Genomic DNA, 57,671 nt, shown 5'->3' on the forward strand with positions numbered 1-57,671 from the left:
CAGGAAAAGCCACCATCCGGAGTCTGCGCCTCCACGACGACGGACGAACCCCACGTCTCATGCGGGCGAACGTCGACAGTCCCGAACCGTTCCCGCAGGAGTTCCGCGGCAAGTTCCTGGTGCGGTGTCAGGACGTACGCCGTCATGGCTCCACCCACCCTCTCGTACGGACGAACGTGAGCACACCAGCCGATGCGGACAGGGCGCAATCGGTTTACGACCGACAGCGGCCGAAGGCGGGCGGCGCTGACCCCCGTGATCATGATCGTGATCATGAAGGCTTTCGGGCGTACAGCACCACTTGCCCTTCATGATCATGGAACAGCCTTTGTTTTACAGGGCTTTCGCGGTTCGGTTGTCGGTGGTCGCATCTATGGTTGGATCATGGACACGGCCGCCACCCGACGCGGCAACGCCAGCGGTGGCGCCAGCGGCGACGGAGATGCCGGCAGCGCAACCGTCACCGGCGGCACTGGCGTGGGTCTTGGCAGGTGGCAGGCGCCGGAGCCACGGCATCGATTGTCGACGTTGGTGTCGCGGATGCGAGTCCGGGTGGGCGAGGAGTCCCAGGCGCTGTTGTGGTCAATGCCCGACGAGGAACTCACCGAACTGCTAGGTGAGTTGCATGCCTTGACCAGCCAGATCGCGGCCGTCACCTTGAACGCCACCCGGGAGGCCGACCGACGCGATCTGGGCAAGACCGCTGGCACCCCCTCGACGGCGAACTGGCTGTCCGGACTGCTCCGACTCCGCCCCGAACACGCCCACCGGATGGTGAAGCTCGCCCATGACCTCGACAGCCACCTCGTACTCACCCAGCTCAACCTCCACACCGGCGACATCTCCGACGACCACGCCCACGTGATCGCCAGAACCATCCGAGACCTGCCCACCGAAGCCGGCCCCGACACCCGATCCGAAGCCGAGCAGGTCCTCCTCGCCCACGCCAGGACGTTCAACCCCAAGATCCTCGCCGAACTCGGCAAAACCATCCTCGAAGCCGTCGACCCCGACCTGGCCGAACGACTCCTCGCCAAACAACTCGCCGACGAAGAACGCAAAGCTGCCCGGCAACGCGAACTGTCCCTCCACGACGACCCCTACACCACCAGCACCCTCATCCGCGGCAAACTCGACCCGGTCGCCGCCGACATGCTCCGCACCGCCCTCGAACCCCTCGCCGCGCCACGCCCCACGACCGCCGACGGACCCGACACCCGCAGCTATCCCCAGCGCCTCGGCGACGGGCTCGTCGAACTCCTCCGCCGCTACCTCAACTCCGGTGAATCACCCACCCACGCCGGGGAGAAACCACACCTGGTCATCACCATCGACGGCGACGACCTCGCGGCCGGCACCGGCTACGCCACGCTGCTCCGCACCGGCACCACCGTCTCCGCCCGCACCGCCCAACAAGCCGCATGCGACGCGAAGATCTCCCTCTGGGGCACCATCAACGGCGAACCCGCGATCACCGACAGCATCCGGCTCTTCATCGGCAAGACCCGCCGACTCCTCGAACTCCGAGACCGCGGCTGCGCCTTCCCCGGCTGCACCCGCCCGCCCTCCTGGTGCGAAGCCCACCACACCATCGCCTGGCTCCAAGGCGGACCCACCACCGTAGACAACGGCGTGCTCCTTTGCGGCTACCACCACCGCCTCATCCACCAAGGCACCTGGACCGTCCACATGGCCGCCGACGGCCAACCAGAATTCACCCCACCTGAATGGATCAGCAAAACCCGAAAACCCCTACGCAACACCAGACTCCGCACATAGCGGCGTCGGCGGAAGAGTCATCGCCGCCGAAGGTGAGCGGGCACGGTAAAGGTCATGTCAGGTCCGGCTGGGAATTCGTGGACCCGGACAACGGCATCAAGAGAGATCGGACCGTAGACGCGCGGAAGCGCATCGAGGTCCTGTCGGCGGGGCCGCCAGGTTCCCGGGCGGACGGGCGAGGACAACAGCTCCGACAGAACGCACAGAATCCCGACCCACGCAAGCCCTTGAAACCAGTCGCCAGGACCCGCATAGTCGCCCGCATGCGCGTCGCCCTACTCACCCGGGAGTATCCACCGGACGTCTACGGCGGTGCCGGCGTCCACGTCGACTACCTCTCGCGAGCGCTCGCGCCCCTGGTGGACCTCGACACCCACTGCCTCGGTACACCTCGCCCCGGCGCGACCGCGCACACCGAGCAGGACCCCCGCCTCGACGGCGCCAACCCGGCACTGCGGATCTTCGCCGCCAACCTCGAGATGGCCGCCGCCGTCGGCCAGGCACAGGTTCTGCACTCCCACACGTGGTACGCCAACCTCGCCGGCCAGCTCGGCGGGCTCCTCCACGGGATCCCGCACGTCGTCACCGCGCACTCCCTCGAACCGCTCCGGCCGTGGAAGGCCGACCAGCTCGGCGGCGGCTACCGGCTGTCGACCTGGGCCGAACGCACGACCTACACCAGCGCCGACGCGATCATCTCCGTGAGCGAGGCGATGCGGCGCGACGTCCTCACGCACTACCCGAGCGTCGACCCAGCCCGAGTCACGGTGATCCCGAACGGCATCGACACCCGGCAGTACGCACCTGACCCCGACACCGGCGTGGTCGAACGTCTGGGTGTCGACCCGTCCCGCCCGTCCGTGGTGTTCGTCGGCCGGATCACCCAGCAGAAGGGGGTGCGGCACCTGCTCCGGGCGGCGACCCGTTTCGACCCGGCGGCTCAGCTGGTACTCCTCGCCGGCGCCGCCGACACCCCCGAGCTCGCCCACGAGGCGGCCGCCGCCGTGGATCTGCTGCGTACCACCCGGAAGGGTGTCGTCTGGATCGAGGAGATGCTTCCTCGACACGAGGTCATCCAGGTCCTCTCCCACGCCACGGTGTTCTGCTGCCCCTCGATCTACGAACCGCAGGGCATTGTCAACCTCGAGGCCATGGCCTGCGAGACGGCAGTTGTCGCGAGCGCAGTCGGCGGGATCCCCGAGGTGGTCGTGCACGGCGAGACCGGGCTGCTCGTGCCCTACGACCAGGCCGACGCGGACTGCTTCGAGCACGACCTGGCCTCCGCGGTCAACGCACTCGTGGCCGACCCGGGGCGGGCCCGTGCGATGGGCCGGGCCGGTCGCGAGCGGGCGGTGCGGGACTTCGACTGGAACGCGATTGCCCGTCGTACGACCGACGTCTACGCGGGCCTGCTCTGACGGCTGCGTCGACCGGCCGCCTCATCGCACCGCGTACGCGCGGGTGATCGTCTGCTCCGAGCGGTTGCCGTGAATGTCGACCACCCTCGTCCGCAACGACACGTACGCACGACGAAAGGGGTGCGGGACCACCGCGACCTGCTCGCCGTGCGGCCGCCGCATGAGCCGGACCGGGGTCCAGGTCCGCCCGTCGTCGGTCGACGCCTGGATCGACAGCGTGCGTACGGTGAGGTTCGGTTTGCCGAGCTGGGACTGGACCGTCACCGGAACCAGCGTCGGGCCGCTGCCCAGAACCCGGTTACGTGCGTCGACCGGGGGCGCGAACCGCACCACGCTCACCGGCAACGCCTTCCCCGATCGGGGAGCCCTGGCCGACCGGAACTCCCAGGATGCCGTCACCCGGGTCGAGACATCCGCGAACCCGCGACGTGTCGCTGAGGTGACGAGGGTGTACCTGGCGGCGCGAGACCCTACCTCGAACTCCCCGCTGCCCACCTCGTCGGTGGCCCCGACCATGGTCCGACCCTGCCCACGCCCCCGGTAGAGCGTCGTCGCGGCCCGGCCCGTCCGTGAACCACCGAGATGTCCTGACTGGTCGGAGTACATCGGCAGCGCCACGACGATCCGGTTGCCGTGCCGCGTGACGGCCGCCGGATGGTCGGCCCCAGAGCGGGGCAGCGGGCCGGGAAGCACCGGTCCCAGCACGGCCGCGTTCCAGCGTTCGACGTACGTCTGACCAGCCGGGTACGCCCGCGGCGGCGAGGACAGCCAGCTCAGCTCGGTCTGCGTCTTCCCCGCCCCCGTGGTGTGCGTGAGCGAGCCGCTCCAGCGGACGTCACCGGCCATGAGGTGGGCGGTGACGGTCGACGGTGTTCTGAACGGGATGCCCACCGACCAGCCGCCGATCCCGCCGGCGGCCTGCGCCGAAGGCGCGAAGGTGTGCCACACCCTCGCGTCCTGGGCCTGGGCCACGTGCCGCGACCGGATCGTCGCCAACTCGCCGGGGCGTGCCGCGCCTTTGAACCCGGTGAGGTAGCGGCCGCGGGTGAGCCAGTACAACCCGTAGAGATAAGGCGTATCGGCGAAACCGCCCTGCTCGTCCGGTCGGGCCCACTGCGTGTTGAGCCGGTCCACCATCTCGTCCGGCCCGACCTCGGGGCCCAGGTGGGCCGTGTGAGTGTCGTCGAGCCGGTGCGACAGGAAGCCCGACTCCAGGACGCGGGTCGGATCGGTGCCGTACCGGCGGTACGCAAGATCGACGAGCGCGAGCCGCGCCCCCGGCCGCGGTGGGTCAACGGTGACCGGTCTCGTCGTGCGCGCGTCGATCGTCACGGACATGTCCCGGTCGAGGTCGATCAACGGCCGGACGACCGTGTGGAAGTCTGGGTCATCGGCGCGCCCGGACAATACCGTCGCCTCCAGGTGGTAGCGACCCTCGGGAAGGCGCAGCCGCGTCGTACCGCCGTCGCCCCTCGGAAACTCGAGCCGGTCGTCGTCCAGAGCGAAGAGCAGATCGCCGACGCGGTCGGTACGCCGGCCCGACGGGTCCAGATGAGTGATGGTGAGCTCGTGGGTCTCGGCGCGCTTGCCGGAGTCGCGAGGCGCCTGCTCGGCGCCACCGGCCGGGTCGGCACCAACAGATGGGCCGGCGCCAAGAGGCGGGCCGGCGCCAAGTGACGGGCCGGCGCCAAGAGGCGGGCCGGCGCCGAGCGAGCGGTGCCAGGCCTGCGCAGGTATCGACCCGTCGTCGAGCGCGATCCGGCTCACTCCCCCGCGCAAGCGCGTGCTGCCGTCGACCGGGCGGGCGGCCGCCCACAGCGCGGCGCCGTCGCTGGTCACCTGCTGACGGCGCGCGGCGTCGCGATAGGTCACCCGCAGGCGAGGCTCGCCAGCCGTCGCGGCTGCCGCCAGGCTGGTGAGGTCGAAGAGTCGCCCGTCCACCGCGCCGGTCGTGACCAGGGGGAGGGCGTCAGCCGGGATGACCTGGAGCGCGTCGCCGAACCGCCGGGTCAGGAAGGTCATTCCGGATCGCCCGGGACCGGGAACGACCTCGCCGGCCGTGACTTGCCCTGGCGATGCGATCACCACTCGGTCGCCGGTCATCAGCGTCACGGTCCGCGTCTGCCCGTCGACCGTCCGACCTGACCCCTTGTCCAACCCACCCGAATGCTCCAGCCCACCCGAATGCTCCAGCACAGCTGGACGCTCGGCCTGCCTGCCCGAACGCTCCCACCCACCCGGCCGCTCGTCCAACGCACCTGGCCGCGGGGCCAGGTCCGGGTTCGCGGCGGGGACGGGCGGGGCGGTCACCACCGGACCGGACAGCAAACCGATCACCATGGCCGCCACCCCGAGGACCTTCGTCGACCTGGGTAGCGGCGCACAGCGCATGACATTCCCCGTTTCCAGGGCTCGCCCGCCGAGCCCGTCCTCGATCCGACACCTGTTCGTTTATGTCCAGCAGGACGGACCGGTTCGCTGCCAAGCCGCCCCGGGGCGTGCGCTGCCAATCCGCCGGGGAGTCGGAGAAGCCGACGCAGAACGCACCAAGGGCCGGCGGGTTCCACCATCGTTCGATGGCAGAACCCGCCGGCCCTCACTCGTCAGGTCGGCACCGTCGCCGGCCCGAGGTGCTGGCCCGGGGCCGGCGTCCCCCGGACCCCCCGAACCGGTTACGACCCGATGGCGTATGCCCGCAGGATCGTCTGTTCGACCGTGTTGCCCTTCGAGTCACTCGCTTTCGCCCGCAGCGAGACGTACTCCGCTCCGGACTGTGGCGTCTCCACGACCGCCACCCAACGGTTGTCACCGGCGGGGATGGTCTCGGCGGTCTTCCAGGTCTTGCCCTCGTCGACCGACACGGCCACCTCGAGGTGCTTCGGCCTGCCGGCCGCAGATCCCGCCTGTGGCTGGATCCTCACCGGCACCGTCGCCTGCGTACCCTCGTGGTTGCGGTTGCGCTGGTCGACCTTCGGGCTGAACCGGACGGCCGTCAGCGGCAGCGCCTCCGCCTCGTCATCGGCCGTCCGGCCCGACGTGAAGGTCCAGGTCGTGTCGATCGTCGTCGAGAAACCTGAGTACGACGGCCGCGTCGCCTCGACCTCGAGCCGGAACGACGCCTTCGCGCTCGGCACCGTGACCACATCGTCGAGATAGCCGCCGTACTCCGACTCCGCGACCTTCTTGCCCTCGCGGTACAGCGTGGTCCTCGCCGTGTCGGTGAGCGAGTCACCGGCGTGCCCGGACCCGTCGGAGTACATCGGAACGCTGATGTACATCTCGTTGCCGAACCGTTCCGACCAGGCGAAGTCCGCCCCGGGGAACGCCGGACCGAACACCGCGTCGCTCCACTGCTCCTTGACGGACTCACCCCGCTTGTACGTCCGAGGCGTGGACACCAGGTAGGTCTGGTCGACCGGCCAGCCTTCCTCGTCGATCACGAACTCGCTGACCTCGGAGTCCCAACGCACCGGATCCGGCTCGAGGAACGTCGTCACCCTGTGTGGAAGGTCCATGGCCGCGACGACGGCCCATCCACCGGATACGCCGTTGCCAGAGCCGAACAGCACGCGACCGCCTCGCCGGCCAGGCAGTGTCTGCGCCAGCCGCGCGGTGACCTTCGCCAGGTCGCGGTCCCGCGCAGTGCGCTCGAAACCGCTGAAGTAGTGTCCTCGCTCCACGTCGAGCAACCCGTAGAAGAAGGGACTGTTGGCAAAGTCCTCCGCCGGCCCGGGCTCGGCCCACTGGCTTCCGACGTGGGACACCATCTTCGAACCTGCGACCTTCTTCCCGAGTCGTCCGGCGTAGAGACCCGTGAAGTCGAACGCAAGCACCGAGGATCCCAGCGAGTTGCGCGCGTTGCGGTCATAGCCCAGGTCAACCACGGCAGGCCGGACCGATGTTCGCTCGACAGTCGTGGTCACCTGCTTTGCCTTGCGGGCGTCCGCGGTGATCGTGACGTTCGCGTCGAGTGTGAGGAGAGGCTGGACGAGGCTGCTCCACTCCGACGACTCCTCGTCCCATGTGACGATGCTGGACTCCAGGAGGTACTTGCCCTTGGGGAGCCTGACCTTCGCCGTACCCTCGGCATCGGGCATGAGGTCCTGCCAGACGTACTCGTCGAGGCCGAAGAGGAATCCGTACGCGTCGGCCGCGGGCTTGCCCTGGCGGTCGAGATGCTTGATCGTCACGTCGTAGCTCTCGACCTCCTTCTCCACGCCGATCGGCGTGGAGACCGCCTGGTCGCCCGCCGTGGCGACGAGCCGGCCGCTGTAGGCGCCGTCCGGTCCGTCGTGGGAGGTGACCGAGGTGATCTCGACCTCGGCGGTGCCTCCTGCTGGAACCGTGACCTTGTCCGCGCTGAGCTTCACCGCGGACGCCGGCGCCGGCTCGCCGTCCGGCCCGGCCATGGTGGCGGCGAGGTCGAGCGTGATGTCGGCATATCCGCTGTTGCGGTAGGTGACCTTCCTGGTGACCGGCTCGTCGTCGCCGTGCGGCCAGCGCGCGAGACCGAACGACACGCTCCCTGGCTCGGAGAAGACCGACTGCTTGATTGCCTTCGCCACGTCGATCCTGCCCCCGCCCTGGTCGAACACGGTCAGGTCCGGATGCGCCTTCGCCGAAGCCGTCAGCGTGGGCTTGAACTGCTGCGCGTTCCAGTCCGGGTGCTGCTGCGCGAGGAGCGCGGCCGCGCCGGCCGCGTGGGGGGTCGCCATGGACGTGCCGCTCGCGGTGACGTAGCCGTCGCCCATCGGCTCGCCCATCTCGGTGCCCTCGGCCTTGGCGGCGACGATGTCGACACCCGGTGCGGTGACGTCGGGCTTGATCGCACCGTCACCGATTCGCGGGCCGCGACCGGAGAAGTCCGCGATCTCGTCCTGCTTGTCGACCGCACCGACCGTGAGAGCCGCGTCGGCGCTGCCTGGAGAGTCGACGGTCTGGGCGTCCGGCCCGAAGTTGCCAGCGGCGATGACGAACAGCGTGCCCGTCTCCTCCGTCAGCGTGTTGACGGCTTCCTCGAGCGGGTCGACCTCTGGTGTGTCGCCGCCGCCGAGGCTCAGGTTGACGACGTTGGCCTGCTTCTCGGTGGCGGCCCACTCCATGCCGGCGAGGATCGCCGACTCCGAGCAACTGCCGCCTGAGTCACAGACCTTGCCGTCGAGCAGTTTCGCGTCCGGCGCGACGCCCTTGTACTTCCGTCCGACGCCTTCGCCGTACCGGCGATCGTGGACGCGACGTGGGTACCGTGCCCGAAGCCGTCGCCAGGACCCTCGCCGGAGAAGTCCTTGGCCTCGGCGACCTGACCTTCCAGGTCGGGATGGGTGGCGTCGATGCCGGTGTCGAGCACCGCCACGGTGACACCCTTGCCGGTGTAGCCGGCCTCCCATGCCTCGGGCGCCCCGATCTGGGGGACGCTCTTGTCCAGCACCGGCTTGCGGAGGCCGTCGAGCCAGATCCTGTCGATCCCGCCGGAGTAGGTGCGGGCCTTCCCCTGGCCGCCGGCCACCGAGTCCCAGAAGCCCTTGGCCGCCTTCTTCTCGACCTCGATGGCCGTGGCGTCGACGGCCGGCAGGTCGCGCGCGTCCTGCCCGCCGGCCGCGGTCAGCCGGTCCTGCCCGCGCGCCTGCGCGGACTCACCGTCGTAGCTGACGATCAGCGGAACGGCGGACCGACGTGCGTCGTCGTACTTCGCCTTGACGAGGCCGGTCACGTCGAACAACCGGCGGTCGAGTGCGCCCGACCGGACGAGCGGGAGCGCGTCGGACGGAACGACGGTGAGTCGGCCGTCAACCCGGTGGGTGACGAACCGGATGTTCCTGCGGCCCGGGCCGGGCAGGACGCTCGCCGTCGACGACCGCGCCGACGGGAGCAGCACCCGGTCTCCGGTGATCAGCGTGACAGACACCTGGCTGCCAGCCCGTGGTGCGCGTGCGTGTGGTGCCGCCTCTGGACCTGCCGGCGGTGCGGCGCCGACGCCGGCTGACCCGCCCGGTCCGGCGACGGCTGTCGGGCTCATGGCCATGGCCAGCCCGGCAGCCAGTGCGGCCATGCCCAAGGCACGGACCCGGCGATGCATGGAACTCATGCAGTACCTCCCCGTAGTGCGGACACACGTGAGCACGGCATCGCCGACAGACCCCGGCACCTGACAGGCCCCCGTGTAACAGGATGTGGAGCAACGGATCGTACATACTCAGTATGTACGCAAGCAGTATGCAGCACCCAGGACGACATGAACAGCCAGAATGTTGCGCGAGTGCCGAGAGGCCGGCTAAATGGTTACAAAGCCGTTATCACCAGTGAGAGTGCGGGAGAACGGCGACATGCCGCTACAGCGAGGGGTCCCGCGTCGACGCCACGGCGTCGATGACCGAGGCCTCGCCGACGATCGTCCATGTTCAAGAGCTCCGCGCCCGGTCGTACGACATGCGAGCCGGGCATGCCGAGGCCCCGGTCAGTACTTATCTGACCGGGGCCGCGTAGTCCCGTTAGCTGATGTGGCGCGTCAGGCCTGGATATCGCACCAGACCCACTCCGGATGGCGCCGGTGAGGCGATGGGCTCAGCCCACGACCGACTTGAGCGCGTCACCGAGCTCACCGGCCTCGTCTGCCGAGAGCTCGACGACGAGCCGCCCGCCACCCTCCAGCGGCACTCGCATGACGATGCCGCGCCCCTCCTTGGTGACCTCGAGCGGTCCGTCGCCCGTCCGCGGCTTCATGGCCGCCATGCGCGCACTCCTTCCTGCCGTCCGTACGCGACGACACACCGAGAACCGGTGACACGCCGCCGACGCGTGTCGATTCGAGGGCCCATTATCCCGCATGGCCGGACCGGCCCGGTAGTCAAGATCGGCGCGGCACCTGCCGGAAACGCGAAGGTGTCCTCTTTGGCCGGCTTCTGACCCGTTGCCGTCGGGCAGACTCGGTGTCATGCAGGCAAGATCGGCGCTGTTCGACCTCTACGGCGATCACCTCCGGTCGCGGGGTGGACGCGCGCCGGTCTCGGCCCTCGTCCGGCTGCTGGCCCCCCTCGGGATCGCGGCGCCGGCGGTACGCCAGGCGGTGTCGCGGATGGTACGCCAGGGCTGGCTCACACCGGTGGGGCAGCCGCGCGCCGGAACCAGATACGCCCTCACCGACCGCGCCGTTCGCAGGCTCGACGATGCGGCGGTACGGATCTACCGCACCCGCGCGGCCGGCTGGGACGGCCGGTGGCACCTCCTCGTCACCTCCCCGGTCCGTGCCCGCACCGCCCGCGAACGGCTCGAGGCCGGCCTCCGCTTCCTCGGATACGCAAGACTCGCCGGTACGACCTGGATCGCGCCGCGACCGTCCGGCGAGGTCGAAGGGCTCCTCGCCGCCGCTGGCGTCCACGCCGACAGTTTCCTGGCCAGCGAGCCCACCGACCCGAAGGCGTTGGCCCGGCGCGCCTGGGACCTCGACGCGCTCGGCGCGGCCTATCGGGACTGGCTCGCCGATGCACGTACCCTGCTCGACGGCACGCAGGACGCCGAACGCGATGACGAGACCGCCTACGCGCTGCGGAGCCGGCTCGTGCACGAATGGCGGAAGTTCCTCTTCACCGACCCCGGACTCCCCCGCAGCCTCCTTCCCGACGACTGGCCCGGCGACGGGGCGGCGGCGTACTTCGACACCCACGCAGCCCGGCTCCATCCCGCGGCCACCCGCTTCGTCGATGCCTGCCTCGCTCCACCAGGAGGGACCTGATGACCGACCACCCGCCCGTCCGCTACGACGTGACCGACGCCGTGGCGACGATCACCCTCGACCGGCCGCAGGCCCGTAACGCCCTCGACCTGTTCACCAAGGAGGCGCTGCGCGACGCGGTCCGCCAGGCCGCCGAGGACGAGTCGATCCGCTGCGTACTCCTGACCGGTGCGGGTGACAAGGCGTTCTCTGCCGGGCAGGACCTCCGCGAGCATGCCGTGAGCCTCGCCGAGAAGGCGCCGGAGGAGGTCTGGAGCACGGTGCCCGCCCACTACATCCCGATCGCTCTCGGGCTGGCGACGATGCCAAAACCGGTCGTGGCCGCGGTCAACGGCGTGGCCGCGGGAGCGGGCGCCGCGCTTGCGTTCGCCTGCGACTTCCGGGTGGTCGCCGACACCGCCGGCTTCAACCTCGCGTTCGCCGCGATCGGGCTGACCTGCGACACGGGTACGTCGTGGACGCTACCGCGGTTGGTCGGGCACGCCCGCGCGGTCGACCTCCTGATGCGTCCCCGCACCATCTCGGCCCAGGAAGCGGCCGACATCGGGCTGGCCACGTCCGTCGTGCCCCACGACTCTCTCGCCGCCGAGGCGACCGCGCTCGCCCGGGAACTGGCCGCCGGCCCCACCGCCGCCTACGCCGCGATCAGGCTGTCCCTCGCGTACGCCGCGAACCACACGCTGCAGGAGTCGCTCGAGTTCGAGGGGGAGATGATGCGGCTCACGGGTACGACGGAGGACCACCGGGCCGCGGTCGCGGCGTTCCAGGCCAAGGAGCGCCCGACATTCCACGGCCACTGAACACTCCCGGCGGGCGGCGTCAGCGCCTGGTCGGCGAGTAGAGGTAGAGCTGGCCGATCTGGTCGTACCCCATCACGGGGTACAGCTTCGCGCCGTCGTGGCTCGCCAACAGGACCGCGGCCGCCGCTCCCCGCTGACTGTCATCGCGGAGCATCCGCTCCAGCAGAGCGCGGCCGATGCCGCGGCGACGATGCGACGGCTGGACGAACATGTCCGCGCACCAGGTCATCGGCGCCGCGTCGCCCGACGTCTCCGTGCGGACGACGATGCTCTGGACCCATCCGACGGGCTCGTCGCCGTCGAGGGCGACGTACTGCCGAAGCGGAGCGTCACGCGAAAGCGCCGCTTCCTCGAGCGCTTTGCTCTCAGTCGCGCGGGCCAGGCGTCCTGCCAGCTCCGGCGTCGTCACGCGGGTGATCCGTGCCGGCGCCTTGGTGCGCGGGATCCGGTCCAGTCGATGCACCATCAGCGCCTCGGTCGCGCCGAGCCGGTAGCCGAGCTGCTTGTACGCCTGACGCAACGGCCCTTCCGCCTCGCCGGGCGCGCGGATCGCGCAGATCGCGTACCGGCCGCGGGTGTGCTCAGCTGCGAGGGCGTGGAGGTCGGCCGCGTCGATCCCCCATGCGACCCACTCCTCGCGCCGGTAGGTGGGCGCCTTGCCCCCGCGTGGCGCATCGCGCATGACCCAGGCCGGACCGATCCGTTCGGGGACGTAGGGATGCGTACGGCTCCGCTTGAAGGAGAATCCCCGCACGAAGACCTCGATCGCCTCGTCGATCCCGACGCCCATGGTCAGCCACCGACCTCCGGTGCTGGGTTCTCGAGCTGACAGGTATATCAGCCCCGTCACGACAACGTGGACAACGCCCGGATGACCGGATGAGGACCGGAACTATCCAAGCCAGGCCAAGAACTGAAAAGGTAATTCTACGATACGGAAACTGGCAGGGTGCGACAGTCGCAGTCACCTCCCCGCGGGCGGCGACGGAAACCCCGTCTATGGCGCGACGCCGCTCATGAACGTGAGGAGAGGTCAGATCGATGACTGGTCCAACGGTGACCATCGGCCATTCCGACGCCCGACTGACGACCGCGCCCTGGGCGCGGGACCTGCTCACAGAGGAGCTGGCCAGGCAGGGGTTCCGCCTGGTGGAGCCTGAGGTCCAGGCCGACGTTCGGCTGCTGGTCTGCCCGCCCGGTGACGGCCGGGTTCGCGATCTGGTGGACCGATGGCGGCGCAGACACGGCTCTGACCTCGCGACGACTCCGGAGTCCTTCGCGATGGCGTCGGTGCCGGCCGATTCGACGGTGCTGATCACGGCCGCTGACAACCGCGGACTTGGTTACGCGCTGCTGGAGCTCTACGACATCGCCCAGAACAGCGCCGACGTGCTGGCGGAGTATCACGGACTCCGCGAGTACCTCGAGCGCCCGCGCAACGTCGCTCGTGGAATCACGCGGATCTTCACCACGGCGGCCACCGACCGGACATGGTTCCACGACCGGGCCTTCTGGCAGGACTACCTCACCCATCTCGCCTGCCAGCGGTTCAACCGGTTCAGTCTGGGCCTGGGTGCCATGAACGACTACCTCATCGACCGCCGGGTCACCGACAACTACCTCTGCTTCCCCTACCCGTTCCTGACCGGGGTGGACGGCTACGACGTACGGGCCGAGGGGGTCAGTGACGCCGAGCGGGAGCGGAATCTGGAGTCCCTGCGATTCATTGCCCGTGAGGCGACCCGGCGTGGTCTCGATTTCGGGCTCGGGTTGTGGAACCACGCCTACCGTTACGACCCGGACGCCGACACCGAGCGGTGGCCGATCAGAGGGCTGGGTCCGGACAACCATGCCGAGTACAGCCGGGATGGCCTCACCACCCTGTTGCAGGCCTGTCCGGAGATCAGGCGCCTGACCTTTCGGGTCCATTTCGAAGGCGGCGTACCTGAGCCCACGCACGAGTTCTGGCGGGTGGTGCTCAGCGGGCTTCCCCAGGTCGGACGTCTGGTCGAACTCGACTTTCATGCCAAGGGCGTGAGCGCGGAGCTGATCGCGATCGCCACGGATCTCGGCGTACCGCTGACGCTGTCGACCAAGCACTGGGGCGAACACCAGGGGTTGCCCTACCAGCAGGCCGCGATCCGCGAGAAGGAGCGGACCGGTCGTCGGAAAGCCGGCGAGAAGGCCGAGCCTGCAGGCGTGTGGGCACCCGGGACCGGGCACCCCGACGCGAAGGCGACCGGCACGCAGACCACCTCGCGCCGCAGCTTCACCCGCTATGGGTACGGCGACTACGCCCACACCAACCGGCCCTACCGACTGCTGCACCGGGTGTGGCCCGGAACCCAGCGGGTGCTGCTCTGGGGCGATCCGGTGCTGGCCGCCGGCTACGGCCGACACGCGGACTTCGCCGACGCGCTGGGCATGGAGTGGTTCGAGCCCATGTCCTTTCTGGGGAAGAAGGACAGCGCCGCGCTCGGGTCGCCGGACGGGCCGCGAACGAGCAGGCGGTTGTACCAGGACGACGACCTGCAAGCCGCCGCGGATGACTGGTGGAAGTACCGCCACACCTACCGCCTCCTCGGCCGCACCGCCTACGAGCCGGAGACCCCGGTGGCGGAACTGACCAGGGAGCTGCGGACGACCTTCGGTGCCGCGGCTGACGCGACCGGTCGCGCACTTGGCGCTGCCTCCCGGGTGCTGCCGCTGATCACGGTGCTCCACGTGCCGTCGACGGCGTGCAATGTCTACTGGCCCGAGATGCCGACTCCGGTGTCGCTGCTTCCGCGGACCGAGCGGATGGAGAGTCCGTACCGGGCCCAGGGTTGGCCGGCCAACTCCGACTTCGACATGACGCCTCCGTTCTCCTTCGGCAACGTCAGTCCGTTGGACCCCGAGTTGATCTACGGTGTGGATGAGTTCGCGGCCGATGTGTTGGCGGGACAGTGGCGCGGCAAGCACACGCCGGTGGAGCTCGCGGATCGGCTCGAGCAGTTGGCCGAGGAGGCGCTGACCGCCCTCTCCGAGGCCGAGCAGGCCGATGGCGGCAGTGGTGGTGGCGGCAGTGGTGGTGGCGGCAGTGGCGGCGGCGGCAGTGGCGGCGGCGGTGGTGGAGGCAACGAGCCGCTGTTCAGGGTCGTCGCCATCGATGTCCGGATCCAGGCGCAGCTCGCACGGTACTTCGCCTCCGCGCTGCGGGCCGCGGTCGCCTACGGGCTCCGATCACTCGGCCGGCCCATGCTGGCCCGCGCCGTCGATCACCAACGGTCCGCCATCGCCGCCTGGGACGCGATCGTCGAGGCGGCAAAGCCCTACGTCAGTGACCTTCCGTTCGGTCAGACCGACTTCTCCCGCGGCACCTGGGCCGACCGTCGCCCCGCCCTGCTCGCCGATCTCGCAGCGCTCGAAGCCACCCTGCAGGACACGGAGACCGCGGACACCGATGCCGATCCGGTCGCCCTCGAAGAGCAACTGACCACACCACCTGCCCCGATCGGAGAGCACACACCCGCGGAGTACTTCGAACCGGGGAAGGCGATCAAGATCAGCTGGCGAACCGAGGACGAACGGGTCACCGGCGTTCGCGTGCGGTGGCGGCCGGTCAACCAGGCCCTCGCCTACAGCTCTCTCGACCTGGAGCAACGAGACGGCGCCTTCGTCGGAGAGATCTCCACCGACACGGCCGGAAGCCTCTACTCCGTGCAGTACTTCTTCGAGGTCACAGCAGGCTACGCCGCCTGGCCGTACCCGGGGCTCGCTCCTGATCTGGCCAATCAGCCGTACTACGTGGTTCACACCGACCCCAAGACGCGTTGGGGACGTACGGCGAGCTGATCCCCAGGTGAGGGAAGGCGCTACCGCGCGGTCGGTTGGGCCCGCCCCTCTCGCCAGCGGAATGCTGGAGCCCCGCCGGCACCTGCAGCGTCACGGGAGATCAGGACACCTGGATCGGGTGCGTAAGCTCGGATGCGCGGGGGGCGTACGTTGCGCCTTGAGGGGAGGGCAGACGGTGAGCGGTCCGGGCAGGGGCGTACATCGTCGTGCCGGTGTGACCATGCACGATGTGGCTCGCCATGCCGGGGTGTCCACCATGACCGTGTCCAATGTGATCAACGGGCGGTCCCAGCGGGTGAGTGAATCGACCAGGAGTCGGGTGCTGGCGAGCATTGCCGCGCTCGGTTACCGGGTCAACATGGCGGCGAGGCACCTCCGCATGGGGCGGACGGGCATGGTTGGCCTGGCCGTTCCTGGTTTCGAGTCTGGGTATTATCCCGAGCTCGCTGGCCGTTTGGCCGATCGTTTCGCCGACCACGACCTTCGGTTGGTGATGGAACGGACTGGCGGCGAACGCCAGGCTGAGTTGGATGCGCTTGCTGCGGCGCGGTTGCGGACCTATGACGGCTTCGTTCTCAGCGTGGTTGCCGGCGACGCGGCCGATCTGGAACAGCTCAGCATCGACACACCCATCGTGTTGATCGGGGAGCGGGCCGTGCCGGCACGCTTCGATCATGTGTTGATGGACAACGTAGTCGGTGCCCGGCGAGCTACCGAGTTGCTGCTGGAGTCTGGAGCACGCCGGATCGCGCTCCTGGGTGGCGTACTAGGCGACAAGCAGTCGATGCCCGAGCTCCGCGCTCGCGGATATCGCGAGGCACATGAGGCGGCCGGACTGCCGGTCGACGAAAACCTGATCTTGTCGTGTTGCTTCCGGGTCGTCGACGGCTACACCTCCACGTTGACGTTGATCCGGGCCGGCGTTGACGTCGACGCCATCTTCGCGCTGACCGATTCGGCTGCCGTCGGAGCATTGCGTGCGCTCGCTGAGTCCGGTTTGCACGTTCCCAGGGATGTCCAGGTGATCGGATTCGACAACATCGCCGACAGTCGCTTCACACTGCCTGCGTTGACCACGGTGGAGCCGGGGAACGACGAGATGGCCGATGCGATCTGCTCCCTGTTGATGGAGCGGATCGAGCATGGTGGCGCATCTCGGCCAGCGCGGGTCGTCATGCCCGAGGCGAAGATCATCGAGCGTGACTCGACCCGCCGCTGACCGAACGATGGCCTATGCCAGGTCGAGGTGGATCGTACTGAACGAATGACGCGGCAGGGTGACCGTCAGCACTCCGCCGTCGAGGGCAAGGTCCAGATCGGCCGGAGCGACCGCGTCCGGAGCCGCCGTCGTGTTGTGGCGCTGTGGCTCATCCGCGGTGAGCACACGAGCGTGGTGTCCGGTGACGGTTCGACCGCGTAGGTCGAGAGTGAGCGTCGTGTCGGAGTCGAGCGCCAGGTTGCTGACCGAGATCAAGGCGTTTGCGCCCTTGGTGCTGGCCGAGATCGAGACCAGGTCGAGCTGTGCGCCATCCGCGTCGTAGGCGTCCGGCCGCTCGATCAGATGGACCGGGAGCTGCAGCGCGTCATGATGGCCCTTGTTCATCTCGAACACGTGGTAGGTGGGCGTGAGGACCATGCCTCCGGCGTCGTCGGTCAGGATCATCGACTGGAGGACGTTGACGGTCTGGGCGATATTGGCCATGTGGAGCCGGGCGGCGTGCTTGTGGAAGATGTCGAAGTGGACCCCCGCGACCAGGGCGTCGCGCAGGGTGTTCTGCTGGTACAGAAACCTCGGGTTCGTCCCTGGTTCGGTGTTCCACCAGGTGCCCCACTCGTCGCAGATCAGGCCGATCCTGCGCTTCGGGTCGTAGGCGTCCATGACCGCGGTGTGGCCCGCGATGACGCGGTCGATGTCGACCGCCTTGATCATGGTCGTGTAGTACTGCTCATCACTGAACGCCGTGGCCGGGTTCTTGTTGAGTCCGCTGCCGTCATGGGAGTAGTAGTGGAACGAGATGCCTTGGAACATGCCGCGCGGTTCACGGGCGCAACCAAGGCAGCTGACCGCCTTCATCAGGGTTTCGGTCCAGGCCAGGTCGTCATCGGCCGCGCCGGCGGCGATTCGGTACAACGTGTTGTCGCCATGGTTGCGGCAGAACGTCGAGTAACGCCGTGCTTCATCGGCGTAGGCTTCGGCGCGCATGTGTCCGCCGCAGCCCCAGGCCTCGTTGCCGAGACCCCAGTACGGCACCTTCCAGGGCTCGTCGCGGCCGTTGGCCTTGCGAAGCCGGGACATCGGGCTGTCACCGTCGCGGGTGAGGTACTCCACCCAGTCGCTCATCTCCTGCACAGTGCCTGAACCGATGTTGCCGTTGACATAGGCGTCGGCTCCGAGCAGTTCACACAAGGCCATGAACTCATGGGTGCCGAAGTGGTTGTTCTCCTCGACGTTGCCCCAGTGCGTGTTGACCATCCGGGGACGTTGCTCCTTCGGGCCGATACCGTCACGCCAGTGGTACTCGTCGGCGAAGCAGCCACCAGGCCAGCGCAGATTGGGAATCTGCAGAGCGCGCAGAGCCTCGACGACATCGAGACGGATGCCGCCCTCGTTCGGGATCGAGGAGTCCTCACCGACGTAGAAGCCGCCGTAGATGCACCGGCCGAGGTGCTCGGCGAAGTGGCCGTACAGATGTCGGCTGATCGTTGCGCCGGTGACATCGAGATCGACGACCGCGCGTGCGCTGGACATGGTCATGCTGAACCTTTCGGTGGTCGGCAGAGGGGAGGACCCCAGGCTGAACCGCGGCCGTAATCCCGCGCCCCTCGGCGTGAAGCGTTCAGTCGCCCGGCCGGGCCAGCGCCCGCCCTTCCCCTTCGTGGGTTTGACGTTATACCTTGAGCCGCGATCGATCCTAACGACGTCAGCTCTCCCGCGGGAGAGGTCGGGCGCGGAGTTCGAGGGGGACACATGACCGATCTGACCCGCGGCCACTCGCTGGAGACTCCCACGACCCACGACCTACGACTCTGGTACGACGAACCAGCCGGCGCGAGCTGGCTTCGTGCCCTGCCTGTCGGCAATGGACGGCTCGGCGCCATGGTGTTCGGCAACGTCGATGCCGAGCGGTTCCAGCTCAACGAGGACACGGTCTGGGCCGGTGGACCGTACGACTCCAGCAACTCCAAGGGAGCCGATGCCCTGCCGGAAGTCCAGCGCCTGGTGTTCGAAGGCCGATGGCGGGAGGCCCAGGACCTGATCAACGAGGCCTTCCTGGGAAGCCCGGTCGGGCAGCTGGCCTACCAACCCGTGGGTGATCTTCGGCTGACCTTCCCGACGCCGAGCGAGGTGACGGAATATCGCCGGCAGCTCGACCTCACCACGGCAACGGCCACCGTCGACTACGCAGCGGACGGTGTGCGGTACCGGCGCGAAGTGATCGCGAGCGCTCCTGACCAGGTAGTCGCGCTGCGCCTCACGGCGGACACCCCTGGGGCGATCACGTTCTCGGCAACCTTCGACAGCCCGCAACGCATGAACACGATCAGCCCCGACGATGCGACGATCGCGTTGGACGGTGTGTCCAGTGACATGGAAGGTGTCCCCGGGTCGGTGCGGTTCCTCGCGCTCGCCCGGGCCGTCACCCACGACGGCGAGGTCAGTAGCAGCGGCGGGGAACTGCGGATTACCGGTGCCGACAGCGTCACCCTGTTGATCTCGATCGGCACCAGCTACGTCAACTACCAGGATGTGAGCGGCGACTGTCAAGCGGTCGCGTGGGCTCACCTCCGCGACGCGGAGGACAGGCCGTACGACGAGCTCAGAAGGCGCCACATCGCTGACTACCGGGAACTGTTCGCCCGCACGTCAATCGATTTCGGACGTACCGCAGCCGCCGACCAGCCTACCGACGTACGGATCCAGCGCCACGCCACCACGGACGATCCCCAGCTTGCTGCGTTGCTGTTCCAGTACGGGCGGTACCTGCTGATCTCAAGCTCCCGGCCAGGCACCCAGCCCGCGAACCTGCAGGGCATCTGGAACGACCAGCTGGATCCGCCGTGGGGCTCGAAGTACACCCTCAACATCAACCTGCCGATGAACTACTGGCCGGCAGGGCCGACAAACCTGGCCGAGTGCCATCTGCCGGTCTTCGACATGATCGAGGACCTGAGCGTGACCGGGGCGCGTACTGCCGAGGTGCAGTACTGCGCCCGCGGTTGGGTCGCCCACCACAACACCGACGCCTGGCGCGGAGGCTCCGTCGTGGACGGCGCGTTCTGGGGCATGTGGCAGACCGGCGGCGCCTGGCTCAGCACGATGATCTGGGACCACTACCGCTTCACCGGGGACCTGGACTTCCTCCGGTCGTACTACCCGGCGATGAAGGCCGCCGCCGAATTCTTCCTCGACTCGCTGGTGGAGGAGCCCGGTCTCGGGTGGCTGGTCACCAACCCGTCGAACTCACCGGAGCTTGCCCACCACCCTGACGTAAGCGTGTGCGCCGGGCCCACCATGGACATGCAGATCCTCCGTGACCTATTCGGAGCTTGCGTCAGCGCCAGTGCGATCCTCGGTGTTGATCCCGAATTCCGCGCCCACGTGCTTGCCACCAAGGAACGCCTCGCACCTCTGCAGATCGGTGCGCGGGGCAACCTCCAGGAGTGGCTCCATGACTGGGTGGAGGCAGAGTCACACCACCGGCACGTCTCCCACCTGTACGGCTTGCATCCCAGCAACCAGGTCACCAGGCGAGACACCCCCGAGCTGTTCGAGGCGGCGCGGCGGACCCTGGAGTTGCGTGGCGACGCGGGAACCGGCTGGTCGCTGGCCTGGAAGATCAACTTCTGGGCGCGCCTCGAGGAGCCGGAACGGGCGCACGAACTACTCAGCGAGCTCCTCACGCCCGACCGGCTGGCCACGAACATGTTCGACCTGCATCCGCCGTTCCAGATCGACGGCAACTTCGGCGCGACGTCGGGCATCGCCGAGATGCTCTTACACAGCCACAACGACGAGTTGCACCTGCTGCCGGCGCTCCCGGCCGCCTGGCCGACCGGCGCGGTGAGTGGGCTCCGCGGCCGCGGAGGCTACACCGTCGGTGTGGCATGGAGCGACGGCCAGGCCGACGAGATCCTCATTGCCGCCGACCATACCGGCCGCGTGAGGGTACGCGGTCGGATGTTCGCCGGGCGCCACGTCGTGCTGGACCTCACACATGGCGACACCGCGAGAACGACGAAGGCCGATACGGACCTGATCGAACTGGACGCCGAAGAGGGACACACCTACCGGGCGTACGCATCCGGCGCGGCCATGGAGTAGGACATCGCCACGAGGCATGGCCAGGCCGCTGGTGCGGTGTCTTGCACCGGCGGCCTGGCCAGTCGATGTTTCGTGCCGCCGAGGGAAGGCGGTCGCCTTTCCTAGGCGCTGCGGAAGTACTGCTCCGGTCTGGCGGGTGCGGGGTCGGGATAGATCCAGGACTCGCGCATCTTGGGGACGTTCATGAAGTCGTTCTGGACGATGTTGTAGCGAGTGGGCAGGACGGTGCCGATGAGGTAGAACTCCTGTTGCGCGATGTCCAGGATCTGCATGAACAGCTCGCGTTGCCGTGCCTCGTCGGGAGTGACCTTGATCTCGTCGTAGAGCTCCATCTGCCGGAGGGGTTGAGCGGGTGGCTTCTCGCCGCCATCGCCGCCGGAGTCGTACCAGAGTCCCCACTGTGTGGCGAAGAGGGACCCTGCGTTCAGAGGGAGATACCACTTAGGATCCAGGATGGCGTCGTAGAGCCCGTTCTCTCCGGCGTACAAGACCGCCTGGTGCTTGTTCACTCCCGTTCGTTCGAAGAAGAGGTCCGTCGACTCCGGGTTGATGTCCAACTGCACGCCGACACGCTTCCAGTAGCCCTGGACCATCTCCGCCACGTCCGGCCAGGTCGGGTCGAAACCGATCGGGATCTCGACGGTGAAACGGATGGGTTTGCCGTCGCCACGGAGCCGAACGTCGTCGCTGTTCCGCTCGGTGAAGCCGGCGTCATCCAGAAGCTTGTTGGCCTTTGCCATGTCGAACTCGGTGTACTGCTTGGCCAGGGTCTCGTGGAAGAAGTCACCCTCTCTTCGGGGAGCGACCTGGCACGGCTCGCCCTGCCGTTGGTAGACCGCGGTGATGATCTCGTCGCGGTCGATCGCATGCGACAGCGCTATCCGAAAGTCCCTGTTCTGGAACACCTCCCGCAACGCGGGGTCCTCGACCGTCATGTTGAACGAGACCGTCGTGTAGTTGGTGTCGGCGGTGACGAGCGGAGCGAAGTGGTAGCCTCCGCTCTCACGCTCGCGTGCGAACACCGGTTTGTTGTCCGGCGTCAGGAAGTCGCTCGGTGGAAGCGTGTATCGACCCTCCGTGGTCCGCAGTACGGCCACTTCCGCATCCTGGACGACTTCCACGACCACCCGGTCCAGGTAGGGCAGTTGGCTACCTTCCGGATCGGTCTTCCAGTAGTAGGGGTTGCGCTCGACGACGAGTCGGTCACCTCCCAGTGGGATGGTTACGCGCCACGCCAGCAAGGTCGGAAACTCGGCGTTCTGCCATGGGCCGAGGTCGAGGAGCCCGGCACCACCTTTGGCGAGGAAGTGCTCGGTCCAGGTGGAGTGGCCCTCCTGCTTGGCCAACTCCTCGGCGTCGGGGTTGAGCTTCTTGTGGAACTCCTGCAGGTAATGCTTGGGCAAGCTCGTGAGGATGATGCCATCGGGCGAGGCGAGCCGCTGCAGGAAGAACGCGTGCGGCTCGGAGAAGCTGAACCGACAGGTGTAGTCGTCGACCTTCTCCAGATTAGCCGGCTCACCACCCGAGGTGAGCCAACTTGGAAAGTCCGGATACAACTCCTCATTACTCAGCACGTCCTCGTACGCGAAGACGATGTCATCGGCAGTGAACGGCTCCCCGTCAGACCAGCGCATTCCCTCACGCAAGGTGAAGGTGTAGGTCCTGCCATCGTCGGAGGCCTCCCACGACTTCGCCACCATGGGAACGACCTTGGTCCATTCGATGTCCCAGCCGACGAGTTGCTCATAACCGAAGTACTCGTATCCCCCGGCAAGTTCAGTGACGCAGTTGATCCACTCGCCTCCGTAGGTGCCCATCCTCTCTACGGGCCTGACGACCAACGGCTCCTTGGGCAACCTCTCCTTGACCGGCGGCAACTTCCCTGCCTTGACCTGCTTGGCCAGAGACGGCGCCTCCATGCCCTTGGCGCCGCTGGCCTTGGAAGGGCCGTCGTTCCCGCCCGGGCGAGTGGAGAGTGCGTCGCATGCGGTAGCCGAAGTCGTCGCCAGGAACGCCGCGCCCCCCGTCGCCAGCAGCTGTCGCCTCGTCAGACCAGCCTTGAGGCTAGTGTGATCCACGGAGATTCTCCTTTCTCATCCTGCGTCGCAATAGCAGCCCGCTCAGGCAGCCCGCGTAGCGACAGCGGCTGCCGGCAGAAAACGGACCGAGCTGTGCTACTCGGTGCGGAGAGCTGCCCCCGGGCAGCAATGTGGGCGACCGTGGCGTCTGATTGCGACGCCGACGAAGACCTGACAACGACCCCTGTCGGCCGAAGCCTTACTGGACAGCAGTTTCGGGCCCCAACTCGCGACTGGATTCCAGCGCCACATGAGTTGTAACGTCAAACCTGGTCGACATCAGGGCCTTCGGCAAGGCCGACGGGGAACGAAAAGTTTCGACCGGGGCGGTCAGCCGCCGAGGGCCTTCCACCCCTTGCGGCGTGGTTCGAGTAGCGCCTCGGCCTCGATCTCTACCTTCCACCGCGGGTCCAGGAGTCCGGCCACCACGACCATCGTCGCGACCGGGCGTACCTCCCCGAAGACCTTGCCGTGCACGCGACCCACCGCATCCGCATAGGACGCGTCGGTGAGGTAGATCCGGGTGCGTACGACGTGCTCGGGGGCGCCACCCACCTGGGCGAGAGCGGTGAGGATGATCTCCAGGCAGCGGAACGCCTGGACCCCCGGATCCGGATCGACCTCGCCGTCGTCCCAGACCGGTGCGGTGCCGGCGACGAGAATCCGGTCACCGACGGAGATCGCCCGGCTGAAGCCGATCTCCTTCTCGTACGGCGACCCTGACGACACCCGTTGACGTGGCATGGGACTCACTCCCTCGGTCGGGGTGTCGAGGATCTCATGGGGACGTGCTGGCGCCGGCCGCGCGGGACCTGGCTCCCCGCCTGGGGGTGGACGCCGCAGCTCGGCGTACTGAGGTGGTACGGGACACATGGACGACCGTGGCGCGGACCACGCAGTCGGCGAGGTGGTCATTGACCATGCCGGTGGCCTGCATCATCGCGTAGCAGGTCGTGGGGCCGACGAAGGCGAATCCGTTCCGCTTCAACGCCTTCGCCATGGCGGTCGACTCAGGAGTCTTGGCGGGTACGTCGGCCAGGGTCAGGGGGGCGGGGCGCCCGTCCGGCTCGGGTGCGTACGACCAGAGGAACCCGGCGAGCCCGTCGGGTAGTTCCAGCGCTGCGCGGGCGTTGCGGAGGGCCGCGCTGACCTTCGCCCGGTTGCGGACGATCGCGGTGTCGGCGAGCAGGCGCGCCTCGTCCGCCTCGTCGTAGCCCGCGACCGTGGCGATGTCGAAATCGGCGAAGGCCCGCCGGAACCCGGGGCGCTTGCGCAGGATCGTCAGCCAGGACAAGCCGGACTGGAATGCCTCGAGGGTCAGGCGTTCGAACATGCCACGGTCGTCACGGACCGGCTGGCCCCACTCCTCGTCGTGGTAGGCGATGTAGTCCGGAGTGGAGTTGGCCCAGGGGCACCGGGTGGCGCCGTCCGGGCCGACCGGTGCGCTCACGGCTCCCCGGCGCCCGCGTGCCGGCCGGAGGACTCATGCGGGTGCGGTGGGTAGGTGGACTCGAGCGGCCCGCGTTCCGGCGTGTCGACGGGCTCTCGGGCCCACGGGTCGAGCAGGGCCGCCGCCTCGTCGTCACGGAGGTTTCCGGTCCGTTCGGGGTGTCCGGGGTGTCCGGGGTGCCCGGGGTTTGCGGGGTGTCCGGGGTTTGCGGGGTGTCCGGGGTTTGCGGGGTGTTCGGGGTTTGCGGGGTGTCCGGGGTTTGCGGGGTGTGCGGGATCGGGCTCGGCAGGGTGCCAGAGGCCTGGATCGGCGCCGACGAGGACGTCGCCGGTGGCACGATGCCCGGGCCGGGAAGGGTAACCGTCGCCAGGGGCTCCGCTGACGCCGGACGTGGTGGGGGGCATGCCGGGAGCGTTGGCCGGATCGGTAGCCGCATGGTGCCCGTAGCCGGATTCCCGGCCGGCCTCACCAAGCCGCGCGAGCCGGGCATCGCGGGCGGCGATCTCGTGCACGAGGCGCCGGATCACCTCGTCCACTTCGTCCATGCGATAACCACGGAGTACGACGGAGAAGTCGACGTCGCTGAGGTCGTCCGCGCTCAGTGGCCGGTCCGCGGGCAGGCGGACGTCGCGCCGGTCCGGATAGGCACGTGCCATCGCGCCGCCACGCCCCACCGCGACTGTGGCGGTGAGACCGAGGACAACGACCACCAGGGCGACCCACAACCAGGTCATGGCCTGATCGTGCCATGTCAGCCCATCCACGTGTCGGGTGGGGACGCCGGGAAACCGCGTTCTGGTCCGAAATCGGGCTGCGCCTTGCGTACGATGCGCGGCAAGTCCCCACGATGCGCGCCACATTGGCCGCGCACCGTGGGCATTGGTCACGTAAACGTGATCATTTCGCCCCAGGTGCGAGGCTGGGGGTGGTCCGGACACCCCGACGAGCCGGACGCGCAGGGAGGACAGATGTGGCTGCGGCTGGGGAGCCGGGCGTTCGGGCCGGACGAGCATGCGGTCATGGCGATCGTCAACCGTACGCCGGACTCCTTCTACGACCGTGGAGCGACCTATTCCGACGGTCCGGCGTTCGACCGGGTGGCCCAGGTCGTCGCCGAGGGCGCGGCGATCGTGGACATCGGCGGCGTCAAGGCGGGTGAAGGCACGGAGGTGAGCGTCGCCGAGGAACTCCGGCGTACCGTCCCCTTCGTCGCCGAAGTCCGCTCCCGCTGGCCCGACCTCGTCCTGAGCGTCGACACCTGGCGGGCACCAGTCGCCCGGGAGCTCTGCGCGGCAGGGGCGGACCTGATCAACGACACCTGGTCCGGGGCGGATCCGGCCCTCGCCGAGGTCGCGGCGGAGTACGACGTCGGGATCGTCTGCTCACACACCGGCGGTCTGCCACCGCGAACGGACCCGCGCCGGCCGGCCTACGACGACGTCGTGACCGACGTACTGGCCCGCGTGGGTGGGCTGGCCGAGCACGCCCTGGCTGTCGGCGTACGACGGGACGCCATCCTGATCGACCCCACCCACGACTTCGGCAAGACGACCGCGCACTCCCTCGAGATCACCCGGCGACTCGACGAACTCGTGCGTACGGGCTGGCCGGTGCTGGTGGCCCTGTCCCGGAAGGACTTCGTGGGCGAGACGTTGGATCTCCCGGTGGAGCGGCGGCTGGCGGGCACACTGGCCGCCACCGCGGTGTCGGCGTGGCTGGGTGCGCGGGTGTTCAGGGCGCATGACGTACGCGAGACCCGGCAGGTGCTGGACATGGTGGCCTCGATCCGGGGTACGCGACCACCCGCGGCCCCCCGGCGCGGCCTCTGACCGGCGCGCCGGCCCGCCACGCCCGACCGCGGCTCAGCCCTCCGGACCCACGGGCCGGCCGTTGCCGGAAACCAGGTCGCCCGAAACTACGCCGCCGGAAACCATGTCCGGCACCTCCGAGGAACCGGCGGCCTCGGACTCGACGGCATGGATGCGGCTTACGGCCTCGTCGACGTCATCGGTCACGAACAGCATGTCGACGTCGTGCGGCTTGATCTTGCCCCCGGCCACCGCGGTGTCGCGCAGCCAGGCCAGCAGACCGGACCAGTACGCCGTGCCGATCAGTACGACGGGGAAGCGCGTCACCTTCCGGGTCTGGACCAGGGTGAGCGCCTCGAAGAGTTCGTCGAAGGTGCCGAAGCCGCCGGGGAGCACCACGAAACCCTGGGCGTACTTCACGAACATCGTCTTGCGCGCGAAGAAGTACCGGAAGTTGAGCCCGACATCGACCCAGTGGTTCATGCCCTGCTCGTACGGCAGCTCGATGCCGAGTCCGACGGAGATCCCGCCCGCTTCGCTCGCGCCCTTGTTCGCGGCCTCCATGACGCCCGGACCACCGCCGGTGATGACGGCGTAACCGGCGTGGGCCAGTGCGCTGCCGAGGCGTTCGGCGGTGGCGTAGTCGGGGTCGGTCCGCGCCGTGCGCGCGCTGCCGAACACGCTGATCGCCGGCCCGAGCTCGGCGAGCATCCCGAAGCCCTCGACGAACTCGGACTGGATCCGCATCACCCGCCACGGGTCGGTGTGCACCCAGTCACCGGAACCACGGCTGTCGAGGAGTCGCTGGTCCGTCGTGCTCGCGTCGGCTGACCGAGACACCTGGCCGCGGCGCGTCACGATCCGCCCCCGCTGCTCGACCGGGCTGTCGGCGCGGGCGTGGTTCCTCGGCTGCTCACCGTGCTCGGCCGGGACGTTCTGCTGGTGGGACATCCTTCGAATGGTAGATGCCCAGCGCCACACCGCACGGTCGATGCTCGATCCGGGCCCACCGCCGCCGAGCGCCGCCGAGCGCTACCGGCCCGGCGGCGGCTGACTCGAGGCGAAGGTCTACCGGACCCGGCGACGGCATCATGGCGCGCCCGAGCCCGACTACGGTGGGGTGACGTGGACCCGGACGAGATCATCCGGCTGCGTCGCGACTTCCACCGCCACGCAGAGCCGGCATTTCTGGAGATTCGTACGTCCAGCATCGTGGTCGCGCGGCTGAGGGGCCTCGGGATCGAAGTACGGCGCGGCACAGAGGCCATGCGGACCGATGGCGTGGCCCGCTACCCGGACGCGATGACCCGGGAGCGGATACGTGGGCGCGCGGTCGAGTCCGGCGCCGATCCCGACCTCGCCGCCTGCGCGGCTGGCGAAGGCACCGCCGTCATCGCCGAGATCGCCGGTAACCGTCCGGGGCCGACCTGGGGCGTGCGCTGCGACATGGACGCCCTGCCCCTGGCCGAGGCGACCGACGAGGACCATCGTCCGACCGCGCTGGGATTCGCCTGCCAGGACGGGTTCATGCACGCCTGCGGCCACGACGGTCACACCGCGATCGGACTCGCCCTCGCCGCCCGGCTGTCCGACCACGACTTCCCCGGCCGGGTACGGATCCTCTTCCAGCCGGCCGAGGAGGGCGGGCGCGGTGCGGCAGCGATGATCGCGGCGGGTGCGGCCGATGGCATCGACCGGTTCGTCGCGGTCCACCTCGGGTTGGGACTGCCGAGCGGTCTGGTCGCTGGCGGCTGCGAAGGCCTCCTCGCCACCCACAAGCTCCGAGCGGTGTACCGGGGCGAGGCCGCGCACGCCTCCGGCGCCCCGGAGCAGGGCCGCAACGCGCTCGTCGGCGCCGCGAGCGCCCTGCTCAACGTGATGGCCCTGCCGAGGTACGCCGCCGCCGACACCCGGCTCAACGTCGGCACCCTGCACGGCGGGGACAACGTCAACATCGTTCCGTCGTACGCGGAGATGACGCTGGAAGCGCGCTCGACCGACGCCGACATCTGTGACGCACTGACCGCCCGCGTGGAGGCGGTCCTGCGTGGAGCGGCCGCCATGCACGACCTGACCGTCGTGATCGAACGCACCGGCGGGTCGACCACGATGACCTGCGACCGCCAGCTGGTCGACGCCATCGTGGCGATCGCCGCGGAGAAGTACGGCGACGAGCGCGCCGTCGCCCTGCGGCCCCTCGGCGGGAGCGACGACGCGAGCCTGTTCGCCCGTGAGGTGCAGGGGGCCGGCGGGCTCGCGACGTACATGCTCGTCGGCGGTGGCAACCGTGCGCCACACCACCATCCGTCGTTCGACATCGACGAGGCGTCCATCCCCGTGGCCGTGGACGTGCTCGAGGCACTGCTCCGCGGGACAGCGAACGGCCGAACGGCGTGAACGTGCCATCATCGATCACCATGCGCTTCTCGGCTCTCTCCCACCTGTCCTGCCCACGTTGCGACCAGCACCACGACGCCGACCAGGTGACGAACGTCTGTACGTGCGGTTCGCCTCTGCTCGTCGACTACGACCTGGCCGAGGTCGGCAGCGGGATGTCCCGCGACGAGATCGCCGGCCGGGCACCGTCGCTGTGGCGCTATCACGAGCTGCTGCCGGTACGCGCGGAGTCGCAGGTCATGTCGCTCGGCGAGGGGATGACGCCGCTCGTGCCGCTTGCTTCGTACGGGCGGGAGGTCGGTGTTGACCGGTTGCTCATGAAGGACGAGGGACTGGTGCCCACGGGTTCGTTCAAGGCGCGCGGTGCCGCGGTCGGGGTGTCACGGGCGCGCGAGCTGGGCGTGAAGAAGATCGCGATGCCCACCAACGGCAACGCCGGGTCGGCGTGGGCGACCTACGCGGCGCGGGGAGGAATGCAGAGCCTGATCGCGATGCCGTACGACGCACCGGAGATCTGCCGCCGTGAGTGCGCCGTCGTGGGAGCGGAACTGGTCCTCGTCGACGGGCTGATCGGTGACGCTGCTGCCGTCGTACGCACGGCGCTGGCCGAACGGGACGGCTACTTCGACGTGTCGACCCTGCGCGAGCCGTACCGGATCGAGGGCAAGAAGACGATGGGCCTCGAGATCGCCGAACAGCTCGGTTGGCGGATGCCCGACGTGATCCTCTACCCCACCGGCGGCGGTGTCGGGCTGATCGGGATCTGGAAGGCGCTGCGCGAGCTGCTGTCGCTGGGCTGGGTGTCCGGGTCGCTACCGCGGCTCGTGGCGGTGCAGGCGGAGGGTTGCGCGCCGATCGTGTCGGCGTACGAACGAGGCGCGGCGGAGAGCGAGCCCTGGCCGGACGCTCGGACGGTGGCGTTCGGGATCACGGTGCCGAAGGCGCTCGGGGACTTCCTCATCCTGCGGGCGGTACGAGAGACGGGAGGGTGCGCGGTCGCGGTGTCGGACGCGGACCTGCTCGCCGCGCAGCGCCGGGTGGCGGAGCTGGAGGGTGCGTTCGTGTGCCCGGAGGGTGCGGCGGCGTTCGAGGCCGTACGCCAGCTCAGGGCGGCCGGCTGGATCGCCGCAGGTGATGAGGTCGTGGTGCTCAACACCGGTACGGGTCTGAAGTACCCCTCGACCGTCCCGCTCCCCGAGGCGTCCTGACCCGCGCCCCCGCCGCCGCGCGCCCCGCGAGCCGCGCCCATCGGGCACCGCAAGGCTCGTTCAGCGGGCCCCGAGGCTCGTTCATGATCATGAAAGGAAAGCGGCGTATGGGCCTGCAGATCTTTCATGATCACGATCATGATCACGGGGAGCCGGGCTGGGGGTTTGGGCTGGGGGTTTGGGCTGGGGGTTTGGGCTGGGGTTTCGGGCTGGGGGTTTGGGCTGGGGGTTTGGGCTGGGAGCGCGAGAAGGTCAGGCCGTGAGCCAGGCGGTGAGGCGTTCCTCGCACTGGTGCAGCTCCGCGATCTCGACGTACTCGTCCTTGGTGTGGGCCAGCTGTGACTCGCCCGGGCCGTAGTTGACCGCCGGCACGCCCAGCTCGGCGAAGCGGGCGACGTCGGTCCAGCCGAACTTCGGCCGCGGCTCGGCCTTCACCGCCGCAACGAAGTCGGCCGCTGCCGGGCGATCCAGCCCTGGCAATGCCCCCGGTGCGCTGTCGCGAAGTTCGACGGCGTGGTCGCCGAACACCTCGCGCACGTGCGCGAACGCCTCGTCCTCCGACCGGTCCGGCGCGAAGCGGTAGTTGACGGTGACCCGGCACTCGTCCGGGATCACGTTGCCCGCGACACCGCCGGTGACGCCGACGGCGTGGAGCCCTTCGCGATAGACGAGATCGTCGATCGGGACCTCGCGCGCCTGGTAGGACGCCAGCCGGGCCAGCACCTCGCCGGCGGCGTGGATCGCGTTCGCGCCCATCCACGCCCGTGCGCTGTGCGCCCGCTTGCCACGCAGGACGATGTCGGCCCGCAGAGTGCCCTGGCACCCGCCCTCGACCTGGGCGCTCGACGGTTCCATGAGGACGGCGAAGTCCGCGGCCAGCACGGCGGGCGAGTGCCGGGCCAGCTGGCCGAGCCCGTTCTTCTCGGCCTCGACCTCCTCGCAGTCGTAGAAGACGTACGTCACGTCGCGGACAGGTTCGGCGACCGCGGCAGCGAGGCGGAGCGCCACCGCCACGCCGCCCTTCATGTCGCACGCCCCGAGCCCGTAGATGCGGGTGCCGACCCGGCGCGACGGCAGGTTGCCCGCCTCCGGCACGGTGTCGAGGTGTCCCGCCACGACCACGCGCTCGGCGCGGCCCTGCTCGGTTCGCGCCACGATGGTGTTGCCGCGCCGCGTCGTCGACAGATGCGACAGGGGCCGCAGCGCAGCCTCGACCCGGTCGGCCAGCGCCCGCTCGTTTCCGCTCACCGACTCGCAGTCGACGAGGGACTCCGTGAGCGAGGCGACGTCCGAGCCGAGATCGAGTTGATCCTGCGAAGGCATGCGGGCAGTCTGCCACCCGGCGCGGCGAGGCGGACTCTGCCGCGTACATCCTCGTCGGTGATGCCATGGTGATGCGTGGTGTGATGACCTCGTGAGCAGAGCCGTGGAGCGGTCCAATCGCCTACTGCTGCGCGCCCGCGACGCGATGGACCGTGCGTACGCAGAGCCCCTCGACGTCCCAGCTCTCGCCCGGATCGCCCACGTCTCCGAGTCGCACTTCATCCGGACATTCCGGGCGACGTTCGGCGAGACGCCACACCGGTACCTCCAGCGGAGGCGGGTGGAGCGGTCGATGTTCCTGCTCCGCGAGAGTGACCGCAGCGTCACCGACATCTGCCTCGAGGTCGGCTTCACGAGCCTCGGCACGTTCAGTAGAACCTTCCGCGACATCGTGGGCGAGTCGCCGTCGGGGTATCGACGGCGCATCGACCGCACCGCGGTCCCCAGCTGTTTCGTGATGTCCTGGACACGACCGAGCGGCCCGATGGAGTTGGCGCCGGCCGTGAAGAGCAGTTTCGGAGAAGCTCCCGCTTCCGCCGCTGACTAGCGTCGTGACCGAACCGTTCCCACGTCCAAACACCCAGGAGAACCACCATGTACAACAACATCAACATCTCGCACGTCTTTGTCCTCGACCAGGACGAGGCGTACGACTTCTACGTCAACAAGCTGGGCCTCGAGGTCGCCGCGGACATGGATCTCGGCGTCATGCGATGGCTGACCGTCCGCGTCCCGGGAGATCCGGACCGCCAGATCCTGCTGGAGAAGCCGGGCCCGCCCTCGATCGACGAGGCTTCGGCGGAGCAGATCCGCGACCTCGTCACCAAGGGGGCGACCGGCTTCACCTTCGGTCTCACGACCGACGACTGCCGCAAGACTTACGAAGTACTGAAATCGCGCGGCGTGGAGTTCACCCAGGAGCCGACCGAGCACTTCTACGGCATCGACTGCGGCGGACGCGACCCGTTCGGCAACCACTTCCGGATCGTCCAGCTTGCGCCGGAACCGATCGAGCCGCCGGCCCAGTCGTGAGCCTGCCGGCCTGGTAGGCCGCAACGCTGTGGGACCGGGTGGATCCCGGTCCCCAGGTGCTCACCCAGCCGCGGCGGCGACCAGCTTGTCGAACAACGCGTTCATATCGTCGTTCACCGTCTGACGCTCGGGGTGTGCGTCGTACCAGTCGACGATCTCCCTGGCACCGGCGGCGAACGGAATGGTCGCCACATAGTCCGGCACGAGGGCCTTGACCTTGGAGTTGTCGAAGATCACCGAGTGCGCCTTGTCGCCCAGCAGCGCACCCTCGAGGTTGGGTTCGGCCGCCACGATCGTGTCCGACGCGACGTGGACGAGGTTCGCCTCGACTCCGGCCGCGGCCGCGAGCGCGTCGTAGATCTCGTTCCACGTCGTGATCTCGTCGGTCGTGATGTGGAAGCTGTCGCCGACGGCCTTCGGGTGGCCGAGCAGGCCGACGAACGCCTTGGCGAAGTCGGTGTGGTGCGTGATCGCCCAGAGTGAGGTGCCGTCGCCGTGCACCACGACGCCCTGGCCCTGACGCATCCGGTGGATGTCGGTCCAGTGCCCCATCGTCGGAATGGCTGTCCGGTCGTAGGTGTGCGAAGGGCGGACGACGGTGGCCGGGAACCCGCGCTCGCGGTACGCCGACATGAGCAGGTCCTCGCAGGCGATCTTGTTGCGGGAGTACTGCCAGTGGGGGTTGCGCAGCGGCGTGGACTCGACGATGGGCAGCCTCCCTGGCGGCGTCTGGTAGGCCGACGCCGAGCTGATGAAGACGTACTGGCCCGTCCGCCCGGAGAACAGGTCGATGTCGCCCTGCACCTGGTCGGGTGTGAAGGCCACGAAGTCGACCACGACGTCGAACTCCCGGTCTCCGAGCGCCGACCGCGCGGACTCGGGGTCACGGATGTCGCCCTGGATCACCTCGGCGCCCTCGGGCACCGCGCGGTGCGTTGTCGTGCCGCGATTGAGGATCGTGAGGTCGATCCCGGTCGCGACGGCTCTGGCGCCGCAGGCGGAGCTGATGATGCCCGTGCCACCGATGAACAAGACCTTGAGCGACGTCATGTGCTGGTTGCTCCCCTGGTGAGAAAGCCGGCAGGCAAACGGTCGGAAACCGCAGTCCGCACGACATCTTGCCACTGCCCGGCGGGTCCGGCGGGCGACGATTCACACCCTGGACGACCCAACCCGGCCGGAAACTTTCGCTCCGGCGCATCCCCGGCCACCGTGGGCGAACTTTGCGGACCCGCGCGCAGGCCGAGCCCGCGCTCTGGCAGGCTGAATGCCATGACCGACACACCTGGTGCCTGGGGCTTCGGAGTCGCCACCTCGACGTACGCCGGCAGGATCCTCGACACCTGGTACCCGACGCCCGCGCTGGGACCACCGGGACCCGAGGACGACCAACCTCCGGCCGAGCTCGTCGCGCTCGAAGGGGACGACGAACTGCGGAGAGTACGCACCACTGTCGTACGTACCGTCCTCGCGTCGCTCGACCACCCGCCGGCCGACGCGCCGGACGCCTACCTGCGACTGCACCTGCTCTCGCACCGGCTGGTCCGCCCGCGCGATGCCAACGTCGAGGGGATCTTCGGTGTCCTCGCCAACGTCGTCTGGACCAGCGAGGGACCTTGTGACGTCGACGCCTTCGAGCAGACCCGCCGGCGGCTGCGGGCGGCTGGCCGGGCGGTGACCGTCTACGGGATCGACAAGTTCCCGCGAATGGTCGACTATGTCGTACCGGCCGGGGTACGCATCGCCGACGCCGACCGGGTACGGCTCGGGGCACACCTCGCCGAGGGCACGACGGTCATGCATGAAGGCTTCGTCAACTTCAACGCCGGCACGCTCGGCTCCTCCATGGTGGAGGGCCGGATCTCGGCCGGCGTGATCGTCGAGGACGGCTCGGACATCGGTGGCGGCGCCTCGATCATGGGCACCCTCTCGGGCGGGAACACCCAGGTCGTCTCGATCGGCAAGCGCTGCCTGGTCGGTGCCAACGCCGGCATCATGATCTCGCTCGGCGACGACTGCGTGGTCGAGGCGGGCTGCTACATCACGGCTGGCTCGAAGATCCGGCTCCCCGACGGCGAGATCGTCAAGGCGCTCGAGCTGTCTGGCATGCCCGGCCTGCTGTTCCGCCGCAACAGCCTCTCCGGCGCCCTGGAGGCACTCCCCCGCGGTGGAACCGGCGTCGAGCTCAACACCGCCCTCCACGCCAACGACTGACTCCGGGACGACTGATGCGCGGGGGCAAGGTTGTCCGAGTCTGCCTCGGACTCGCGGCGGCCGGCGCTGTGGTGGTCATCGGCGCCAAGATCGCGTCGGAGAAGCTGTTCGAGCAGCCGCTCGTCGACGGCTGCTCTGCCCGCGTGTTGGACAGGACCACCCGGCTCAGCATCGAGGAGGCCGAGAACGCCGCCCTGATCTCGGCTCTGTCAGTGCAGCGTGGGATGCCGGCACGGGCCGCGACCATCGCCCTGGCGACGGCGTTCCAGGAGTCCGGCCTACGCAACATCGACTACGGCGATCGCGACTCGGTAGGCCTCTTCCAGCAACGGCCGAGCCAGGGCTGGGGGACGCCCGAGGAGATCCTCGACCCCTACTACGCGACGTCACGCTTCTACACCGCGTTGGCGAAGATCGACGGCTATGACGCGATGGAGATCGCCGACGCGGCGCAACTGGTCCAGAACTCCGCGGACGGTGGCGCCTACGCCCAGCACGAGCCGGGTGCGCGGGCCCTCGCGTCGTCGCTGACCGGCGAGACGCCGGCCGCATTCTTCTGCGAGCTGCGGGAGGCACCCACCACCGCCGACCCGGACGCCCTCCGCAGCGAGTTGGCGAAGGCGTTCGGTAGCAGCCCGGACAGCGCGCGGGCCGGAGACGTCGCCAGCCGGTCCCGCACGACGGCCGACGGGGCCGGTCCAGACGAGGTGCGCACGGATGGTCGGGGTAGGAATCCCGGCGCTGGCGGCGACGGCGCTGGCTCTGGCGGCGACGGCGCTGGCTCTGGCGGCGACGGCCCTGGCTCTGGCGACGACGAGGAAGGAACCGTCGACATCCCCCTCGGTGACACGGCACCGTCGTACGGATGGTCGGTCGCCCAGTGGGCGGTGGCGTACTCCCAGCGGTTCGGGATCGTGTCGGTGTCCTATGGCGAGCGCACCTGGTCGGCTGCGGAATCGACCAAGGGGTGGCGACAGGCCGATCAGTCGGCTCCCGCGGGTCGGATCCGCATCGTGCTCGCCACCGGGTAACAGCCTCGTCCGTGGACTTCCACGTCCCGGAGTCCCAGGCCCTCGCCGGCCCTTCCCCGCGAACCTCGCCGGCCCTTCCCCGCGAACCTCGCCGGCCCTTCCCCGCGAACCTCGCTGCAAATGACCACGCTACCCATGCCTGTGGTTGCCGCCGAGGCACCGACACCTGTCCCGGATTTCGAACGCATGGGCAGCGTGGTCATTTGCCGAGTTTGCCGAAGGTCGGCGGACGCACGACCCCAGGCGGAGCCCAGCACTGCCCGGCCCCCACCCTGCATGCTCAGCGTGGTCATTTGCCGAGTTTGCCGAAGGTCGGCGGACGCGCAACCCCAGCCGAGGCCCAGCGCGTGGATGCTCAGCGCTGGTCGATCGGAACGAACGAGCGCTCGGGCTCGCCGATGTAGACCTGGCGCGGGCGACCGATCTTGGTCGCCGGATCGCTGACCATCTCCCGCCACTGGGCGATCCAGCCGGGCAACCGGCCGATGGCGAACAGCACGGTGAACATCGTGGTCGGAAAGCCCATGGCGCGGTAGATCAGGCCGGTGTAGAAGTCGACATTGGGGTAGAGCTTTCGCTCGACGAAGTAGTCGTCGTGCAACGCGACTTCCTCGAGTTCCTTGGCGATGTCGAGAAGTTGGTCGGACTTGCCGAGCCGAGCGAGCACATCGTCTGCGGTCTTCTTGATGATGGCGGCCCGCGGGTCGTAGTTTTTGTAGACGCGGTGCCCGAATCCCATCAACCGGACGCCGCGTTCCTTGTTCTTCACGCGGTCGACAAAGTGACCGACGTCGCCACCCTCGGCCGCGATGGATTCCAGCATCTCGAGCACAGCGGCGTTCGCGCCGCCGTGCAGAGGGCCGGAAAGTGCATTGATGCCGGCGGAAACCGAGGCGAAAAGATTGGCCTGGCTCGACCCGACCAGTCGGACCGTTGATGTGGAGCAGTTCTGTTCATGGTCGGCATGCAGGATGAACAACAGGTCCAACGCTTCGGCCACCGCAGAGTCCGGGTGGTACGGCTCGGCCGGGAGGCCGAAGGTCATACGGAGGAAGTTCTCGATGTATCCGAGCGAGTTGTCGGGGTACAGAAACGGCTGGCCCATCGTCTTCTTGAAGGCGTACGCAGCGATCGTGGGCAGCTTGGCCATCAACCGGACCGTGGAGATCTCGACCTGCTCCGGGTCAAACGGCGCGAGGCTTTCCTGATAGAACGTCGACAGCGCGTTGACCGCCGACGACAGCACCGGCATCGGATGGGCATCGCGAGGAAATCCGTCGAAGAACCGCTTGAGATCCTCGTCGAGAAGAGTGTGCCGGCGTACTTTGTCGGCGAAATCCTCGTACTGTGCCTGAGTGGGCAGGGTGCCGTAAATCAGGAGGTACGACACTTCGAGAAAGTTGCTCTTCTCCGCAAGCTCGGCAATGGGATATCCCCGGTAACGCAGAACGCCGGCGTCACCGTCGATGTAGGTGATCGCCGACGTACACGCACCGGTGTTGACATAGCCCGGATCGAGCGTCACGTGACCGGTGGTTCGCAGGAGCGAGGAGATGTCGATTCCGGACGAACCCTCGGTCGCTTTGACCACGGGCAACTCCACCTGGTCGTCGCCGTGCCCCAGCGTGAAATGTACGTCGCTCACCCTCGTCCTCCGTCCAGCCCATGTTGCGGGTTTCGGCAATTCGTCAAAGGCATCGAAGGTCACGCCGGATCTCGCGTGGCCTCCAACCGAGTCGCGGCAGCGGCGACCCGTTCGTCCGTCGCGGTGAACGCTACCCGGACATGCCGGACACCCGCGGCACCATAGAAGTCACCTGGTGTTACCAGGATGCCTCTGTCCGCACACCAACGCACGGTGTCCCAGCAGGGTTCGTCGCGGGTGGCCCAGAGGTACAGCGAGCCCTCGGAGTGGTCGATCCGGAACCTCGCTCCCTCGAACGCCCGGCGGAGGACCTCCCGTCGCGCCGCGTAGCGCTCCCGCTGGGCGTCGACATGGGCGTCGTCGTCCAGGGCCGCGACCATCGCCTGTTGAACAGGGCGCGGGACCATCATCCCGGCGTGCTTGCGTACGCCGAGAAGCCGATCGATGAGCACGGGATCGCCGACGACGAAGCCGGCCCGGTAGCCCGCGAGGTTGGACCTCTTGGACAGTGACTGGACGGCGAGCAGACCCTGGTGGCTGCCGCCGCACACGTCCGGGTGCAGGACCGAGACCGGTCGGGCGTCCCAGCCGAACTCGAGGTAGCACTCGTCGGACACCACGGTGACACCGCGTTCGCGCGCCCAGGCGACGACCTTCGCGAGGTGCTCGACCGGCAGGATCCGGCCCGTCGGGTTGGACGGTGAGTTCAACCACACGAGGGCAGGCGTCTCCGGCCCCAGCGCCATGGTCGAGTCCGCCGGTACGACGGTGCAGCCGGCGAGCTGTCCGCCGACGGCGTACGTCGGATAGGCCGTCTCCGGCACCACCACGACGTCGCCCACGCCGAGTCCGAGGGTGCTCGGCAGCCAGGCGACGAACTCCTTCGAGCCGATCGTCGGAAGGACGGCGGCAGCTTCGAGCCCGGTGATCCCGAAGCGCCGGTCGAGGTAGCCGACCGCGGCCTCCCGCAGTGCAGGGATGCCGTATGTCGTGGGGTACCCGGGGGCGTCGGCGGCGGCGCAGAGTGCCTCGCGGACGACCTCCGGGGTGGGGTCGACCGGGGTCCCGACCGACAGGTCGACGATCCCGTCCGGATGGGCGGCCGCGCGTTGCTTGTCAGGGTCCAGTCTGTCCCAGGGAAAGTCCGGCAGCGGGCCTCGCACGATGTTCCTCTCGCCTCAGCCTTCGGTGATCATGTCGGTGATCATGTGCACGACCATGACCGCCGACCTGGCCGTGATCATGTCGATGATCATGAACGTCTCGCGGTGTTGTGCGTCCGTTCGGCTTCATGATCACCGACATGATCACGAGGAGATGGCCTCGGTCACTCCTCGGTGATCTGCGGTGGCAGAGCCGCGATGAGCGGGTGGTCCTTCTCGATGACCCCGGTCTTGGCGGCACCCCCCGGCGAGCCGAGGTCGTCGAAGAAGTCGACGTTCGCGGCGTAGTAGTCCTTCCACTGGTCCGGAACGTCGTCCTCGTAGAAGATCGCCTCCACGGGACAGACCGGCTCGCACGCACCGCAGTCGACACATTCGTCGGGGTGGATGTAGAGCATGCGCGAGCCCTCGTAGATGCAGTCGACGGGGCACTCGTCCACACAGGCCCTGTCCTTGAGGTCCACACACGGCTGCGCGATGACGTAGGTCACCGGTTCCTCCTCGTCTCGAGCTGACCCTCCTAGTATCGCCAGGACGGTTCAACACCCGGGTCGAAGGGGTCCATTCCATGGCACTGTCGCCGGCTGACATCGGTCGGCGCGTCGTCGTACGCCGGCGGCTGGCGGCTGAGAGCGCGGCGAGCGGGCGGCCGATCTACGGCGACGTCCTCGGCGTCCTGGAGTCCTGGACGAATGGGATAATCCTCATCCGACGCTCGACTGGCGAGCTGATCGAGATCGCTGACGAGGATGTGGTCGCGGGCAAACCGGTCCCACCCGCCCCTCCGCGGCGTGCGAGGCGACAGCCGGGGCCCGACGCGTGATTCCCGTCACTCAGCCAGAAAGCGGGACGTCCCTGGCCCTGGTGTCCGCACACGGCTGGCCGGCACTGGTCACCGAACGCCTCGGTGGGTGGCTGCTCCAGGCCGCTGACGGGTTCACCGGGCGTGCCAACTCGGTCGTACCGCATGGTGATCCGGGGCTGCCGCTCGAAGATGCACTGGCGTTCGTCGAGAGGTTCTACGCCCGAGCCGGCCTCCCCGCCCGGATCCAGGTGGCGGTCGGCTCCGGCATGGAAGAGGCGCTCCGCGGCCGTGGCTGGGCCGTCGTGACAAGCGGCAAGGAGGCGTACGCGACCTCGGAAGTGCAGGTCGCCCGGCTCGACGAGATGATGGCGCGACTCTCCGACATCTCAGCCGCCGACAGCTCGGCCGCCGACGTCGAACTCGGAAGGACCCTCGACGAGAGTTGGCTCGGGTTGTACGGCAGGACGACCACGCTCGAGGCCGCGCGGCACGTGCTGGCGAGCCCGGAGAACGTCGCCCTCGCCCGGGTCGCGCGACCGCCCGATGCCGTGACCGCTGACCGCCGGCCGGAGCTGGCCGGCATCGGTCGCGGTGTTGTCACCGGTCCCTGGCTCGGAGTGGCGGCCGTGGAGGTCTCGCCGCCGTGTCGCCGGCGCGGGATGGCCCGAGCCATCATGGCGCGCATCGGCCGCTGGGGTCGCGACCTGGGCGCGAGCTGGGTCTATCTCCAGGTCGGTTCGTCCAACACGGCCGCCAAGGCGTTGTACGAACGACTCGGCTTCGGCGTCGACCACCACTACCGCTACTACTCACCTATGGACGGCTGATGGCGGGCCCGCGCACCACCGCCAGCTGAGGACCCTCCTCGGCCGAGGACCTCCTTGGCGGCTCAGTCCTGGGTTTCGTCTGTCGCGGTCGCCGGCGGATCGGGCGCGGCCTCCGGCGGTGGTGTCTCCTCGGGCTCGGGCCCACAGATGATCTCGTCCTCGGCGTTGTACTTCACGTGGTCGCGTTCGGACGCGACCAGCTCGTCGCCGCGGTAGATCCACCGGCGTACGTCGACCTCGAACCCGTCGACCCCGGTCTCCTGCGGGACGCAGCCCGGCTTGGGGTCGTGGATCACTTTGCCCTTCTTGATGTTGTACCGGTCGGACGTCTCGGACTTCACCGTCCAGTACTTCGTGCTCCACAGCCGCACCGTCACGCCGCCGTAGCTGCTGGGACTGCTGAGGTTGCGCCAGGCCTGGACGTAGACGCCGTAGGGCGTGTTGTTGCGCCACTTGAGGTCGAGCGAGCCCCAGTAGACCGTCGCCTCACGGCCGACCGGGTAACGGCTGATGTAGAAGCCGTGCGGGCGGTGCTCGACATCCTCCATGCCGGCGAAGAACGCCGCGTTGTATGTCGTGGTCGCCACCTGGGAGACGCCGCCCCCGAGTTCCTCACGGAGCCGGCCGCCCTTGATGACGAGGCCCTTGGCGAATCCGTTGGCTTCGGTGCGTTCACCGACGATGCCGTTGAGGCTGAAGGTCTCACCAGGCTTGATCAACGTGCCGTTGATCAGCTCGGCCGCGCGGCCGATGTTGATGTTGCGGTAGTCGGCGTGCGGGTACTGCGTCGAGAACTCGCCGACGACCTCCTTCACGCCAAGCTTCTCCGCCATCGCCGTGGTGAGCTTCGGTTGCGCCGTCACGGTCTCGACCCGCGCCAGGCGCTGGTCGGCCGACTTCGGCAACGCACGCACCACGGCAGCCGCGAGCTTGTCCGGCGGAACCGTGTGGCCGATCTTGCCCGGTCGGATCGTCGGCTGGCCGCCGGAGATCACGATCGTGGCGTCCTTGGGCTTGACCTGAACCTCAGTGAGTTTGCCGCCGAGCGCTTTGGTGAGCGCCTTGCCGTCCAGCTTGGGCGTCAGCTTCCCACCCTCACCGGGGACCATCTGCAGCGACGTCCCGATCTCCGCCGGTGTCGCCTCGAACGACTCGTCGCCGACCTGCACGGTCACCGGAGCGGCCATCGCGGGGTTGGCGAAGTCGCGCATCGCCCGCTTGACCTCGCCCGCGCTCACCCTCGGCGTGACGTCGGCGGTCTGCAGCTCGATCGGTCCGGAGGTGAGGAGGAACTCCCGCTGGAGCGTGTCGGACGCCCTTGACTGGTCGAGCTCATGGCCGGACGCTGGTTCGCTGGCCTTCGGCGTACCTCCGGCGAACGTGATGCGGCCTTCCTTCGCCGGCGTGTCGACCTTGCGCGCGAGGGCCGCCATGGACTTGTCGAGGCGTTCGTGGTCGACGGCCAGGACGGGCGCGGCCTCCTCACCGCCGACGAGTGCGTCCACAACCCGGACCGGGTTGAACGTCCTGGCGAGGTAGGCCGCGTCGGCCGTCGCGGAGACGTCGAGGGCGAGCCCGAGGTCGGCGGGTTTCAGGGAGTACGACTTGCCCGCGGCGGTGACCTTGATCGGCTGGTCTGCCCGAGGGACGAGCTGGTCGCGCAACCTGGCCTCGGCGGCGGCACGGGTGAGCCCACCGAGCGGGACACCGGCGATGGTCGTGCCTCGGGGTACCCGGTCACCAAGGCTGAAGACCATCACGGTGTAGACCCCGAGGACCACGATCAGGACGCCGCCGACGGCGAGCGCGATGATCCGGCCCCTGCGCCGTTCAGGCGGAGGTGGCAAGGCAAATGCCTGTCCCGTTCCCCCCGGCTCGTACACGGTGCCTCCGCTTCCATCGCTCGCGATGCCGCCGCCCAGATCGAGGACACAGACTAGGCGCCGACGCTGACAGTCCGCCAAGAGTAAAGGGTTCGGCAAGGAGCGAGCCCTATCGGTGTCGGGCTGATATGGATCCGCAACCGCTGACGCTACCCGTTCATGCCGCAGTGCTTACGGACAGCTTCGGTCAGGCCGGAGGGTTTCCGCTGGTTGCGGCGTACAAGCCAGCCTGCGGTGTATGTCCAGGATGTCACTCGGGGACCGCTGGCTCCGTGACGGTGCGGTAGCCGCCCGCGAAGTAGACGAGCGGAGCCGGTGACGGCGACCGACCACCCCAGGCCGCCGGGTCGGCGGGAAGATCGGCCAGGCCGTTGACCGGCTCGGCCGCGACGACCTCGCCCACGACGATGGAGTGGTCCCCGCCGTCATGGACCGCCCACGTACGGCACTCCAGCGTGGCGATCGCGTCGGCGAGCAACGCGGCCCCGGTGATGCCGCGTCGGATGGCGATGCCCGCGAGCTGGCCGTCAAGCGCACGCCCACGCATGGCAAGCCAGGTGGCCACGTCGTGTGCATCGGCCGGGAGCACGGAGACAGCCCACCGGCCGCTCGCGAGCACCGCCTCGTGGAATCGCGCCACCCGCTCCACACAGACGAGGACCAGCGGGGGCCGCAGCGAGACCGACGTGAACGCGCTCGCGGTCATCGCATGGTCGACCCCGTCGACCTGGGTGGTCACGATGGTCACGCCGCTGGCGAACCGTGCGAGCGCGCGGCGGTAGGTCACGTCATCGACCGGTTGCCAGGTCGCGGACGAGGATGCGTCGAGGGCATCCGCACAGTCGGGCGATGCCGAGTCCTGCAGCGGCCCTGGTTCACCGAGTCCTTCGAGCACGTCCATCGACCATACCCGTCGTACGGGACTCCTCGTGGTGGTCACGCGCCCGCCCCACGTTCCACGCCGCGGCCACCACACCGAGGCAGATGTATCCGAGACCGAAACCGTCGGCGGCGAACACGATGTCGCCTTCCGGACGCGGCCACAACCCGATGACGACCGGTACGCCCCAGCCGAGCGCCGCCGCGGTCGCGCCGGCGAGTCCGCGCAACTTCCGGGCCTGCCAGAACAGCAGGGTCGCCGCGGCGATCGCGAGCACCAGACCGTAAGGGAGCGGCACACCGAGCACGCGGGCGTCCATCCGGGAGACCACGGCCCCGCAGACGCCGGTGAGGGCACCGAGGACGCCGAGCCCGACCGTCCCGAGCGAGCGTACGTAGTCGGACACGACGGCGGGGCTACGACCTGTGTGCGTGCGTCCGGCGGGTCATGCCACCCCGGCGAACAGATCGGTCTCCGCGCCGGTTTCGGGGTCGACCTGACCTGGGGTGCCGCGGACCAGGCGGTAGCACTCGAGGCCCCAGATCTGGTTGCCGAGGTTGTTGGACAGGGCGAAGAACGGGCCGTCGACCGCGATCTGCGTGGCGTGGGCGCGCATCGCTGCCATCTTCTGCTCGACGTACGCCGTGCCGTCGATGCGTGCGCTGATCAGATCGTCCGAAACGAACGACGGCGGCAACTCCCCTTCGGGGTCCATGCCCTCGAACGACGTCGCGTCGCCACTCGCCCGGAGCCGGCGCAGACCCTCGCGGAACAACGACTCCGGCATCGCCGTCCAGTAGACCTTCGGCACGTCCCACGCCTCGCCGAGGTCGGGGCGGTAGGACGGCGCACCGGCGAGCGCGTGGGCGTAGGTCGCGACCCGGTGCGCCTGGATGTGGTCGGGGTGTCCGTAGCCACCGAACTGGTCGTAGGTCACCAGCACCTGCGGGCGTACCTCACGGATGATCGGCACCAGGTGGTCGGCGGCCTCACGCAGGTCTGCCCGCCAGAAGCAGTCGGGGCGTTCGTTGGCGGGAGTGCCGACCATGCCGGAGTCGCGGTAGCGGCCAGCGCCACCGAGCCAGCGGTAGTCGGTGACGCCGAGGGCGCCCATGGCGTCGGCCATCTCCTTCTCGCGGTGTTCGCCCAGGCCGTCGTCCTGGTCGGCGGCGAGATGGGCAAGCTCGGGGACGAGGACCTCGCCCTCCTCCCCGCGGGTGCAGGTGACGAGGGTGACCCGGGCGTCTTCAGCGACGTATCTGGCCATCGTCGCGCCGTTCCCGATCGTCTCGTCGTCGGGATGGGCGTGGACGAGCAGCACTCTGCGATCAGCAGCCATGAGCCAACCCTACGGACTCCCACCCACAGGTCTCAGCGGGACAGGCCACATCGGGGGCGGACGGCGGCATCGGGACAGGCGGCATCGCCGCGGGCATGCCAGGATCGTCTCCCGTGAGCAGATCCCACCCGGACACCGGGCAGCAGCCCCCCGCCGAAGTCTCGTACCCGCGCCTGTCCGCGCGCACGCTGCGGTTCACGCTGGGCGCACCGCGTACGTTCTCGCTCGCCCCTGACGGCAGTCGGGTCGTCTTCCTCCGCGCCCCTTCGGGGACGGACCGTGGCACCGAGCTGTGGAGCTACGACGTCGCCGACCGCACCGAACGTCGGATCGCCGACCCGACGGCGTTGCTCAGCGCGGACGCCGAGAACCTCTCCCCCGCCGAGCGTGCCCGGCGGGAACGCACCCGGGAGGCCGCGGGAGGCATCGTCGGCTACGCCTGCGACGCCGAGCACCGCGTCGCGGCGTTCGCGCTGTCGTCGCGGCTGTTCCTTGCCGACCTGGCTAGCGGCAAGGTGCGGGAGCTTCCGGCGGAAGGGCCGGTGGTCGACCCTCGGCCGGACCCTGCCGGGAGACGTGTCGCATACGCCGCCAACCGTGGTCTGCGGCTGGTCGATCTCGACGGCGACCACGACCGTGCGCTCGTACCCGCCGAGCCGAGCGACACGGTGGCGTGGGGCGTCGCGGAGTTCATCGCCGCCGAGGAGATGAACCGCACCCGTGGTTTCTGGTGGGCACCGGACGGCTCCGCGCTGCTGGTCGAGAGGTACGACGAGGCGCCGGTACCGGTCTGGCACATCGCCAACCCCGCCCGTCCCGACCAGGCGCCGAACCCGGTCCGCTACCCGGCGGCGGGTACGCAGAACGCCGAGGTCACCCTGTGGCTGGTCGACCTCGACGGGGCCCGGCAGGAGGTGGCATGGGACCGCGCGGCGTTCCCGTACCTCGCCGACGTCAGCTGGACGTCGTACGGTGGATCGCTCCTGCATGTCCTCACTCGCGACCAGCGGACGGCGCACGTGCTCGCCGTCGACCTGGCCAGCGGGGCGACCTCGCTCGTCCGCGAGGCCACCGATCCGGCGTGGATCGACCTCATCCCCGGGACACCCGCCTGGCTGCCCGACGGCCGCCTGGTCACCACGGTGGACGACGGGGACACCAGGCGGTTGGCCTACGACGGCATTCCGGTGACGCCGGAAGGTCTGCAGGTGGGTGCCGTTCTCGACATCGGTGAGGACGGCGTCCTGGTGTCGGCGACGTCCGAACCGATGGAGCAGCATGTCGCGTGGGTCGGCCTCGACGGGCGGGTCACCACGCTCACGACCGACCCTGGCGTGCACACGGGACGGACCGCCGGCGGCCTCACGCTGGTGGCCTCACAGGGTCTGGACCACGACGGCGTCCTCGTGCGGGTCCTCCGTGGCGACGAGGAGGTCGGCGGCAAGAAGAACGGCGGCGAGGAGGTCGGCCGGATCGGTTCGCGGCAGGAACGACCGCCGTTCGCCCCGGCGGTCACGCTCCTCGCGTTGGGGCCACGGCAGCTGCGGACCGCCGTCCTGTTTCCCCGCGACCACGTACCCGGGTCGGCGCGCCTGCCGCTGCTGCTCGACCCGTACGGCGGGCCACATGCGCTCCGGGTCAGGTCTGCCCGCGCGGCGTTCCTCGCCAGCCAGTGGCTCGCCGACCAGGGGTTCTGCGTCGTCGTGGCCGACGGGCGGGGCACCCCCGGACGCGGGCCCGCGTGGGAACGCCTTGTGCTGAACGACTTCGCCAGCACCCTCGACGACCAGGTGGAGGTCGTCTCGGAGGTGGCGAAGCGCTATCCGTCCGACGTCGATCCCGGGCGGGTCGCGATCCGGGGATGGTCGTACGGCGGCTACCTGTCGGCGCTCGCGGTGATCGCGCGGCCGGACGTCTTCCACGCGGGGGTCGCGGGTGCGCCGGTGACGGAGTGGCGGTTGTACGACACCTGTTACACGGAGCGCTATCTGGGCCACCCTGACGAGCAGCCGGAGGTGTACGACCGCAACGGCCTCCTCGACGCGGCGGCGTCCCTGCGTCGGCCCCTGCTGCTGATCCACGGGCTCGCCGACGACAACGTCGTCGCGGCGCACACGCTGCGGCTGTCGTCGGCGTTGCTCGCGGCGGGACGCCCGCACACCGTGCTGCCGTTGACGGGCGTCACGCACATGACGCCGCAGGAGGTCGTGGCCGAGAACCTCCTGCTGCTCGAGCTCGCGTTCCTGCGCGACGCCCTCGCCAACGTGGGACAGACCGCTGGGCCTGTCGCCGTGTAGCGGCGCCGGAGATACTCGCCTGGCTGACCGGGCCGGTGGACACCGGGCAAGGCGTCAATGCCCTGCACGGCGGGGTTCGCCTGGCTGACCATGTTATCCACCTGCCGGAGCAGGGCTCCAACGCCGCCCACGGGCTCGAACGCGGGTCAGGGCGAGAGCGCCGGGGCGACCGCGCGCGGGGCGAGGTCGAACGCAGGTCAGGGCGAGGGCGGGGCCGGAGACGGCGTCGATGTCCCCGGCGTCGATGTCCCCGGTGCCGTCGGGAGCCTCCGCCCCGAGGCGATGGCGTTCTGATCGTACGCCTCGCGCACCAGGGAGAAGTACTCGTCGCCCCGCACCGCCACGAACTCCTCGCCCAGCTGGTCCATGATCCATGCCACGTCACTCGGCGTCTGGTCCCACGCCGCGACCGCCACCGCGATGAACAGCGGCTTCGACCCGTCGAAAGCCTCGGCGTTGACCCGGATCCGCCGTAGCACCTCGGCCCGGTCGGTGTGAGCGATCTGGTTCGACACCGGCAGCCGACCGTCGGCCATGATCGTCGTCTCGCTCCGCTCGGCCCACATTGCGAAGACGATGCCGTCGAGCCCCAGTTGGTCGGCGTACGCATTGGCCGACGCCTCCTCCAGCACCGGGATGTCGTCGAGGGCGTAGATCATGTGGAGACCGAGCGCGTCGAAGTACGCCTTGTTCTGCCCGAGGAACTCCGGCAGGTGGTCCTGCGGCCAGAACGACGGGTAGAAGTAGCCCGCCCCTGACGGCCCGGCGACGAGCAGGTCGTTCGGTGTCGCCGTACGCAGGTAATGGCTCACGATCAGCGGCGCCACGTCGACGAGCAGGGGGCTCACCGACCAGTTCATCGGCACACTGCCGCGGCCTGCGTCGTCCCACAGCACGCGCATCCGGTGTTGGCAGTACTGCACGTTGTCGCCTTCGGCGAAGGTGAATGTCAGGTAGACCTTGTTCTCCAGCGCCGGCGCGTCCGCCGCGACCTGCGGCTCCACCGGCGCGCGGAACCCGCCGTGGACGGTGGAGTTCTCCAGGAAGTCCGCGGCGAGGACGTACACACCCTCGGCCGATGCCAGCTTCACGCCGGCGAACTCCCCGCTGAACCAGCCGAGGTACGGCGTCCCCCGTTCGCAGGAGGAGAAGATCCGGCTCATCAGCTCGGCCTCCTCCGGGCTGTCGTTGGAGCCGAGCCAGAACGGCATGGCCTTCAGTGCGACGGCATAGTCGCGCAGCTGCTGCGACGCCGGGATGCGGTCGTCGGAGGACACAGCCGGCGCCGTCTTGGATGCCGACACGAGGAACTGGTTGAACATGTCCAGGGCGACCGAGATGGTCTGCGCGCCGGCCGGGACGGTGAGTTCGTAGATGAAGTACGTGGTGCCGTCCGCGAACCGGTGCGAGTCCCCGTCGTCGGTCTGCGGCTTGAACCCCGCACCGCCGCGGTCGAAGAGGGACGCCCGCTCGGTCTCGTCACCGGCGACGAAGTTCGCGACCGGCTCGCCGTCGGCGGTCAGGGTCAGCTCGTGGAGCGCGCCACCCCATCCGTCGGACGGTTGCGAGTCCTGGAACCGCAGATAGAGCTTGTCGCCCCCGGCGAAGGCGCTGAGGTCGAACTCGTACACCAGCCGGTTGGAGCCGTCGCGGATCGGGCGGTCCTCCCGAGCGACCTCGGCGAAGTCGTTCCAGTTGTCCGGCGGGATCGGCGCGGACTGGCCAGGATTGATGCCGAGCACGACGCGGTGGGAGGTCTGCGGCCAGAGATTGTCGAACTGCCAGGCCGTCGCCTCGATATTGGACGAGAACCGCCCGCGCAGGTCGTCGACAACGCGCATCTCGAACGGTTCGGCGGCGAGTTTCTCCGCGAGTTCCGGGCTCGCGATCACGGCGTCTTTCAGACCGGCGAGCGTGGTCGCGACATTGATGCTCTCGACGACCGCCGGATCATATATGACGACGCCCTTTGCCCGGTCGAGATGTTTCCTGATGACTTTCCACGGATCGGTGAACTCGCGGTATGGCACCTTCGAGTCATCGAGCCAGGTCTTGCGCCCTTCGCCTGCCTCGCCTTTGATGATGTAGATCTCTGGCCGTTTCCGGTTGACCAGACCCTGCAACGTGGTGACGAGAAGCTGGACGTCGGTGGGGGTGTCGCCGGCCATGAAGAGCGCGTCAAGGCGTTCGGGCCCCGCGAACGTGGGAAGTTCCTGCCCGGCCGGCCAGGAGATTCCTTCGGATCCGGCCGCCCACGCGGTGCCGCGCGGAGACAGAACACCTCCGGCTACGGCGAGAACCGGGACCGTACCGAGCAATCCTCGGCGTGATATTCGCGGGACAGATGCAGTCATCTAAAGAACTCCTCGAAGTGGAGCCGCCACATGTCGGGTGGATTCACGATTGCTGCCCCGCGACCAACCAGAAGTGGGGTCGTGGGCGCGGCATGTATGGAAGTGTTCAGGAGGTCATGCGCCGGGAACGTACTGTGCGGCGATCACGGCGACAAGCACCCTTGTCCGCTTCCCGCCAGTCCGGCAGGGCGTGTACACCACCACCACGACACCACGCGTTGTGCCGGTATGACGTGCCAGCACGATGTGCAAGGACAGGATCCCGACTGGTCGAACTCGGCTCAGGACTCGCGGGCGAGCGCGCGGTCGACCTGCGGGAGGCGTTCGGTCAGCCGCGCCCGTGCGGTCTCGACCCTCGTCACCACACCGGCCGCGAGCAACCGTCGCATCCCGGCGTCGCCGCGGGCCGCACCCGCCTGGATCCGGTCGATCGACGTCCCCAGGCGGACGGGTACGGCCGCGAGCAGTTCGTACGGATCGATCCCGCCGTACGCCTCGGCGAGTACCCGCAGCCGCCGGGCCGCCTCGACCGCCGCGAGCTCGGCGTTCAGGGGCACGAGGTTCCACGCCGCGAAGGCGAGATCGTCGATCGCCCGCCCAGGCCCGGCGACATCCCAGTCGAGGACACCGGCGAGCTCCACCCGTCCGGTCGTGACGTCCCGCTCGACGACGATGTTCGCCGGCGCGATGTCGTTGTGACACACCACCCGGTCCGGCGCCAGCTCCTCAGCGTCGCCACCCGCCAGCCGCCACCGCGGATCGGCGGGCCGGAACGACAGCGCGGCCTCGTGGTAGCGGCGCAACCACCTACCCACCGCGCCGATCACGTCGTCGCCGCGTGCCCATCCGGGAACACTGCCGTCGCCACCCGCGACCGTCTCCCCCGGGATGTACGACAGCTCCTCGCGGCCGCGCGCGTCGACGCCCAACGGGCGAGGTACGCAGGGAACGCCATGTGCCCGCAGGTGATCGAGCAGCTCCGCGATGGTCGGGGTCCACGGCCCTGCGGGCCGGCGTACGGTCGGCCCGATCCGCACGGCACCGCCGACCCCGCCGCCCGGCAGCGGTTCGCCGTCCAGCAGGCGCTCTCGCAGCGCGTCGACCAGTGGCCGGTCGGCATCGAGCCAGGTTACGTCGTCGAGTTCCTCGGGCATCAGCCAGCGGATCGCGTCGTGGTCGGCCCCGGCCACGGGCTCGGATGACCCGGCGGCGAGGCGGACGACGTGGCCGCGCAGGACCCAGCCGGACTCCAGGGTGACCGCGGGCTCCATGCGTTCGATCACATCGATCTCCGCGCCGAGCTCCTCGCGGCACTCGCGCACGAGGGCGGCCGCGTCGGTTTCACCCGGCTCGACCTTGCCGCCAGGGAGCTCCCAGGCGCCGGCCAACCGCGCGGGGGTACGCCGCCGCGCGGCGAGCAGGCAGCCCGTACGCACGACCGCCGCCGCGACAACCACCTGGTGCGAGGTATCCGCCATCCCGTCCATCATGTCCGACGCCCGCTTCGCGCCGGAACGAGTGCCCCATGCCCAAGCCGGAGACCTCCGGCCGGCAGGTTCCGGTGATCATGAAACCGCCTCCACGCCGGCGCCGTCGGGTCGGGTGTCGCGCGACAGTGTGTCCGATGCCACATGTGATGCGGACTGCAGGTTCCACCGTTCGGGGCCGAGAAGGTGCACGATGCGTTGCGGAGGCTGACCGGGAGTACGCCGGCACGAGCCCAGCGCGATGATCTTCACCGATCACCCACGGGCGGCGGCCGGCAGGCCATGCGGCAGACTCCAGACCCGAAGGTCGCGGCCGTCCGGCCACGAGATTGGCCGGCCGAGGACACCTGGAGAGGAAGGGGCGAGATGGCCACGGGAGTGCTGGGGCCCGAACGCGCACGCATCACGGAGCGGACGCTCCGCCGTGACAAGTGGTGGTGGGGCCCGCTGACCACCGGTGCCGTCCTGCTCTTCTTCATCGTCTACGCGACGGCGCGGATCTTCATGAACAAGTACTACTGGGCCGGCGAGGAGCACTACCTCACGCCGATCTACTCGCCGTGCATCAGCTCGGCGTGTGTGCCAGGGTCGAGCCACTTCGGGACTCCGCTGCCAGCAATGCCGCCGTTCATCCCGATCGCGGTCATCACCTTCGTGATCCTCGCGGGCTTCCGGGGCACCTGCTACTACTACCGCAAGGCTGGTTACCGTTCACTCTTCTTCGCCCCGGCGGCGTGCGCGGTTCCCGAACCACACAAGAAGTACACCGGTGAGTCGCGGTTCCCGCTGATCCTGCTCAACCTCCACCGCTACTTCTTCTACGGCGCGCTCGTCTTCGGCCTGATCAACGTCTACGACGCCGTGCTCGCACTCAACGGCAAGGACGGTGGGATCGGCATCGGCCTCGGCACCCTCATCATCTGGGTCAACCTCGCGATGCTGTGGGCCTACACGTTGTCCTGCCACGCGTGCCGCCACATCGTCGGAGGGCGGTTGCGAAGCTTCTCCAAGCATCCGTGGCGCTACCGCTACTGGACCTTCGTGTCCAAGCTCAACACCCGGCACGGCCAGTACGCGATGATCTCGCTCGTCACGGTCATCGGCACCGACGCGTACATCATGGCCGTGTCGGCGGGCTGGATCACCGACTTCCGCTTCTACAACTGAACGCCTCGCCAAGACCTGAGGGACCATCGATGAGCGCCAACTCTCCAGACACAGTTGACGAACGGCATTCCTACGACGTCATCGTCGTCGGCGCCGGCGGCGCCGGCCTGCGCGCGGCGATCGCCGCCCACGACGCGGGGGCACGCACGGCGATCGTCTGCAAGTCCCTGCTGGGCAAGGCCCACACCGTCATGGCCGAGGGCGGCGCCGCCGCCGCCTTGGGCAACCTCTATCCCGAGGACAACTGGAAGGTGCACTTCCGCGACACCATGCGTGGCGGGAAGATGCTCAACAACTGGCGGATGGCCCAGCTGCATGCCCAGGAGGCGCCCGACCGGGTGCTCGAGCTCGAGGAGTGGGGCGCGCTCTTCGACCGCACCGCGGACGGGCTGATCTCGCAGCGCGACTTCGGTGGTCACCGGTACGCCCGGTTGGCGCACGTGGGTGACCGCACCGGCCTGGAGATGATCCGTACGCTGCAGCAACGGGCGGTCGCGCTCGGCATCGACGTCTTCATGGAATGCACGGTCACGGACATTCTCAAGGACGGCGACAAGGTGGCCGGTGCGCTCGGCTACTGGCGCGACAGCGGCAACTTCGTCCTCTTCGAGGCGCCGTCGGTCGTGCTGGCCACGGGTGGGATCGGCAAGTCGTTCAAGGTCACGTCGAACTCCTGGGAGTACACCGGCGACGGGCACGCGCTGGCGTTGCGCGCCGGCGCGAGCCTGATCAACATGGAGTTCGTGCAGTTCCACCCGACCGGCATGGTGTGGCCGCTGTCGGTGCGCGGGCTGCTGGTCACCGAGTCGGTCCGCGGCGACGGCGGCATCCTGAAGAACTCCGAGGGTCGGCGCTTCATGTTCGACTACATCCCGGAGTTCTTCAAAGCCGAGACGGCCGACACGATCGAGGAGGCCGACGGCTGGTACACCGACAAGACCAACAACCGCCGACCTCCGGAGCTGCTCCCCCGCGACGAGGTCGCCCGCGCGATCAACGCCGAGGTGAAGGCAGGACGCGGCACGCCGCACGGCGGTGTCTACCTCGACATCGCGTCGCGGCGTGACCCGGAGTTCATCAGGCGACGGCTGCCGTCGATGTACCACCAGTTCAAGGAGTTGGCCGACGTCGACATCACCAAGGAGCCGATGGAGATCGGCCCCACCTGCCACTACGTCATGGGTGGCATCGAGGTCGACGCCGACAGCGGCGAGTCGGCGGTGGAGGGCCTCTACGCCGCCGGCGAGTGCTCGGGCGGTATGCACGGGTCCAACCGGCTTGGCGGCAACTCGTTGTCGGACCTGCTGGTGTTCGGGCGCCGGGCCGGTCTCAACGCCGCGTACCACGCGGTGAAGGTCCGCACGGCTCGGCCGGCGGTGGACTCCGCCGCGGTCGAGGCCGCCGTCAACGCCGCCTTGACACCCTTCGCCGACGCGGGCGGCGAGAACCCGTACGACGTCCAACGCGAGCTCCAGGACGTCATGCACTCCCTGGTCGGCATCATCCGCAAGGCCGACGAGTTGGAACAGGCCCTGCTCGAGATCGAGAAGCTTGCCGAGCGCGCCGACCACCTCACGGTGGCCGGTGACCGGAAGTACAACCCTGGATGGCATCTCGCGCTCGACCTGCAGAACATGTTGTGGGTCTCGGAGTGCATCGCCCGTGCGGCCCTCACCCGGACCGAGAGCCGGGGCGGTCACACCCGCGACGACTACCCGATGACCGACGACCAGTGGGGAACCAAGAACATCGTTCTGCGCGAACGCGCCGGAGCGATCGACCTGGCAATCCAACCGCTGACTGCGATGCCCGACGACCTGAACACGCTGTTCGCCCAGAGCTAGCCGCAACGAGGACGAAGGACCGAGGAGACGAGATGGGCTACGACCTGTCGATGAAGATTTGGCGCGGCGATCTCGACGGCGGTGCGCTGCAGGACTTCACGGTGACGGTCGAGGAGGGCGAGGTCGTCCTCGACGCCATCCATCGGTTGCAGGCGACGCAGGCGGGTGACCTCGCGGTGCGCTGGAACTGCAAGGCGGGCAAGTGCGGTTCGTGCAGTGCAGAGATCAACGGCCGGCCGCGGCTCATGTGCATGACACGGCTGTCGGAGTACGCGCAGGACGAGACGATCACGGTCACGCCGATGCGGACGTTCCCGATCGTGAAGGACCTCGTCACCGACGTCTCGTACAACTATGAGAAGGCGAAGGAGGTCCCGGCGTTCGCGCCACAGCCGCCCGACGCCGACGGCAAGCGCCGGATGATGCAGGTCGATGTCGAACGCGGGCAGGAGTTCCGCAAGTGCATCGAGTGCTTCCTGTGCCAGGACACCTGTCACGTGATCCGCGACCATGACGACAACAAGCAGGCGTTCGCCGGGCCGAGGTTCTTCCTGCGGTACGCCGAGCTCGACATGCACCCGCTCGACACCAATGACCGCCGGGAGCTGTCCCAGGCCGCCGCCGGGCTCGGCATGTGCAACATCACCAAATGCTGCACCGAGGTGTGCCCCGAGCACATCAAGATCACCGACAACGCGATCATCCCGATGAAGGAGCGCGTGGCCGACCGGAAGTACGACCCGCTGGTGTGGCTCGGTTCGAAGATCCTCCGCCGCGACCAGCGCACGGAGGTCTGAGCCGCCCCCAATGCCTTCGCTCGGCCACGTGGTTAATTGACGATCCATGACGACCACGGGTAATTTCTCACCGTGTCTCCAGGTGGTGGGCCTGGCCACCGCACCGAGACCGCCTGGTGACCCGGCGCCCACTGCGCGGCACCGGTGAGAGACCGGCCGTGCCCATCGCCGGCCGCCACCAACCGGTGATCACGGGCCAATGGCAGGCAGGAGGGCCGGCACGTGAGCGAGCGTGAGACGCCCGTACGCACGAGGACCGGTGCCGAACGCCTGAGCGCCGACCCGACACTCGCGGGCCCAGGACGCCGGCTGGGTCTCGTCACCAACTACACCGGCGTGATGCCGGACCTCAGCTCCGACGCAGCGGCGCTCCTCGCTGCCGGCGTACCCCTGGTGGCGCTCTTCGGTCCCGAACACGGCCTCCGCGGCACCGCCCAGGCCGGCGACAGCGAGCCGGACACCCATGATCCGGTGAGTGGGCTGCCGCTCCACGACACCTACCGTTCCAGCGGCCGGGGGCTCGACGCGGTCGTGGCGGCCGCCGAGGTCGACACGCTGCTCTTCGACCTGCAGGACATCGGGACCCGGTTCTACACCTACGTCTGGACGATGTACGACCTGCTCGCGACCTCGGCCCGGCTCGGCGTCCGCTTCGTCGTACTCGACCGGCCGAACCCGGTGAGTGGCCTGGCCGCCGAGGGCCCGCTGCTCGATCGGGCGTACGGGAGCTTCGTGGGTCGGGCGCCGATCCCCGTCCGGCACGGCCTCACCGCCGGCGAACTCGCCCGGCACCTCAACGCCACCGCGATCCCCACCGAGGTCGGACAACCAGCCGACCTTTCCGTCGTCACGATGGAGGGCTGGCACCGGTCGCTCCACGCCGACGAGACCGGCCTGCCGTGGGTCATGCCGTCGGTCAACATCCCCACCCTGGACAGCGCGCTCGCCTATCCCGGCACCGGACTCTTCGAGGGCACCAACCTCTCGGAGGGGCGCGGGACGACGCGGCCGTTCGAGCTGATCGGGGCGCCGTACGTCGACGGGCGGTGGGCAGCAACCCTCAACGACTCCGCGCTTTCCGGGGTGCGGTTCAGGGAGGCGTGGTTCACCCCGACGTTCCACAAGTACGCCGGCCAACCTGTCCGCGGGGTCCAGCTGCACGTGACCGACCGGACCACCTTCGCCCCGGTACGCACGGCCCTCGCGATGCTGCACACCCTGCGCACGCTCTACCCGTGCGAGTTCGGGTGGAGGACGACCGCGGCCGGCGCTGGGGGGACGGGGCACCGGCACTTCATCGACCTGCTGTGGGGAAGCGGCTCGCTCCGCCAGAGCGTGGACGCGGGCAAGGACCCGACGCCACTTCTCGCGCTCGCCGGATCCGACTCGCCTCAGCACCCGGCCGCGTGGGCGGGCGAGGAGGTCCTGCTCTATCCCGACACCGCGACGGCTGGCTGAGGACCGGGCTCGCCCGTTTGGATGAGCCCCTCATCCCGTAGGTTCGTGTCAGGGGCACCCTCCTCCCACAATCCTTCGTGCCAGGGGCACCTCCTCCTATGGGGCACCTGCTCCCATGGGGCACCCTCCTCCCATGGGGTACGTCGTACCTAAGGCCCCCTTCGAGCGGAAAGGGCAGCACCGATGGCCGAACTCCTGAGCGATGACCAGATCACCGACGCCCTCCGCGACCTCCCCGGATGGGAGGCGCGCGCCGGGACTCTTCACCGCGCCGTCACGGCACCCGACTTCCTCACCGGTGTCGCGCTGGTCAGTGAGGTCGCGCAGGCCGCCGAACAGCAGGACCACCACCCCGACATCGACATCCGCTGGACCACGGTGACGTTCACGCTGAGCACCCACTCCGAGGGTGGCATCACGACCAAGGACGTCAGCCTCGCCCGGGATATCAACCGGCTCGCCGAGAGCCGTGCCGGCCGGTAGCACGCTCGCTCTGGGTTTCCGGGCGGTGATCATCAGCCATATTTCCGGCTGGCAAGGGCCGAAGCCGGAGAATCTTGTCTCCGGGTGGGAGCCACACGGACGTCCATTGCGTCAGACCGTTGACTCACCGGGCATTCGCTGGTCATCCTTTAAGGCCGAGCGTACGAACGTACCGGCTCCCAACGGCGCGCTGCCTGCGTTCGCAACCCCGACTCGAGGGGGTTCTCATGAGGGAGCGATACACGTACGACATCGCGACAACCACGCCCGACGGCCGTTGGCTGTCCAGTGTCATCAGCGAAGACAGCTTCAGCCGGGATCCTCGTTCCATCGCCCGCAGCCTGCTGGAGCAGTGGATCATCGACCACCAGGGCAGGCTCCCAGGCGGCAGGGTCTATGTCTACGGCGGCTCGGACGGAGAGGAACCCAACAACATCGTCGCCACCGTCCGCGTCCGGGTCTATCGCGGCGACCTGCGCAATCGCGAGGCACAACCGGTCGCGGTGGCCTATCTCGCACACGCGGCGAGTGACTATCCGAGGTCGCGATCGTTGCACCGTGGTCCGGACGCCAACGGGTCCGCCGGCAGCCGGCTCAGCCGGGTACGTTCCCGGCTGCGGTTCCCGCTACCACGACCCACCTTCGACGGGATCGCGGAGCGCCGGGAGGCCGACTCCGACGGGCAATACCCGGAGGACGACTGTCTCCCAGCCGTACGCAGGCGTCGCCGGCATCGGACGCGGATGACCGAGAGGGCCGCCTAGGCGACGCCCAGGACGTCAATGGCCAGACCACCTGGGTGACCGTTGCCGCCACAGCGCGCACGAAGAACGCAACGGGTCGAGCGCCGACCGGGACGTAGCAGTTCCCGGCGGCGCTCTTTGCGTTCTCAGTGTGCGCGTTGTGCCCGGCGGGTCGCGTCCGCGAGCCGCCCTCGCGCGGTGGCGAGGTGGTCGGCCGACCGTTGCTGCCGCTTGGTGGCCGCGCGGACGCCGCGTTCCAGGGCCTTCGCCCGTTCCTCGGCGTCACGCAGTTGCGTACGCAGCCGGTCGACCTCGTCCCGCGCAGCGTTGGCCTGACCGACCGCCTCGTCAACGGCATTGTCGCGGTCGGCAAGGTCGCGTTCTGCTTCTGCCACCGCCGCGCGGGCTTCCGCGACCCGCCGTTCAGCCTCCGTACGGCGGTCAGTGCCGGCCCGCCCGCCATCGTCGGTACGTCGTCGCCCGCCCGATCGCTCGTCCGTACGTCGACCAGGATCCGACAGCCGCTCGACCCCTGCGTTCCGGCCGCGTGGCGTCTTCTTCTCGGCGCCGGACCGGTTCGCGCCCCGGTCACGGACCACCGCCGGGCCAGGAGCCGCCCACACCGGCCCGAACCCGGCGTACTCCACCGCCGCCGCCAACGTCGCGCCCCGGACCTGTTCGGCGACGTCGGGATCGACGAGCGCCGCGCCCAGCGTCCCCTCGACGTCACGGCCGAGCTCAGGCGACACCCGGACGCCCGCCTCTCCGGCGAGCCGCCGAGCGGCGGTGATCAGTTGTGACACGAGCCGCTGCCGACGGGTCGACAGCTCGCGAAGCTGGTCGCCCGCGCCCGCTTCGTACGCCGGCCGGAACTCCTCGGCCAGCTCCAGCAGCTCCGCGACCAGCTCACCACGCTCACGTACCAACAGGTTGACCACCCAGGCGCTCTGGGTCGGCCGGCGCAGCCCGGCAAGAGCCCGGGCCAGGTCGAGCCGGTGGTCGGCACGGGCGCGCCGGACCAGGTCGTCACGGGCCGCGACGAATTCCCCCGGCGGCACCGCGTACAGCTCACGTG

47 protein-coding genes (2 of these 47 cut by a window edge) are annotated in these 57,671 nt (G+C 69.0%); 23 read left to right on the forward strand and 24 right to left on the reverse strand.

What is annotated here, in order from left to right; translation table 11 throughout:
• Nucleotides 1–146, reverse strand: the 5' portion of a protein-coding gene (locus tag ABNF93_RS21130) for a hypothetical protein (RefSeq protein WP_349329855.1). The gene continues 1 nt to the left of window position 1, outside the view; the window shows 146 of its 147 coding nt (coding positions 1–146); the start codon lies at nt 144–146; the stop codon is cut by the window's left edge — 2 of its three bases fall inside, at nt 1–2.
• Nucleotides 147–384: 238 nt separating this feature from the next.
• Between ABNF93_RS21130 and ABNF93_RS21135 the strand changes: the two genes are divergently transcribed.
• Nucleotides 385–1,779, forward strand: coding sequence for an HNH endonuclease signature motif containing protein (locus ABNF93_RS21135; RefSeq protein ID WP_349329856.1), 1,395 nt, complete (start codon nt 385–387; stop codon nt 1,777–1,779).
• A gap of 263 nt (nt 1,780–2,042) precedes the next feature.
• The gene (gene glgA, locus ABNF93_RS21140; RefSeq protein ID WP_349329857.1) at nt 2,043–3,197 is read left to right on the forward strand and encodes a glycogen synthase; all 1,155 of its coding nucleotides are present in this window, start codon (nt 2,043–2,045) and stop codon (nt 3,195–3,197) included.
• 21 nt (nt 3,198–3,218) lie between these two features.
• Here the strand turns inward: glgA and ABNF93_RS21145 are convergent, their stop codons facing one another.
• The 4 genes from ABNF93_RS21145 to ABNF93_RS21160 all read right to left on the reverse strand — a co-directional run bounded on the left by ABNF93_RS21145 (nt 3,219) and on the right by ABNF93_RS21160 (nt 9,926).
• Nucleotides 3,219–5,537, reverse strand: coding sequence for a hypothetical protein (locus ABNF93_RS21145; protein ID WP_349329858.1), 2,319 nt, complete (start codon nt 5,535–5,537; stop codon nt 3,219–3,221).
• Nucleotides 5,538–5,869: 332 nt separating this feature from the next.
• Nucleotides 5,870–8,362 carry a S8 family serine peptidase gene (locus ABNF93_RS21150; RefSeq protein ID WP_349329934.1) on the reverse strand — a complete coding sequence of 831 codons (2,493 nt, stop codon included), beginning with the start codon at nt 8,360–8,362 and terminating at the stop codon, nt 5,870–5,872.
• A complete protein-coding gene (locus tag ABNF93_RS21155; protein WP_349329859.1) occupies nt 8,254–9,282 on the reverse strand; it encodes a S8 family serine peptidase in 1,029 nt (342 codons plus the stop codon). Before ABNF93_RS21155 ends, ABNF93_RS21150 begins: the two co-directional genes overlap by 109 nt.
• A 476-nt stretch (nt 9,283–9,758) precedes the next feature.
• Entirely contained in the window at nt 9,759–9,926 is a 168-nt protein-coding gene (locus ABNF93_RS21160; RefSeq protein WP_349329860.1) for a DUF3117 domain-containing protein, read from the reverse strand.
• A gap of 202 nt (nt 9,927–10,128) precedes the next feature.
• Here ABNF93_RS21160 and ABNF93_RS21165 point away from each other — a divergent pair, with 202 nt between their 5' ends.
• The gene (locus ABNF93_RS21165; RefSeq protein WP_349329861.1) at nt 10,129–10,926 is read left to right on the forward strand and encodes a PaaX family transcriptional regulator; all 798 of its coding nucleotides are present in this window, start codon (nt 10,129–10,131) and stop codon (nt 10,924–10,926) included.
• A complete protein-coding gene (locus tag ABNF93_RS21170; protein ID WP_349329862.1) occupies nt 10,926–11,726 on the forward strand; it encodes an enoyl-CoA hydratase/isomerase family protein in 801 nt (266 codons plus the stop codon). Before ABNF93_RS21165 ends, ABNF93_RS21170 begins: the two co-directional genes overlap by 1 nt.
• A 19-nt stretch (nt 11,727–11,745) precedes the next feature.
• Here ABNF93_RS21170 and ABNF93_RS21175 read toward each other — a convergent pair whose 3' ends face one another.
• A complete protein-coding gene (locus ABNF93_RS21175) occupies nt 11,746–12,516 on the reverse strand; it encodes a GNAT family N-acetyltransferase (protein ID WP_349329863.1) in 771 nt (256 codons plus the stop codon).
• A gap of 251 nt (nt 12,517–12,767) precedes the next feature.
• Here ABNF93_RS21175 and ABNF93_RS21180 point away from each other — a divergent pair, with 251 nt between their 5' ends.
• On the forward strand, nt 12,768–15,560 hold the full coding sequence (locus ABNF93_RS21180) for a hypothetical protein (RefSeq protein ID WP_349329864.1): 2,793 nt from the start codon (nt 12,768–12,770) through the stop codon (nt 15,558–15,560).
• 220 nt (nt 15,561–15,780) lie between these two features.
• Complete coding sequence (locus ABNF93_RS21185) at nt 15,781–16,779, forward strand: LacI family DNA-binding transcriptional regulator (RefSeq protein WP_349329935.1); 999 nt, start codon at nt 15,781–15,783, stop codon at nt 16,777–16,779.
• 12 nt (nt 16,780–16,791) lie between these two features.
• Here the strand turns inward: ABNF93_RS21185 and ABNF93_RS21190 are convergent, their stop codons facing one another.
• Nucleotides 16,792–18,315, reverse strand: a complete 1,524-nt coding sequence (locus ABNF93_RS21190) for an alpha-N-arabinofuranosidase (protein WP_349329865.1) — start codon at nt 18,313–18,315, stop codon at nt 16,792–16,794.
• Nucleotides 18,316–18,528: 213 nt separating this feature from the next.
• Here ABNF93_RS21190 and ABNF93_RS21195 point away from each other — a divergent pair, with 213 nt between their 5' ends.
• A complete protein-coding gene (locus ABNF93_RS21195) occupies nt 18,529–20,883 on the forward strand; it encodes a glycoside hydrolase family 95 protein (protein WP_349329866.1) in 2,355 nt (784 codons plus the stop codon).
• Nucleotides 20,884–20,984: 101 nt separating this feature from the next.
• Here ABNF93_RS21195 and ABNF93_RS21200 read toward each other — a convergent pair whose 3' ends face one another.
• The 4 genes from ABNF93_RS21200 to ABNF93_RS21215 form a co-directional block, all read right to left on the reverse strand.
• A complete protein-coding gene (locus ABNF93_RS21200; protein ID WP_349329867.1) occupies nt 20,985–22,961 on the reverse strand; it encodes an ABC transporter substrate-binding protein in 1,977 nt (658 codons plus the stop codon).
• Between the two features lie 330 nt (nt 22,962–23,291).
• Nucleotides 23,292–23,705: a RidA family protein gene (locus tag ABNF93_RS21205; RefSeq protein ID WP_349329868.1), complete on the reverse strand. Its 414-nt coding sequence runs from the start codon at nt 23,703–23,705 to the stop codon at nt 23,292–23,294.
• Nucleotides 23,706–23,739: 34 nt separating this feature from the next.
• A complete protein-coding gene (locus ABNF93_RS21210; RefSeq protein ID WP_349329869.1) occupies nt 23,740–24,411 on the reverse strand; it encodes a DNA-3-methyladenine glycosylase I in 672 nt (223 codons plus the stop codon).
• Entirely contained in the window at nt 24,408–25,145 is a 738-nt protein-coding gene (locus ABNF93_RS21215; RefSeq protein ID WP_349329870.1) for a DivIVA domain-containing protein, read from the reverse strand. The genes ABNF93_RS21210 and ABNF93_RS21215 overlap by 4 nt, the downstream gene beginning before the upstream one ends.
• Before the next feature lie 234 nt (nt 25,146–25,379).
• Between ABNF93_RS21215 and folP the strand changes: the two genes are divergently transcribed.
• Nucleotides 25,380–26,240, forward strand: coding sequence for a dihydropteroate synthase (folP, locus tag ABNF93_RS21220; protein WP_349329871.1), 861 nt, complete (start codon nt 25,380–25,382; stop codon nt 26,238–26,240).
• A 33-nt stretch (nt 26,241–26,273) separates the two neighbouring features.
• On the opposite strand, the gene ABNF93_RS21225 is transcribed toward folP, so the two are convergent.
• Nucleotides 26,274–27,170 (reverse strand): LOG family protein, encoded by an 897-nt coding sequence (locus ABNF93_RS21225; RefSeq protein WP_349329872.1) that lies wholly within the window; start codon nt 27,168–27,170, stop codon nt 26,274–26,276.
• Between the two features lie 174 nt (nt 27,171–27,344).
• Here ABNF93_RS21225 and ABNF93_RS21230 point away from each other — a divergent pair, with 174 nt between their 5' ends.
• Together ABNF93_RS21230 and ABNF93_RS21235 are read left to right on the forward strand one after the other, a co-directional pair.
• Entirely contained in the window at nt 27,345–28,616 is a 1,272-nt protein-coding gene (locus tag ABNF93_RS21230) for an amidohydrolase (protein ID WP_349329873.1), read from the forward strand.
• A gap of 20 nt (nt 28,617–28,636) precedes the next feature.
• Nucleotides 28,637–29,824, forward strand: coding sequence for a threonine synthase (locus ABNF93_RS21235; RefSeq protein WP_349329874.1), 1,188 nt, complete (start codon nt 28,637–28,639; stop codon nt 29,822–29,824).
• A gap of 252 nt (nt 29,825–30,076) precedes the next feature.
• Here ABNF93_RS21235 and dapE read toward each other — a convergent pair whose 3' ends face one another.
• Nucleotides 30,077–31,147: a succinyl-diaminopimelate desuccinylase gene (gene dapE, locus ABNF93_RS21240; RefSeq protein ID WP_349329875.1), complete on the reverse strand. Its 1,071-nt coding sequence runs from the start codon at nt 31,145–31,147 to the stop codon at nt 30,077–30,079.
• A gap of 91 nt (nt 31,148–31,238) precedes the next feature.
• Between dapE and ABNF93_RS21245 the strand changes: the two genes are divergently transcribed.
• Nucleotides 31,239–31,694 carry a helix-turn-helix domain-containing protein gene (locus tag ABNF93_RS21245; RefSeq protein ID WP_349329876.1) on the forward strand — a complete coding sequence of 152 codons (456 nt, stop codon included), beginning with the start codon at nt 31,239–31,241 and terminating at the stop codon, nt 31,692–31,694.
• Between the two features lie 47 nt (nt 31,695–31,741).
• Nucleotides 31,742–32,179: a VOC family protein gene (locus tag ABNF93_RS21250; protein ID WP_349329877.1), complete on the forward strand. Its 438-nt coding sequence runs from the start codon at nt 31,742–31,744 to the stop codon at nt 32,177–32,179.
• A 60-nt stretch (nt 32,180–32,239) separates the two neighbouring features.
• On the opposite strand, the gene ABNF93_RS21255 is transcribed toward ABNF93_RS21250, so the two are convergent.
• Entirely contained in the window at nt 32,240–33,229 is a 990-nt protein-coding gene (locus ABNF93_RS21255; RefSeq protein WP_349329878.1) for an SDR family oxidoreductase, read from the reverse strand.
• A gap of 222 nt (nt 33,230–33,451) precedes the next feature.
• On the opposite strand from ABNF93_RS21255, the gene dapD reads away from it, so the two are divergent.
• A complete protein-coding gene (dapD, locus tag ABNF93_RS21260; protein ID WP_349329879.1) occupies nt 33,452–34,393 on the forward strand; it encodes a 2,3,4,5-tetrahydropyridine-2,6-dicarboxylate N-succinyltransferase in 942 nt (313 codons plus the stop codon).
• A 14-nt stretch (nt 34,394–34,407) separates the two neighbouring features.
• Nucleotides 34,408–35,424, forward strand: coding sequence for a VldE C-terminal domain-containing protein (locus ABNF93_RS21265; RefSeq protein ID WP_349329880.1), 1,017 nt, complete (start codon nt 34,408–34,410; stop codon nt 35,422–35,424).
• Nucleotides 35,425–35,779: 355 nt separating this feature from the next.
• Here ABNF93_RS21265 and ABNF93_RS21270 read toward each other — a convergent pair whose 3' ends face one another.
• The 3 genes from ABNF93_RS21270 to fdxA form a co-directional block, all read right to left on the reverse strand.
• Nucleotides 35,780–37,069 (reverse strand): citrate synthase, encoded by a 1,290-nt coding sequence (locus ABNF93_RS21270; RefSeq protein ID WP_502877598.1) that lies wholly within the window; start codon nt 37,067–37,069, stop codon nt 35,780–35,782.
• Between the two features lie 59 nt (nt 37,070–37,128).
• Nucleotides 37,129–38,232 carry a succinyldiaminopimelate transaminase gene (dapC, locus tag ABNF93_RS21275; protein ID WP_349329881.1) on the reverse strand — a complete coding sequence of 368 codons (1,104 nt, stop codon included), beginning with the start codon at nt 38,230–38,232 and terminating at the stop codon, nt 37,129–37,131.
• Between the two features lie 164 nt (nt 38,233–38,396).
• Entirely contained in the window at nt 38,397–38,723 is a 327-nt protein-coding gene (gene fdxA / locus ABNF93_RS21280) for a ferredoxin (RefSeq protein WP_349329882.1), read from the reverse strand.
• A 77-nt stretch (nt 38,724–38,800) separates the two neighbouring features.
• Here fdxA and ABNF93_RS21285 point away from each other — a divergent pair, with 77 nt between their 5' ends.
• Together ABNF93_RS21285 and ABNF93_RS21290 are read left to right on the forward strand one after the other, a co-directional pair.
• Nucleotides 38,801–39,055: a putative acetyltransferase gene (locus ABNF93_RS21285; RefSeq protein ID WP_349329883.1), complete on the forward strand. Its 255-nt coding sequence runs from the start codon at nt 38,801–38,803 to the stop codon at nt 39,053–39,055.
• Nucleotides 39,056–39,096: 41 nt separating this feature from the next.
• Nucleotides 39,097–39,864 (forward strand): GNAT family N-acetyltransferase, encoded by a 768-nt coding sequence (locus ABNF93_RS21290; RefSeq protein ID WP_349329884.1) that lies wholly within the window; start codon nt 39,097–39,099, stop codon nt 39,862–39,864.
• A gap of 62 nt (nt 39,865–39,926) precedes the next feature.
• Here the strand turns inward: ABNF93_RS21290 and ABNF93_RS21295 are convergent, their stop codons facing one another.
• From ABNF93_RS21295 to mshB, 4 genes are all read right to left on the reverse strand, one after another.
• The gene (locus ABNF93_RS21295) at nt 39,927–41,711 is read right to left on the reverse strand and encodes a VanW family protein (protein ID WP_349329885.1); all 1,785 of its coding nucleotides are present in this window, start codon (nt 41,709–41,711) and stop codon (nt 39,927–39,929) included.
• 286 nt (nt 41,712–41,997) lie between these two features.
• The gene (locus ABNF93_RS21300) at nt 41,998–42,648 is read right to left on the reverse strand and encodes a flavin reductase family protein (protein ID WP_502877599.1); all 651 of its coding nucleotides are present in this window, start codon (nt 42,646–42,648) and stop codon (nt 41,998–42,000) included.
• Nucleotides 42,623–43,033, reverse strand: coding sequence for a DUF6113 family protein (locus tag ABNF93_RS21305; protein ID WP_349329886.1), 411 nt, complete (start codon nt 43,031–43,033; stop codon nt 42,623–42,625). Before ABNF93_RS21305 ends, ABNF93_RS21300 begins: the two co-directional genes overlap by 26 nt.
• A gap of 39 nt (nt 43,034–43,072) precedes the next feature.
• Nucleotides 43,073–43,966: an N-acetyl-1-D-myo-inositol-2-amino-2-deoxy-alpha-D-glucopyranoside deacetylase gene (mshB, locus tag ABNF93_RS21310; RefSeq protein ID WP_349329887.1), complete on the reverse strand. Its 894-nt coding sequence runs from the start codon at nt 43,964–43,966 to the stop codon at nt 43,073–43,075.
• A 113-nt stretch (nt 43,967–44,079) separates the two neighbouring features.
• Between mshB and ABNF93_RS21315 the strand changes: the two genes are divergently transcribed.
• Nucleotides 44,080–46,263 (forward strand): S9 family peptidase, encoded by a 2,184-nt coding sequence (locus ABNF93_RS21315; protein ID WP_349329888.1) that lies wholly within the window; start codon nt 44,080–44,082, stop codon nt 46,261–46,263.
• Between the two features lie 197 nt (nt 46,264–46,460).
• On the opposite strand, the gene ABNF93_RS21320 is transcribed toward ABNF93_RS21315, so the two are convergent.
• Nucleotides 46,461–48,617, reverse strand: coding sequence for a GxGYxYP domain-containing protein (locus tag ABNF93_RS21320; protein WP_349329889.1), 2,157 nt, complete (start codon nt 48,615–48,617; stop codon nt 46,461–46,463).
• Between the two features lie 281 nt (nt 48,618–48,898).
• Nucleotides 48,899–50,095 carry an NUDIX domain-containing protein gene (locus ABNF93_RS21325; protein WP_349329890.1) on the reverse strand — a complete coding sequence of 399 codons (1,197 nt, stop codon included), beginning with the start codon at nt 50,093–50,095 and terminating at the stop codon, nt 48,899–48,901.
• Between the two features lie 375 nt (nt 50,096–50,470).
• Between ABNF93_RS21325 and sdhC the strand changes: the two genes are divergently transcribed.
• The 6 genes from sdhC to ABNF93_RS21355 all read left to right on the forward strand — a co-directional run bounded on the left by sdhC (nt 50,471) and on the right by ABNF93_RS21355 (nt 56,617).
• The gene (gene sdhC / locus ABNF93_RS21330; RefSeq protein WP_349329891.1) at nt 50,471–51,271 is read left to right on the forward strand and encodes a succinate dehydrogenase subunit SdhC; all 801 of its coding nucleotides are present in this window, start codon (nt 50,471–50,473) and stop codon (nt 51,269–51,271) included.
• A gap of 29 nt (nt 51,272–51,300) precedes the next feature.
• Nucleotides 51,301–53,115 (forward strand): fumarate reductase/succinate dehydrogenase flavoprotein subunit, encoded by a 1,815-nt coding sequence (locus tag ABNF93_RS21335; RefSeq protein ID WP_349329892.1) that lies wholly within the window; start codon nt 51,301–51,303, stop codon nt 53,113–53,115.
• Nucleotides 53,116–53,147: 32 nt separating this feature from the next.
• Complete coding sequence (locus tag ABNF93_RS21340; RefSeq protein WP_349329893.1) at nt 53,148–53,912, forward strand: succinate dehydrogenase/fumarate reductase iron-sulfur subunit; 765 nt, start codon at nt 53,148–53,150, stop codon at nt 53,910–53,912.
• 222 nt (nt 53,913–54,134) lie between these two features.
• Nucleotides 54,135–55,370, forward strand: coding sequence for an exo-beta-N-acetylmuramidase NamZ family protein (locus ABNF93_RS21345; RefSeq protein WP_349329894.1), 1,236 nt, complete (start codon nt 54,135–54,137; stop codon nt 55,368–55,370).
• A gap of 183 nt (nt 55,371–55,553) precedes the next feature.
• Complete coding sequence (locus ABNF93_RS21350) at nt 55,554–55,853, forward strand: 4a-hydroxytetrahydrobiopterin dehydratase (protein ID WP_349329895.1); 300 nt, start codon at nt 55,554–55,556, stop codon at nt 55,851–55,853.
• A 227-nt stretch (nt 55,854–56,080) separates the two neighbouring features.
• Nucleotides 56,081–56,617 carry a hypothetical protein gene (locus ABNF93_RS21355; RefSeq protein WP_349329896.1) on the forward strand — a complete coding sequence of 179 codons (537 nt, stop codon included), beginning with the start codon at nt 56,081–56,083 and terminating at the stop codon, nt 56,615–56,617.
• A 125-nt stretch (nt 56,618–56,742) separates the two neighbouring features.
• Here ABNF93_RS21355 and ABNF93_RS21360 read toward each other — a convergent pair whose 3' ends face one another.
• Nucleotides 56,743–57,671: the 3' portion of a coiled-coil domain-containing protein gene (locus ABNF93_RS21360; protein WP_349329897.1), read on the reverse strand. 31 nt of this gene lie beyond the right edge of the window; 929 of the gene's 960 nt are visible here — the last part of the coding sequence; the start codon falls outside the window, past its right edge; it ends in the stop codon at nt 56,743–56,745.

This window comes from Actinopolymorpha sp. B9G3 (genome assembly GCF_040120725.1).
In the GTDB taxonomy this organism is placed as follows: Bacteria; Actinomycetota; Actinomycetes; order Propionibacteriales; family Actinopolymorphaceae; genus Thermasporomyces.

Excerpts from the sequence above, each read along its gene's own strand:
- ABNF93_RS21355 (WP_349329896.1), top strand. The coding sequence starts at position 56,081 with ATGAGGGAGCGATACACGTACGACATCGCGACAACCACGCCCGACGGC.
- ABNF93_RS21340 (WP_349329893.1), top strand. The coding sequence starts at position 53,148 with ATGGGCTACGACCTGTCGATGAAGATTTGGCGCGGCGATCTCGACGGC.
- dapE (WP_349329875.1), bottom strand. The coding sequence starts at position 31,147 with ATGCCTTCGCAGGATCAACTCGATCTCGGCTCGGACGTCGCCTCGCTC.
- ABNF93_RS21135 (WP_349329856.1), top strand. The coding sequence starts at position 385 with ATGGACACGGCCGCCACCCGACGCGGCAACGCCAGCGGTGGCGCCAGC.
- ABNF93_RS21160 (WP_349329860.1), bottom strand. The coding sequence starts at position 9,926 with ATGGCGGCCATGAAGCCGCGGACGGGCGACGGACCGCTCGAGGTCACC.
- ABNF93_RS21350 (WP_349329895.1), top strand. The coding sequence starts at position 55,554 with ATGGCCGAACTCCTGAGCGATGACCAGATCACCGACGCCCTCCGCGAC.
- glgA (WP_349329857.1), top strand. The coding sequence starts at position 2,043 with ATGCGCGTCGCCCTACTCACCCGGGAGTATCCACCGGACGTCTACGGC.
- ABNF93_RS21185 (WP_349329935.1), top strand. The coding sequence starts at position 15,781 with ATGCACGATGTGGCTCGCCATGCCGGGGTGTCCACCATGACCGTGTCC.
- ABNF93_RS21205 (WP_349329868.1), bottom strand. The coding sequence starts at position 23,705 with ATGCCACGTCAACGGGTGTCGTCAGGGTCGCCGTACGAGAAGGAGATC.
- ABNF93_RS21320 (WP_349329889.1), bottom strand. The coding sequence starts at position 48,617 with ATGACTGCATCTGTCCCGCGAATATCACGCCGAGGATTGCTCGGTACG.
- ABNF93_RS21255 (WP_349329878.1), bottom strand. The coding sequence starts at position 33,229 with ATGACGTCGCTCAAGGTCTTGTTCATCGGTGGCACGGGCATCATCAGC.
- dapD (WP_349329879.1), top strand. The coding sequence starts at position 33,452 with ATGACCGACACACCTGGTGCCTGGGGCTTCGGAGTCGCCACCTCGACG.
- ABNF93_RS21250 (WP_349329877.1), top strand. The coding sequence starts at position 31,742 with ATGTACAACAACATCAACATCTCGCACGTCTTTGTCCTCGACCAGGAC.
- ABNF93_RS21195 (WP_349329866.1), top strand. The coding sequence starts at position 18,529 with ATGACCGATCTGACCCGCGGCCACTCGCTGGAGACTCCCACGACCCAC.
- sdhC (WP_349329891.1), top strand. The coding sequence starts at position 50,471 with ATGGCCACGGGAGTGCTGGGGCCCGAACGCGCACGCATCACGGAGCGG.
- ABNF93_RS21335 (WP_349329892.1), top strand. The coding sequence starts at position 51,301 with ATGAGCGCCAACTCTCCAGACACAGTTGACGAACGGCATTCCTACGAC.
- ABNF93_RS21170 (WP_349329862.1), top strand. The coding sequence starts at position 10,926 with ATGACCGACCACCCGCCCGTCCGCTACGACGTGACCGACGCCGTGGCG.
- ABNF93_RS21225 (WP_349329872.1), bottom strand. The coding sequence starts at position 27,170 with ATGTCCCACCAGCAGAACGTCCCGGCCGAGCACGGTGAGCAGCCGAGG.
- ABNF93_RS21180 (WP_349329864.1), top strand. The coding sequence starts at position 12,768 with ATGACTGGTCCAACGGTGACCATCGGCCATTCCGACGCCCGACTGACG.
- ABNF93_RS21235 (WP_349329874.1), top strand. The coding sequence starts at position 28,637 with ATGCGCTTCTCGGCTCTCTCCCACCTGTCCTGCCCACGTTGCGACCAG.
- ABNF93_RS21285 (WP_349329883.1), top strand. The coding sequence starts at position 38,801 with ATGGCACTGTCGCCGGCTGACATCGGTCGGCGCGTCGTCGTACGCCGG.
- ABNF93_RS21325 (WP_349329890.1), bottom strand. The coding sequence starts at position 50,095 with ATGGCGGATACCTCGCACCAGGTGGTTGTCGCGGCGGCGGTCGTGCGT.
- ABNF93_RS21155 (WP_349329859.1), bottom strand. The coding sequence starts at position 9,282 with ATGAGTTCCATGCATCGCCGGGTCCGTGCCTTGGGCATGGCCGCACTG.
- ABNF93_RS21190 (WP_349329865.1), bottom strand. The coding sequence starts at position 18,315 with ATGACCATGTCCAGCGCACGCGCGGTCGTCGATCTCGATGTCACCGGC.
- ABNF93_RS21145 (WP_349329858.1), bottom strand. The coding sequence starts at position 5,537 with ATGGTGATCGGTTTGCTGTCCGGTCCGGTGGTGACCGCCCCGCCCGTC.
- ABNF93_RS21215 (WP_349329870.1), bottom strand. The coding sequence starts at position 25,145 with ATGACCTGGTTGTGGGTCGCCCTGGTGGTCGTTGTCCTCGGTCTCACC.
- ABNF93_RS21265 (WP_349329880.1), top strand. The coding sequence starts at position 34,408 with ATGCGCGGGGGCAAGGTTGTCCGAGTCTGCCTCGGACTCGCGGCGGCC.
- mshB (WP_349329887.1), bottom strand. The coding sequence starts at position 43,966 with ATGGCTGCTGATCGCAGAGTGCTGCTCGTCCACGCCCATCCCGACGAC.
- ABNF93_RS21165 (WP_349329861.1), top strand. The coding sequence starts at position 10,129 with ATGCAGGCAAGATCGGCGCTGTTCGACCTCTACGGCGATCACCTCCGG.
- ABNF93_RS21300 (WP_502877599.1), bottom strand. The coding sequence starts at position 42,648 with ATGGACGTGCTCGAAGGACTCGGTGAACCAGGGCCGCTGCAGGACTCG.
- ABNF93_RS21175 (WP_349329863.1), bottom strand. The coding sequence starts at position 12,516 with ATGGGCGTCGGGATCGACGAGGCGATCGAGGTCTTCGTGCGGGGATTC.
- folP (WP_349329871.1), top strand. The coding sequence starts at position 25,380 with ATGTGGCTGCGGCTGGGGAGCCGGGCGTTCGGGCCGGACGAGCATGCG.